We start from the raw sequence: 55,822 nt of genomic DNA on the forward strand, positions 1-55,822 counted from the left end.
CCGAAGATCACGCCGGCATCCAGCAGGTCGCTGTCGGCGACCACGCCATCGTGCAGGCAGGCGACGGCTTCGTTGAGCAGCGGCAGGATCAGGCGGTCTTCCAGGTCGTCGGGCGCCTTGTAGTCGGACGGCACCTGCGGCTTCACCGGCTTGCCGTTCTCCCACTTGTACAGGCCCTGGCCGTCCTTCTTGCCGCGCCTGCCGGGTTCCACCGTCGCCAGTGCGGCGGGCAGGGTCAGGCCGAGGAACGGCGACAGTTCCGCGCCGACGCCTTGCGCGACGTCCAGGCCGACGGTGTCGATCAGTTCGATCGGGCCCATCGGCATGCCGAACTTCACCGCCGCCTTGTCGATCACGGGGCCGGGAATGCCCTCGGCGTAGGCCGTGGCCGCTTCCAGCATGTACGGGAACAGCACGCGATTGACCAGGAAGCCCGGCGTGCCGGCGACCGGCACCGGGAACTTGTCCAGCGCCTTGCAGAACGCGGCCAGGCGCTTGACGTTGGCGTCGTCCAGCGCATCGTGCTGCACGATCTCGACCAGCGGCATCAGCGCGACCGGGTTGAAGTAATGCAGGCCGGCGAACTGCGCCGGACGCTGGATGTGTTCGCGCAGTTCGGTCAGCGGGATCGACGAGGTGTTGGTGGTCAGCAGTGCGTCGGACTTCAGGCGCGGCTCGACGGTCTGGTAGAGGTCGCGCTTGGCGTCCGGATTCTCGATGATCGCCTCGATCACCAGATCGGCCTGCGGCACGCCGTCGCCGGCCAGGTCGCCCTTCAGGCGCGCGGCCACGGCGGGACGCTTGCTCTCGTCCTTCACCTTTTTCGCGAACAGTTCCTGCGCCCGCGACAGCGCGCCGTCGATGAAGCGCTGCTCGCGGTCCTGCAGGGTGACGTTGAAGCCCTTGTAGGCCGACCATGCCGCGATGTCGCCGCCCATCACGCCGGCACCGACGACATGCACGTTGGCGATGCCGTGGTCCTTGCCGCCGAGGCCCTTCAGGCGCTCGGTCAGGAAGAAGATGCGGATCAGGTTGCGTGCGGTCGGCGTGCCGGCGAGTTTCACCACCGCCTTGCGTTCGGCATCCAGACGGCCCTGGATACCCTTGCCGCCAGCGGTCTTCCAGACGTTGATGAGGGCGTAAGGCGCGGGGTAGTGCGCCTTTGGCGCCTTGCGCGCGACCTGCTTGGTCATCTGCGGCGCGAGGATCTGCCGCGCCGGCCAGCTGTTGCTGATCCAGCCGGTGAAGCGCTGCTTGAACGGGCGCGGCGGGCGCGAACCGATCAGCGCGACGGCGGCATCGACCAGCACTGCCGGCTCGGCGATCTTGTCGACCAGCCCCATCGCCTTGGCCGAACTGGCCGACAGCGTGCGACCGGTGAGCATCATGTCCATCGCCTTCGGCGAACCGACCAGGCGCGGCAGGCGCGCGCTGCCACCCCAGCCCGGGAAGATGCCCAGCTTCACTTCGGGCAGGCCGATGCGGGTGGACGGGTCGCTGCTGGCGACCCGGTAGTCGCAAGCCAGGGAAATCTCGGTGCCGCCGCCCATGCAGAAGCCGTGGATCGCGGAGACCGTGGGGCAGGGCAGTTCCGCCAGTTTCTGGAACACGGCCTGGCCACGACGGATGGCGTCGTTGACGGTGCCCTTGCGGTCGAACTCCTGGAACTCCTTCAGGTCGGCGCCGGCAATAAAACCGCTGGTCTTGGCCGAGCGCAGCACCACGCCCTTCGGCGGGTCGATGGCCAGGCGTTCGATGATGGCGGCCAGTTCGATCAGCACGTCCTGGGAGAACGCGTTGACGCTGGCGCCCTGTCGGTCGAAGGCGAGCACGACGATGCCGTCGTCACGCAACTCGGTCTGCCAGTGACTGAATCGCAGCCCATCGAAGTTCGTGGCCATGCAGGAGACCATCCGTTCACGTATGGAGAAGGCCGCTATCATCCCGAGCTTGTTTCATCCCCGTCAAATCCACATATCCCAGGGAACGTCGTCTCGGGCGTGACCGGCGGCAGGGGGATGGTCCCGCTGCTCCGGTTAAATTCTTGATAGGGCAACGGTTTGGACAAGGCGTTGAACTTTCCTCCGCTAGCGCGGTCACAGGGCCCGGCCAACGCCGAGCCGACAGGAGTGCGGCGCGGCATGGCCGAAGTAGATCCAACCCAGGAGCTGGACCTCGAGCTGGTCAGGCGCGTGCAACGCGGCGACAGCGCGGCCTTCGACCTGCTGGTGCGCAAGTACCAGCATCGCGTGGTGGCGCTGATCGGGCGTTACATCCATGACTGGAGCGAGTGCCAGGACGTGGCCCAGGAGACCTTCCTGCGCGCATACCGCGCGCTGGGAAATTTCCGGGGCGATTCCCAGTTCTATACGTGGCTGCACCGCATCGCCGTGAATACCGCCAAGAACCACCTGGTCGCGCACAACCGTCGCCCGCCCACCGCGGACGTGGATGCCGCCGACGCCGAGCAGTACGACATCGGCACGCGGCTGCGCGACACCGACACCCCCGAGCGCGAACTGATGCGCCAGGAGATGGAGGCGACGGTGATGAAGGCGGTGGACGGTCTGCCGGAAGAACTGCGGACCGCGATCACCCTGCGCGAGGTCGATGGTCTCAGCTACGAGGAGATCGCGCAGAAGATGGACTGCCCGATCGGCACCGTGCGTTCCCGCATCTTCCGGGCGCGCGAAGCGATCGACGAACAACTGCGTCCCCTGCTGGACGTGGACAGTACAACCCGGGAGCGCGCCCGCTCATGACCGCCCGCAACGAGACACCGACCATCGACAAGCTCGACATCCACCACCGCCAGCAGTTGTCCGCCCTGATGGACGGCGACCTGCCGGCCGACGAGGCTCGATTCCTGCTGCGCCGCCTGCAGCACGACCACGAACTGGCCGGTTGCTGGGAGCGCTGGCAGCTGTGCGGCGACGTGCTGCGTGGCCAGGGCCGTGCGCCGGCGCCTGCCGGTTTCGCCGAGCGCGTGGCGCAGGCGATCGCGGCCGAATCCTCTTCCGACACCCAGGCGGCGCCGCAGGCGCAGACGGTGCGTCCGCGCAACCTCTTGGCACGCTGGGGCGGCGGTGCGCTGGCCGCCTCCGTCGCGCTGGTGGCGCTGTTCATGGTGCGCCAGCAGTCCCCGCAGGATGTCCCGGTGAGCGACGACAGGCAGGTCGCGTCGGCGCAGGCCGCGTCGCCTGCGATGCTTCCGGAATCCCCGTCCGCTCCGGCTCCCGACGCAGAAGCGTACGCAGCAGCTGCGGTGGCCGTCGCGGCGACCGTGCCGCGGCGACAGGACAACGCGCGCCGCAGTGCGACGCGCAGCCAGCAGGCCGCGCGCAGCGCGCAGCGGGTGGCGCGGGCGGAAGCCCCGGTGCGCGCGAATGGCACCGCGCAGGGTGTGCCATTGGAAGCGGTTGCCACAACGACGGCCTCCGCGTCCGGGCATGCGGCCTCCAATCCGTTCTCGCACCGTGCCCCGGAAGCCAATGCCGTGGCCTCCCGTCCCTGGCCGCGCTCCGCGCTGTCGGCCTATCCGTCGGCCAGTGGCGGCCTGGTCACGGGTTACAGCTCGGATTCGGCTGCCCGGACGTTCTATCCCTTCGAGCCCCGCCTGCCCGCCAGTGCGCCGGCCGCGGCTCCCGTCGACGCTCCGCGCGACTGATATTCCGCGCGTCCGGTCTGCTGCCGGACGCGCGCGACACCCTGGTTCACTTCCTATCGAGGCATGCATTCGATGACCCCACACGCCCGTCACAACCTGTTGGCCCTGTTGATGCTCACCATGCCGCTGGCCGCCTGCGCGCAGCAGGCCGAAGCGCCAGCGCCTGTCGCGTCCGCGACGCCTGCGGTGGCGCAGTCCGCCGCACCGCAGCTGGTCACGGGTCTTCCCGACTTCACTCAGCTGGTGGAGCAGGTGGGTCCGGGCGTGGTCAACGTCGAGGCGACGGTCGGTTCGCGGCGCAGTGCGCAGGCGAGCGAAGAGGCTGACATTCCCGAGATCTTCCGCCGCATGCTGCCGCCCGGTTTCCAGATGCCGGGTCCGGGCCAGCAGGGGCCGCAGCGCCGCGGTACGTCGATGGGCTCGGGTTTCATCATTTCGGCCGACGGTTACGTGCTGACCAACCACCATGTCGTCGACGGCGCGGATGAGGTCAAGGTGACCCTGCCGGACCGTCGCGAACTGACCGCCAAGGTGGTCGGCAGCGATCAGCAGTACGACGTGGCCCTGCTGAAGGTCGAGGCCAAGGGGCTGCCGACCGTGCGGATCGGCAACTCGGCCATGCTGAAGCCGGGCCAGTGGGTGGTGGCGATCGGCTCGCCGCTGGGCCTGGATCACTCGGTCACCGCCGGCATCGTCAGCGCGGTCGGCCGCAGTGCGTCGGCCGAGCAGCGCTACGTGCCGTTCATCCAGACCGACGTGGCGATCAACCAGGGCAACTCCGGCGGCCCGTTGCTCAACACACGCGGTGAGGTGGTCGGCATCAATTCGCAGATCTTCTCGGTGTCCGGCGGCTACATGGGCATCAGCTTCGCGATCCCGATCGACCTGGCGATGGGCGCGGTGGACCAGTTGAAGGCGACCGGCCGCGTCAGTCGCGGGCAGCTGGGCGTGCAGGTAGGCGCAGTCACCGCGGACGTCATGAAGGGCTTCGATCTGCCGGACAACCGCGGCGCGTTGGTCAACGACGTGGTCAGCGGCAGTCCCGCCGCCAAGGCCGGTGTCGGCCCCGGTGACGTGATCCGCTCGGTGAATGGCCGTGCGATCAACGACTCCAGCGACCTGCCGCCGATCATCGGTGCCATGGCGCCGGGGACCAAAGTCACGCTGAGCGTGCTGCGTGACGGCAGGCCTCGTGACATCTCGGTCACCTTGAGCGAGCTGGACGAAGGCGAGGGCGTTGTACGTGGTACCCCGGCTGCACCGGAGGCTCCCGCCGCCCCGGCAGGCCGCAATGCGCTGGGTATCCAGAGCCAGGCGCTGGATGCCAACAGCCGCAAGCAGCTCGGGGTGGAGTCCGGTGACGGCGTGCTGGTCAGTCGCGTCGAGAGCGCCGCCGCACGCGAGGCGGGCCTGTCGCCGGGGATGGTCATCCTGCAGGTCGGCCGCAACAAGGTGAACAGCCCCGCGGCGCTGGACCGCGAACTGGCCGGCGCCAAGCCCGGCGACACGGTCATGCTGCTGGTCCGCAGCCGGGGCGTGACCCGCTTCGTGGCGGTGACCGTCGAGAAGGGCTGATCCGCACCCGTTCCGCGTCCGACATCGCCCCGCTGTGCCGGGGCGATGTTGTTTCCGGCCTTCTCGGAAGCCCGGACGGGCGAGTCGGGCCCCCGGCCGTGCGATAATCGCCCGTTATTCCTGACGACGGCACAGGCCGCCGCCCCCCATGTCTTCTGATTCCATGCGGAATATCCGCAACTTCTCCATCATCGCGCACGTCGACCACGGCAAATCGACCCTGGCCGACCGCATCATCCAGCTCTGTGGTGGCCTCGAGGCCCGCGAGATGGAAGCGCAGGTGCTCGACTCGAACCCGATCGAGCGCGAGCGCGGCATCACCATCAAGGCCCAGTCCGTGTCCCTGCCGTACAAGGCGAAGGACGGGCAGGTCTACCAGCTCAACTTCATCGACACCCCGGGTCACGTCGACTTCTCCTATGAAGTCAGCCGCTCGCTGGCTGCCTGCGAAGGCGCGCTGCTGGTGGTCGATGCCGCCCAGGGCGTGGAGGCCCAGTCCGTCGCCAACTGCTACACCGCGGTGGAGCAGGGTCTGGAAGTGGTGCCGGTGCTGAACAAGATCGACCTGCCGACCGCCGACACCGACCGCGCCAAGGCCGAGATCGAGGCCGTCATCGGCATCGATGCCGACGACGCCGTGGCGGTCAGCGCCAAGACCGGTCTCAACGTCGACCTGGTGCTGGAAGCCATCGTCCAGCGCATCCCGCCGCCGCAGCCGCGCGACACCGACAAGCTGCAGGCGCTGATCATCGACTCGTGGTTCGACAACTACCTGGGCGTGGTCTCGCTGGTGCGCGTGATGCAGGGCGAGATCGGCCCGAAGAGCAAGATCCTGGTGATGTCCACCGGCCGCACCCACGAAGTGGACAAGGTCGGTGTGTTCACCCCCAAGCGCAAGGAGCTGAAGAAGCTCGGTGCCGGCGAGGTGGGCTGGATCACCGCCTCGATCAAGGACGTCCACGGCGCCCCGGTCGGCGATACGCTGACCCTGGCCGGCGATCCCGCCCCGGGGCCGTTGCCCGGCTTCCAGGAAATGCAGCCGCGCGTGTTCGCCGGCCTGTTCCCGGTCAACGCCGAGGACTACCCCGCGCTGCGCGAGGCGCTGGAGAAGCTGCGCCTGAACGATGCCGCGCTGCGCTTCGAGCCGGAAAGCTCCGAGGCGATGGGCTTCGGCTTCCGTTGCGGCTTCCTCGGCATGCTGCACATGGAGATCGTGCAGGAGCGTCTGGAGCGCGAGTACGACCTGGACCTGATCACCACGGCGCCGACCGTTGTGTATGAAGTCCTCAAGACCGATGGCACGGTGGTTTCGCTGGACAATCCGGCCAAACTGCCGCAGTCCAACCTGATCGAAGAGGTGCGCGAGCCCATCATCCGGGCCAACATCCTGACGCCGGAAGGCTACATCGGTTCCATCATCAAGCTGTGCGAGGAAAAGCGCGGCGTGCAGATCGGCATCCAGTACCTGGCCAGCCAGGTGCAGATCAGCTACGAACTGCCGATGGCCGAAGTGGTGCTCGACTTCTTCGACAAGCTGAAGTCGGTCAGTCGCGGCTACGCCTCGCTGGATTACTCGTTCCTGCGTTTCCAGCCCGGTCCGTTCGTGCGGCTGGACACGCTGATCAACGGCGACAAGGTCGACGCGCTCAGCCTGATCGTGCACCGCAGCCACGCCGACCGGCGCGGTCGCGAGCTCACCGAGAAGATGCGCGAGCTGATCCCGCGGCAGATGTTCGACGTGGCCATCCAGGCCGCGGTCGGCTCGCAGATCATCGCGCGCAGCACCGTCAAGGCGATGCGCAAGAACGTGTTGGCCAAGTGCTATGGTGGCGACATCACCCGCAAGAAGAAGCTCCTCGAGAAGCAGAAAGAGGGCAAGAAGCGGATGAAGCAGGTGGGTCGTGTGGAGATCCCGCAGGAGGCCTTCCTCGCGGTGCTGCAGGTGGACAGCAAGTAAGTCCGTTCCGATGTGGGTGGCGCGCACCCCGATGCGCGTCGCCGGGTGCAATCCAAAGGAAGCTCGATGAGTTTGATGACCTGGTTCGAATCGCTGTTGGTGGGCGCGACGCTCGTCAGCGGTGCGGTGTGGCTGCTCGACACGCTGTTCTTCGCCAAGCGGCGCAAGGCCAAGGGTGGCCTGCTGGACGAGGAGCCTGTGCTGGTCGACTACTCGCGCGCCTTCTTTCCGGTGCTGGCCGTGGTGCTGGTGCTGCGCAGCTTCATCGCCGAGCCCTACAAGATCCCGTCCAGTTCGATGATGCCGAACCTGCTGATCGGCGACTTCATCCTGGTCAACAAGTTCTCCTACGGCCTGCGCCTGCCGATCACCAACCAGAAGTTCCTGGCCATCGGCGAGCCGGCGCGCGGCGACGTGGTGGTGTTCAAGCCGCCGCACGATCCCGAAAACAACTGGATCAAGCGCGTGATCGGCCTGCCGGGCGACAAGGTGGGCTTCCATGGCGATACCGTCTACCTGAACGGCCAGCCGCTGAAGTACCAGACCCTGGGCGAGTACCCGGGCGCCGGGGACCGCGCCGAGGCGCTCGGCTCGACGCTGCTGCGCGAAGAGCTGCCGGGACGGCCGCACACCATCCTGGAAAGCGTGGGCCTGGCACCGCCGGGCGGTGGCGAGGGCGATTGGGTGGTGCCGCCGGGTCACTATTTCGTGATGGGCGACAACCGCGACAACAGCCTGGACGGCCGGTTCTGGGACTACCATTTCCTGCCGGAGCAGAACCTGCGGGGCAAGGCCTTCCTGGTCTGGCTGAACTGCGAGGGCTGGTTCTGCAAGAATGGCTTCGATGCCTCGCGCATCGGCAACGGGATCGAGTGATCAACCAACGCTAACGGGGACGGACGGGGGAATGGCAATGAAGCGCACTCAGAGTGGCATGACGTTGTTGAGCTTTGTAATCGTGCTGGCCGTGGTCGGCTTCGCCGCCTATATCGCCATGCGCCTGTTCCCGATGTACCAGGAGTTCTACGCGGTCAAATCCTCGATGAAGGGACTGGCCAATGAGGCGGGCGTCGGCGATATGGATCCGGGCCGTATCAATGAGCTCTTCTTTCGCCGCCTCGACATCAACTACGCCACCAACATCAAGCCGTCGCACGTGAAGATCGAGCGCATGGAAGGTGGCTGGAACATGAAGGTCGGTTATGAAGTACGCCGGCCGCTGGTGGGCAACCTCGACGTGGTCGGCAACTTCAATGCCGAGCAGGCGCTGACGCGCCACGGCGCGGACTGAGGGTTTGGCAGTTGACCGCATCGGCCATGCCTTCGCCGACCAGGGCCTGCTTGCACAGGCCCTGACGCATCGGAGCGCGGGAGCGCCGCACAACGAGCGGCTCGAGTTCCTGGGCGACGGTGTGGTCAACCTGTTGGTCGCGGATGCGCTGTTCCAGCGCTGGCCCAAGGCCGACGAGGGCGCACTCACGCGGGCGCGTGCCGAACTGGTGCGCGAAGCTTCGCTGGCCGCCATCGCACGCCAGTTGCAGCTGGGCGAACGCCTGACGATGGGCCCGGGCGAAATGAAGTCCGGCGGCCATCGCCGCGACTCGATCCTCGCCGATGCGCTGGAGGCGATCGTGGCCGCCATCTACATCGATGCCGGCTTCGAGGCGTGCCGCAGCGTGGTGATGCCCTGGTTCGAGGCGTCGTTGGCCGCGCTGCCGGTCGGACGGCCCGAGAAGGACGCCAAGACGCGGTTGCAGGAGTGGTTGCAGGGCCGGCAGCGTGCGTTGCCTGTCTATGAACTGGTCTCCGAGAGCGGCGACGACCACGCCAAACTTTTCCTCGCGCGCTGTACCACGCTGGATCCGCCGTTGACGGCGGACGGCGAGGGCACTTCGCGCCGCAATGCCGAACAGGTCGCCGCCGCGGCGCTGCTCGACAAGCTCGACATTTCGAAGTGAGTACCGCCCCGTGAGCCAGTCTTCGTCCCATCGCAGCGGCAGCGTTGCCGTCATCGGCCGCCCCAACGTGGGCAAATCCACCCTGACCAATGCCCTGGTGGGCGCCAAGGTCAGCATCACCTCCAACCGCCCGCAGACCACGCGTCACCGCCTGCTCGGCATCGCGACCTTCGCGGCGGGCAAGGATCGGCCCGCGGGCCAGATCGTGCTGGTCGACACGCCCGGGCTGCACAAGCAGCAGGGGAAGTTCTCCGCCTCGGCGATGAGCCGGGTGATGAACCGCGCGGCGCGCGGCGCACTGGAGGAAGTCGACGCTGCCCTGATGGTCGTCGAGGCCGGGCGCTGGGACGAGGAAGACACGCTGGCCTACAACGTGCTGCGCGATGCCGGTATCCCGGTGGTGCTGGTGGTCAACAAGGTCGACCGGATCAAGGAGAAGGCGGCGATGCTGCCGTTCCTGGCCGAGGTCGGGCTGGATCGTGAGTTCGCCGCCGTGCATCCGGTGTCGGCCTTGAAGCGCAACGGCCTCGACGCGCTGGTGAAGGACGTCCTGGCGTTGTTGCCCGAGCAGCCGCCGATGTTCGGCGAGGACGAGATCACCGACCGCAGCGAGCGCTTCCTCGCCGCCGAGCTGGTCCGCGAGCAGCTTATGCGCCAGTTGGGAGCGGAATTGCCCTATGCCACCACCGTCGAGATCGAAAGCTTCACGACCGAGGTCACGCCGAAGGGAGAACTGGCCCGTATCGGCGCGGTGATCTGGGTGGAACGCGAGAGCCAGAAGGCCATCGTGATCGGCAAGGGCGGTGCCCGGCTGAAGGACATCGGCAGCAAGGCGCGCCAGCAGATGGAGCATCTGTTCGATCGCAAGGTGTTCCTGGAAACCTGGGTACGTGTGCGCGAAGGCTGGTCCGACGACGAGACCGCGCTGAAGGCCTTCGGTTACGAGTGAGTCGCCGGCGACGCCGGTCACATGCGCCTGAGCGACACCGCCTTCGTCCTGCACGCGCGCCCCTGGCGCGAGACCAGCCTGCTGGTCGAAGTGCTGGGCCGCGAACAGGGCCGGTTGGGCCTGATCGCGCGCGGCGTGCAAGGCCCGAAGAAACATGTCCTGCGCGCCGCCCTGCAGCCCCTGCAGCTCATCCGCCTCGATGGCGACCTGCGTGGCGAACTGGCGCGGCTGGTCAGCGCGGAAGCGCTCGATGCCGCCCCGCAGCCGGCGGGCGATGCGATGCTGGCCGCGTTCTACCTCAACGAACTCGTCCTGCGGCTGGCGCCGCGCCACGACCCGCTGCCGGACCTGTTCGATGCCTATGCCCGCACACGCGAGCGACTCCGCGAACGCGAAGGGCTGGCGTGGTCCTTGCGCCGGTTCGAGCGCGACCTGATCGAAGCGTTGGGCTTCGGCTTCGCGCTCGATTGCGATGGCGACGGCGAGCCCATCGACCCGGCGGCGCGTTACCGGCTGGATCCGGAGCACGGGCCGCGTCGCCTGCGCAGCGACCGCGGGCATGAGGAACGCAGCCAGGCCGCGACCGGGCGTGCCTTGCTGGCCCTGGCCGACGACGTGCCGCCGTCGCCCGACGATCTGGCCAGCCTGCGTCTGCCGATGCGCGCCGTGCTGGCGCACCATCTGGGTCCCCGCGGACTGAAGTCCTGGGAAATGATCGGCGAACTGGGACGGTTGAAACGTCCCGGCAGCGCGACCGGCTGACGCCCTCAGCCCGTCGTCGGAAGCAGGCGTCCGCTGGCCGCCACGAAGGCATCACGCAGGGCAGCGTCCGCAGGTGCCGCGTGCCAGTTGGACGCCACCTCGGCCAATGCCGCGGCCCCGGCGAATCCGCAGCTCGCCTGCAGTCGGTGGAGCTGGGCGCGCAGCGCCGCGTCGTCGGCGCGGGCGAAGGCCTCGAGGCACGCGCTCCGCGTGGACGGCAGTTCGGACAGGAACAACTGGCGCAGTGTCGCCACGTGCTCCCGGTTTCCTGCGAGGGCGACGAGCGCGGCGGCTTCATCCCAATCCGGTCTTGCCGATGGCGGATCGCTGCCCAGCGCCGCCCGCACCGCGAGCAGCAGGGCCTGGGCCGTCAGTGGTTTGACCAGGACACCGGCGAAACCTGCCTGCAGAAGTCGGTCGTGGGTCGAGCGGGTGGTGTCGGCGGTATGCGCCAGCGCGCATGTGGCGGTGCCACTCATGCGCAGATGCTGCAGCAGCGCGGCCCCACTGCCGTCGGGCAGGTTGGCGTCGATCAGCCAGGCATCGAAGGGGCCGGTGGCGGCCAATGCCTGCGCACAGTCCTCGGCGATGTGCACGCGGGCGGGCAGGGTCTCCAGCGCCGCCGACAGGAACAGGGCACTGACCGCGTCGTCCTCCACCAGCAGTATCGAGGGCATCGTGCCTGGGGTGGGGGACATTGGCCGTGCTTCCTGCGGACTGGCGCCATCTTAGCGCCGGCGGGCGCGGCCGGCGGCCATGCGACAATGCCGCCCCGCCAAAGACACGCAGCCTGACGCCACGTGGCCCGTACCCGCTCTCCCCGCATCGACAAGACCCCGTTTGAAGCTTGCATCACCGACCTGACCCACGACGGACGCGGCGTCGCCCGCCGCGACGGGAAGGCCGTCTTCGTGTCGGGCGCCCTGCCGGGCGAGCGCGTGATGGCCGAACAGACCGCCAAGAACCGCCATTTCGACGAAGCCAGAACACTGGATGTGCTGGAGGCTTCGCCTGACCGCGTCACGCCGCGCTGTCCGCATTTCGGCACCTGCGGCGGCTGCGTGCTGCAGCATCTGGATGAGGCGCGTCAGATCGAGGCCAAGCAGCGTGTGTTGCTGGAGAACCTGGAGCGCATCGGCCACGTCACGCCCGGCACGGTGCTTCCGTCGCTGACCGGTGCCAACTGGGGTTATCGCCGCAAGGGCCGCTTCTCGGTGCGCCGCGTCAACAAGAAGGACAAGACGCTGGTCGGTTTCCGCGAACAGGATCCCCGCTTCGTCGCCGACCTGTCCGAGTGCCACACCGTCATTCCGGAGATCGGCGGCAAGGTGGCCGATCTCGCCACGCTGGTCGAGAGCCTGGACGCGCGCGAGCACATCCCGCAGATCGAATTCATCGCCGGTGACGAGAGTGCGGACTTCAGTGGCATCGCGCTGGTGTTCCGCCACCTGCAGCCCTTGAGCGAGAGCGACCGCGCGACGCTGGTGGCGTTCGGCCAGGCCAGCCGCTTCGCCATCTTCCTGCAGCCGGGCGGGCTGGAAAGCGTGCATCCGCTGTGGCCCGAGGCGCCGCAGCTGGCGTTCGCGCTGGCGCCATGGAACGTGTCGCTGGCGTTCCGTCCGCTGGACTTCATCCAGGTCAACGCCGCGCTCAACGAGAAGATGATCGCGCACACGTTTGCCCTGCTCGACCTGCAGGCGACGGACCGCGTGCTCGACCTGTTCTGCGGCCTCGGCAACTTCACGCTGCCGATGGCGCGCCTGGTGGGCGAGGTGGTCGGTGTGGAGGGCGATGCCGGCCTGGTGGCCCGTGCCCGCGAGAATGCGGCGCGGAACGCGCTGACGAACGCGCAGTTCCATGCGGCCGATCTGACCCAGGACCAGCGCGGTACGGCGTGGATGCGTCAGGGCTTCGACAAATTGTTGCTGGATCCGCCGCGCTCGGGCGCCATCGAGGTGCTGCAGCAGCTGCCGCTGAAACAGTTCGACCGTATCGTCTACGTCAGTTGCCATCCGGGCTCGCTGGCGCGCGATGCCGGCTACCTGGTCAACGAGCAGGGTTACACGCTGGTGTCGGCGGGGGCGATGGACATGTTTCCGCACACGGCGCATGTCGAGTCCATCGCGCTGTTCGAGAAACGCTGATGGGTATCGAGATCGAACGCAAGTTCCTGGTCCACGGCGATGCCTGGCGCGACGCTGCGCACGAGATCGTGGCAATGGCGCAGGGCTACATCAACGACATGGGCGCGATGGACCGTGGGGAACAGAAGGCCTCGGTGCGTGTACGCATCCAGGGCGACACGGCCTTCCTCAACCTGAAATCGCGCGAGCTGGGCGCTACCCGGCAGGAGTTCGACTACGCCATCCCGGTCGTCGATGCGCGCGCGCTGTTGGCGCTGTGCGTGGGCGGGGTGATCGACAAGCGCCGCCACTACGTACGGCACGAAGGCCACCTGTGGGAGGTCGACGAGTTCCTCGGCGACAACGCTGGGCTGGTGGTGGCGGAGATCGAACTGGACCGCGCCGATGAAGACTTCGTGAAACCGGCCTGGGCCGGCAAGCAGGTCACCGATGCCGCCCGCTATTACAATCTGGCCCTGGCGTCGCGACCGTACGCGCAGTGGTCGGACGACGAACGCGCCGCCACCGACATTCCCTGAGGACTTCCCGAAATGCTCGTCATCGGCATCGCCGGCACCGAACTCACCGCGCAGGAGCGCGACTGGCTGCAGCACGACGCTGTCGCCGGCGTCATCCTGTTCACCCGCAACTTCGCCTCGCGCGCGCAGGTGACGGAGCTGTCGCAGGCCATCCGCGCCGCCGCGCCGCGACCGCAGCTGGTCTGCGTGGACCAGGAAGGCGGCCGCGTGCAGCGCTTCCGTGACGGCTACAGCGACCTGCCGGCACTGGAGGTGTTCGGCAAGCTGTATGCGCAGGATCCGCAGGCGGCGCTGCAGCGCGCCGAAGAACACGCCTGGCTGATGGCCAGCGAGATCATCGCCAGCGGCGTGGACCTGAGCTTCGCCCCGGTCGTGGACCTGGCGCGCGGCAATCGCGCCATCGGCAACCGCGCCTTCGATGCCGATCCTCAGATCGTCGCGGAATTCACCCGCGCCTATGTGCGCGGCATGCACAGCGCGGGCATGGCGGCGACACTGAAGCATTTTCCAGGCCACGGCACGGTGTTGGAAGACACCCACTTCGACGATGCCGTCGATCCGCGCCCGCTTGAGGTGCTGCGCGCCGAGGACCTGATCCCGTTCGTCGCCGGCATCGAGGCCAAGGCCGATGCGGTGATGATGGGACACGTGAAGTATTCGGCCGTCGCGCCCGAGCCGGCGGGCTATTCGCCGTTCTGGATCCAGAAGATCCTGCGCGAGGAGATGGGCTTCCGGGGCGTGGTGTTCTCCGACGACATCGGCATGGCCGCGGCGTTCTCGGCCGGCGGCGTGAAGCAGCGCATCCACGATCACCTGGACGCCGGCTGCGACGTGGTGCTGGTGTGCTCGCCGAAGCTGGTGGACGAGTCGTTGAAGGCGGTGGAAGGCCGCGCGTTGAATACGGCCGCCGTGCTCGGCGTACTGGGCCGTGGCGCGCTGGGATGGGACGGCCTGATCGCCGATGCCCGCTACGGCAGCGCCCAGGCCGATGTGATCGACAACATGAAGGGAGTGGTTTGATGGACTCGCTGGGCAATCCGCGACCGAAACTGGCCGACGCGCTGGCCAACGCCGACCTGCTGGTCGACCGCGCGACACTGGACGCTGCCATCACGCGGATGGCAGCGCCGATCGCGCGCGACTACGCCGGGGAAGTGCCGGTCTATCTGACCATCATGCACGGCGCGCTGCCGTTCGCCGGCCAGCTGTCGCTGGAGCTGGGCGCGCTGGGCCTGGACCTGGAGTTCGACTACCTGCACGCGACCCGCTACCGCGGCGAGACCACCGGCGGCGAACTGGTGTGGAAGCACCGGCCCGCGACCGCGCTGTACGGCCGCCGCGTGCTGCTGGTGGACGACATCCTCGACGAGGGCCACACGCTGCTGGCGGTCAAGCAGTGGTGCCTGGAGCAGGGCGCCACCGACGTCCGCATCGCCGCGCTGACCACCAAGCAGCATGACCGCTGCGTGGACGGCATCTGTGCCGACTACGTGGGCCTGGAAGTCGCGGACCGCTATGTGTTCGGCTTCGGCATGGACTACCACGAGCAGGGCCGCAACCTGCCGGGCATCTACGCGCTGAAGGAATGACGATGGCCGATATCGCGCTCGCCGTCATCGGCGGCACCGGCGTCTACAAGCTGGCCGACCTGCAGGATATCGAGACCCGGGAACTGGACACACGCTTCGGCGCGCCGTCGGGTCCGGTGCGCATCGGCACGCTGTCGGGACACCGCGTGGCCTTCCTCGCGCGCCACGGCGAAGGGCATTCCGTGCCGCCGCACCAGGTCAACTATCGCGCCAACCTGCAGGTCCTGAAGGATCTTGGTGCGACCCGCGTGCTGGCGCTCAACACCGTCGGCGGCATCACCGACGCCTGCGGGCCGCGCGTGCTGGCCTGCCCGGACCAGTTGATCGACTACACCTGGGGTCGCATCTCGACGATCTGCGAGGAGCCGGGCACCGACGTCCTGCATGTCGACTTCGGCGACCCGTACACGCATTTACTTCGTCAGCAGATCCTGGCGGCCGCCCGCGAGGCCGGTGTCGATCTGGTCGATGGCGGTTGCTACGGCGCCACCCAGGGCCCGCGCCTGGAGACCCGTGCGGAAATCCGCCGGATGCGCCGCGACGGCTGCGATCTGGTCGGCATGACCGGCATGCCGGAAGCGGGGCTGGCGCGGGAAATGGGGCTGGAATACGCCTGCCTCGCCATCGTCGCCAACTGGGCGGCGGGCTGCGGTACCGACGAGGAGATCACCATGGAAGAAGTGCTGGCCAATGTGGCCGCCGCCTCGTCCGGAATTCCGGCCCTGGTGGCGGCACTTGCACGCGGGTGATTGTCAACGCGCGCTGGGCTTTGCATACTCGGCGGGTGTGACGTCACGCCACACATTCCACCCGCATCCAGAAAAGGAAATACAAGCGCTATGCCGTACGGTACCGTGAAATGGTTCAACGATGCCAAGGGCTTCGGATTCATCGCGCCAGAAGATGGCAGCGCCGACGTCTTTGCGCACCACACCGCCATCAACAGCAAGGGCTTCCGCAGCCTGCAGGAAGGCCAGCGCGTCAGTTACGAGCTGACCCAGGGCCCGAAGGGTGCACAGGCGTCCAACATCACGCCGGCAGCCTGATCCAAGACGATTTTCTTGAACCCCGCTCCGGCGGGGTTTTTTAACGCCTGCGGTTTGCGCAATACCGGTTTGCCGCACGACGAAGGAAGGCTTCGCGCCATGGATGCCCAGCACATCGCGATCATCGGCTACGGCACGGCCGGCCAAGCGGCGGCGTTGCTGTTGGCACGCGATGGGCACCGGGTGGAGGTGTTCGAACGGGCGCCGGAACTCGGGCCGGTCGGCGCTGGCTTCCTGCTGCAACCCACCGGATTGCAGGTGCTGTGGGAACTGGGGCTGCTGCCGTACGTGACGGCGCACGGCCGACGGGTGAACCGCCTGTACGGCGAGACGCCGTGCGGTCGCGCGGTGATGGACATGCGCTATGCGGGGCTCGATGCGCGGCTGTTCGGCCTGGGCATGCAGCGCGGTGCGCTGTTCTCGATGTTGGCCGAAGCGTGGGCGGAACACGGCGAGGTGCATCGTGGCCATGCCATCGACGCGGTGAGCGACGACACCCGCCGCATCCGCGACCAGCATGGCCGCTGGCATGGGCCGTTCGATCTGGTGATCGCGGCGGACGGTGCGGCGTCGAAGCTGCGCGGCGCCACCGGGGCGGTGAAGCGCGAGGCTGTCTATCCCTGGGGTGCACTGTGGAAGCTGGTCCCGCAGGGCGACTGGGCATGGGGCGACGAACTGCGCCAGCGTTATGTGGCCGCGCGCAAGATGATCGGGTTGCTGCCGGTCGGTACGCGTCCCGGCGACGACACGCCGCGCTTGAGTTTCTTCTGGAGCCTGCCGATCGCCGACTTCGATGCGTGGCGGTCGCGTGGCCTGCCGGCATGGCGCGAGGAAGTCGCCAAGCTGTGGCCCGAGGTCGATGCCTGTCTGGCCGATACCCTCGACGCGGACCAACTGGCGCGCGCCAGTTACCGCGACGTCACCCTGCGTCAGTGGCATCGCGACCGCCTGGTCGTGCTGGGCGACGCCGCGCATGGCATGAGTCCGCAGCTGGGGCAGGGCGTCAACATGGCGCTGATGGACGCGCTGGCCCTGCGCGATGCGCTGCGCACGCAGGACGAGATCCCGGGCGCGCTCGGCGCCTACCAGCGCGAACGCCAGGCGCATGTCGGCATCTACCAGTTCTGGAGCCGTTGGCTGACGCCGATCTTCCAGTCCGACCTGGATTGGGTTGCCCGAGCCCGCGACATCGCGTTCCTTCCAGCGGGCCGCTTGCCCGGCGGACGTGGCCACATGCTCCGGGTGCTGAGTGGCACGCAGCACGGGCTCTTCGGAACCTTGAAGCTGAAGCCCGACTTCCTCGCGGCGCTGTAGTTTCCGGTCGTCCGTCGATCATCGGGCACAATCAACCGCGAGAAGCCGCCGTGGGAGCCGGTGATGGACGACCTTCCTCCGTTCGACACGCATCGCGTGGACAACCAGCCGCCGCCGTTCGAGCCGCGCGACCTGTGGGCCGATGATGCGGCGCTGCGCGAGGGCGTCGAGCGCGAGGGTGCGGCCGCCTTCGCATCGCGGCTGGCGACTTATGGCGCGATGGCCGGCGATGGACTCTACCGGCTCGGCTTCGACGCCAATCGCGACCGGCCACGCCTGCGGACGCACGATCGCATGGGGCAGCGCATCGATCTGGTCGAGTTCCATCCCGCCTATCACGGGTTGATGGACCTGGCGAAGATGCACGGCGTCGCCGGCCTGTCGTGGCATGAGCCGGAACCCGGTGCGCATGTCGCGCGGGCCGCATTGAGTTACCTGCATCACCAGGCCGAGGCGGGCACCAGTTGCCCGTTGACGATGACGCACGCGGCCGTGCCCGTCCTGCAGCGCGGACCCGGTCTGCGCGAATGGGCGAAGAAAGCCGCCGCGCCGCACTACGATCCGCGCGATGTTCCCATCGCCGACAAGGCCGGCATCACGCTCGGCATGGGCATGACGGAGAAGCAGGGCGGCTCCGACGTGCGTGCCAACGCCACCACGGCCACGCCGCGCGACGACGGCATGTATGCACTGGTCGGCCACAAGTGGTTCTTCTCGGCGCCGATGTGCGATGGTTTCCTGGTATTGGCGCAGGCGCCCGGTGGCCTGACCTGCTTCCTGATGCCGCGCCGCTTGGACGACGGCGGGAAGAATGTGTTCCGGCTGATGCGCCTCAAGGACAAACTAGGCGACTGGGCGAATGCCTCCGCTGAAGTCGAGTTCACCGGTGCGAAGGCCTGGCGCGTGGGCGAAGAGGGGCGCGGCGTGGCGACCATCATCGAGATGGTGATGCTGACGCGGCTGGACTGCATGCTCGGATCGGCCGCCGAGATGCGCATGGCGCTCGCACAGGCGCTGCACCATGCGCGGCACCGCTCCACGTTCGGCAAGCCGCTGGCAGAGCACGCGCTGATGCGCAACGTGCTGGCCGATCTTGCACTGGAGTCCGAAGCCGCCACCGCGTTCGCCCTGCGCGTTGCGCGCGCCGTCGATGCGGCGCCGCATGATCCGCACGAGGCCGCCGTCGCGCGCATCGCCACCGCGGCAGGCAAGTATTGGGTGTGCAAGCGCGCGCCCGTATTCGTCAATGAAGCGCAGGAATGCCTGGGCGGCGCCGGCTATGTGGAGGAATCGATCCTGCCGCGGCTGTACCGGCAGGCGCCCTTGAACTCGATCTGGGAAGGCAGCGGCAACATCCAGTGCCTGGACGTGCTGCGGGCGCTGTCGCGCGAGGCCGGCACGCGCGAGGCGGTCGCTGCCGAACTGACCTCCGTCGCGGGCCGGGACGCGGTCTACGACGCGTTCGTCGACCGCCTGCAGGCCGACCTGTCGTCGGCGACCGAGGCGGGCGCGCGCACGCTCGTCGAACGGCTGGCGTTGGCCCTCCAGGCGGCGGTGCTGTTGCGCGCGGGCAGTCCGGCAGCCGCGCTGTTCGTACGCAGTCGCCTGGGCGGCGCGCACGGACTCGCATTCGGCACGCTGCCCGACGATGCGGACGTCGGTCCGCTGCTGTCGCGGGCGCTGCCGGCATGAAGCCGGGGCGCTGGCTGCTCATGGTGCTCGCCGCACTTGGCGTGTCGTCGCAGGCGCAGGAGGCGGCGCGATGGCCGCCCCCGTTGTTGCCGGTCGCGCAGCAGGCGGACGCGATCCACGTCTACAAGGCGCAACGGCGGATGGAGCTGTTGCGCGACGGGCGCGTCATCGCGACCTACCGCATCGTGCTGGGCGGCGCACCGGTCGGGCATAAACGCCAGCAGGGCGACCAGCGCACGCCGGAAGGCGACTATCGCATCACCTACCGCAACGATCACAGCCGCTTCCACCTATCGTTGCGCGTGTCCTATGCGAACGAGGCCGACCGCAAGCAGGCGGCGGCACGGGGTGTCGATCCCGAGGGCGACATCATGATCCATGGTGCCACGCCGCCGGGATCGCGGGCGGATTGGACCGAAGGCTGTATCGCGGTGACCAACACCGAAATGGAAGCGATCTGGCAGCGCGTGCCGGTCGGTACGCCGATCCGGATCAACCCCTGAAAAGAAGGGCCGTCAGCGTGCGGCGCCGCGCGAGGCGAGGGCGCGCGAACCGGTGATGATCAGGCGGACCATTTCCGAGAGTTGTTCGATCAGCTCCGGATCCTTCTCCGGCGGCAGGTCCATCGCGGTGGCGCCCATCGCGAACACCAGGCGGGTGATCGCCTTGGAGACCAAGGCCGGTTCGTGCAGCGGCGCGTTGTCGCGCGCGGCCAGCCGGATCAGGTCGATGCACAGCTCTTCCTCGAAGAACTGCAGCTCGCGCTCGACCGCATGCTTGAACGCATCCGAGCCGACGTTGCCTTCGCGCAGCAGCACATGCAGCAGCTTGTCGTCGGCGCGCAGCTGCTCCATGAACGCTTCCACCGAGCCGCGCACCACGCTGCGGTCGCTGCTGGTGGCGCGGTGCCGCGCTTCGCCGATGATCTTGCGCAGCGAGCGGCCGGCCAGGTCGATCAGCGCGACCGCCAGTTCGTCCATGTCGCGGAACTGGCGGTAGAAGCTGTTCGGCGCGATGCCGGCCTCGCGGGCGACTTCGCGCAGGCTCAGGGTGGAGACGCTGCGGTGCGGGCCCACCAGCTTCAGGGCGGCCGCCATCAGGTCTTCGCGCGAAATGGACGCCTTGCGGCCGGGGCCGTGGTCGTCCTGGAGCTGCGGTTGCGGGTTCGGAATCACGCGAAGGGGCCGGGCATACGGGGTGGTAGGGGCATCATAGCCCCGTAAATTAATATACAAGTGTATACACAATCGTCTTCACAGCGGTATAGTGATGGCCATGAACGCCCAGATCCGTCCGATCCCCCGCCGGCCCGGTCCCCTGAAACGCCTGATCCGGCCCTTGGTGAAGGCGGATGTCTTCGACTTCTGGGCCACCCGTTTCCACCGCACCTGGACCTGGGAGCGACCCCTGGCCCGGCTTGTCGCGCGCGAAACCGCCTCGGCCGACGCCGTGACCCTGCTGTTCAAACCCAACCGCCACTGGGCCGGTCATCGTGCCGGCCAGCACGTCAACCTCGGCGTGGATGTCGACGGCGTCCGCATCACCCGCAGCTACAGCCTGACCGAGCCGCCGCGTGCGGATGGCCTGTTGCCGATCACCGTCAAGGCGATCGAGGGCGGAAAGGTCAGCCGCCACCTCTGCGAAGGTGCCCGCATCGGCGACATCGTCGAGCTGGGCCAGGCGTTCGGCGAGATGACGTTGCCTGCGCCGTCCGAGGGTTCCTTCCTCCTGCTGGCGGCAGGCAGCGGCATCACTCCGCTGATGGCGCTGGTGCGCGAACGGGCCGGGCAGGGCATGCCGTCCGAGCTGACGCTGATGTACTGGGTGCGTCGCCGCGATGAGGCCTGTTTTCTCGACGAGCTGCGAACGCTGGCCGCCAAACATCCGCACTTCCGCCTGCGTCTGCTGCTGACGCGCGACACCGCAGTGGCTGCCGACGAAGCCGAAGGCCGCATCGACGACGCCCTGCTCGCCGCGCATGCAGGCGACCTGTCCGTACAGCAGGTGATGGCCTGCGGTCCCGGCGGGTTCGTCGAGGCCGCACGCGACTTGTTGGCGTCGCGCACCGCCGCGTTCCAGGCCGAAGCCTTCACCGCGCCGCCGGTCACGGTGGTGGATGAAGGCGAGGTCGACATCCGCTTGCAACGCAGTGGGCGCACGCTGCGCGTGCCGCGCGGCGAAACCCTGCTGGTGGCCCTGGAGCAGCACGGACTGAAGCCGCCGTCCGGTTGCCGCATGGGCATCTGCAACACCTGCGCCTGCGGCAAGTCCGCCGGCAGCACGCGCCACCTGCCCAGTGGCGAGCTGATCCACGAACCCACCCAGGCGTTGAAGCTGTGCATCCACAGCGCCGCCACCGACCTCGAGCTCGACCTCTGATGGCCTCTTCGCGCAACCGCAAACTCACTGTCGCCGAACTGGACCAGTTCGGCGAAGAACTTGACGCGCTGCGTGCGCGCACCGTGGCGACGCTGGGTGCCCGTGACGCGCGCTACATCCGCAACGTGGTCAAGGCCGTGCGCTACACCAACCTGACCGGGCGCGTGCTGCTGTTCGCCGCAGCCGTCGCCGGTGGCCTGTGGCTGGCCGACAGCGCGGTGGGCTGGCTGTTCTGGGTGCTATGGGCGTTAGGTGCGTTCTCGCTGGGCCTGGGCAAGATCCTGGACAACATGGAGCTGGGCCACAACGTCATCCACGGCCAGTACGACTGGATGGGCGACCCGCAGCTCAACGGCAAGACCTACGACTGGGACATCGTCGCGACCAGCGACAACTGGCGCCACACGCACAATTTCCGCCACCACACCTACACCAACGTGCGCGGGCTGGACGACGACATCGGCTACGGCCTGCTGCGCATCTTCCCCGAGCAGAAATGGCGGCCGTTCTACCTGGTGCAGCCGTTCGTGGCGGTCGTGTTCGCGCTGCTGTTCCAGTGGGGCATCGCCATCCAGGACCTGAAGCTGGGCCGCTGGTGGAGCGGCAAGATGACCAACAAGCAGCTGCGCCGCAAGTCCGCGCCGGTGGTGCGCAAGATAGGCAAGCAGCTGGCGAAGGATTACGTGATCTATCCGGCGCTGGCCGGTCCGTTCTTCCTGCCGGTGCTGCTGGGCAACATGGTCGCCAACGGCCTGCGCAACGTGTGGACCTACGTGATCATCTTCTGCGGCCACTTCACCGCCAATGCCGAGACGTTCCCGAAGGAATGCATCAAGAACGAATCCCGCGGCCACTGGTACCTGCGCCAGCTGCGCGGCTCATCCAACCTGCGTGGCGGGTTCCTGATGAACGTGATGTCGGGCAACCTGAGCCACCAGATCGAGCACCACTTCTTCCCGGACGTGCCTGCCAACCGCTACGCGGAGATGGCCAAGGAAGTGCGCGCCATCTGCAAGCGCTACGGCCAGCACTACAACACCGGTACGCTGCTGACCCAGTTCGGCCAGGTGTGCTGGCGCATCGTGCGGCACGCGTTCCCCAGCCGCCCGCGCCGCGTGCCGGCGCTGGTGCAGGCCGACGCGGTCGCGTAAGGCGTCATGGCGCGTCGGGCGCGACCGCGCGCGCTGCGCGGGCGACGTCGCGCTTGAGCCGCCATTCGGCGAAGAACGACGCCGCGATCAGGCCGGTGCCGAGCAGGCCCAGCCACTGGAACCACGGGTTCTCGAACACGTCGTCGGCCAGGTCGTTGCCCTGCAGTTGCAGGCGCAGCAGGCGGACTTCGGTGGCGAGGGCGGCGGCGCCGGTCTCGCCCTGGTGCCGGGCTTCTTCGGCCTTCACGGCCAGGTGCGCGATCGCCGTCAGCGCGGCGGCCTCGTCGTGGGTCCGGCGCTCCACGGTAACCACGAGCGCGCTGGTCAGCAGGATCAGCGCGGTACCCAGTCCGCGCAGCAAGGGCGGCAACGAGTCGGGAATCATGCGCGGACTCCGGCGGGAGACTGCCGCATCCTAGACCACGCACGGCGTGGTCGTCATCGCTGCGCCGTGGGGATCAGTCCAGGAACTGCAGACGCGCCAGCTCCGCATACAGGCCGTCCTGCGCCAGCAACTCGGCGTGCGTGCCCTGGGCGACGATGCGGCCGCGATCCATGACCACGATGCGGTCCGCCTTCTGCACGGTCGCCAGGCGGTGTGCGATGACCAGCGTGGTGCGGCCGTCCATCAGGCGCTCCAGCGCGTTCTGCACGGCCCGCTCGCTCTGTGCGTCGAGTGCGCTGGTCGCTTCGTCCAGCAGCAGGATGGGCGCGTCCTTCAGCAGCGCGCGCGCGATGGCGATGCGCTGCTGCTGGCCGCCGGACAGGCGCGCGCCGCGCTCGCCGAGTTGGCTGTCGAAGCCGCCCGGCAACTCGCGGATGAAGTCGTCGGCCTCGGCGGCTTCGGCTGCGGCCTGCAGTTGGGCGTCGGTGGCGTCCAGCTTGCCGTAGCGGATGTTCTCGGCCGCGCTGGCGGCGAAGATGGTCGGCTGCTGCGGTACGAGCGCGATGTGTTCGCGCAGGTCGGCCGGGGCGAGTTCGCGCAGGTCCACGCCGTCGACGCGAACGCTGCCGGACTGCGCATCATGGAAGCGCAGCAGCATCGAGAACACCGTGCTCTTGCCGGCGCCGGACGGACCCACCAGCGCGACCGTTTCGCCCGGACGAACCGTCAGGTCGAAATCGTCGAGCGCGGGCAGGTCGGGGCGCGATGGGTAGTGGAACGAGACGTTGTCGAAGCGGATATCGCCTTGTACCTGCGCAGGCAGCGTGCGCGCGTTCGCGGGTGCGCGGATCGCTGGGGTTTCGCCCAGCAGTTCGGCGATACGGCCCATGCCGCCGGCTGCGCGCTGCAGCTCGTTCCAGACTTCGGCCAGCGCACCGACCGAGCCGCCGCCGATCAGCGCATAAAGCACGAACTGTCCCAGCGTGCCTGCGGTCATCGTGCCGTCGATGACGTCATGCGCGCCCGACCACAGGACCAGCGTGATGGCACCGAAGATCAGCGTGATCGCCGCCGCGGTGACCCATGCCTGCGCGCGGATGCGTCGGCGCGCGGTCTCCACGGCGGTCGCGATGGCAGCGCCGAAGCGGCCGCGCTCGTAGGGCTCGCGGGCATGCGCCTGCACGGTACGCACGGCACCCAGCGTCTCGCTGGCCAGCGTATTGGCATCGGCGACGCGATCCTGGCTGGCGCGCGAGGCCTTCTCCAGCCGGCGCGCACCCAGCACGATCGGCAGCACGGCCAGCGGGATGCCGATCAGCGCGAAGGCCGCCAGGCGCGGACTGGTGACGAACAGCATCCCCAGGCTGCCGACGACGGTGACGCTGCTGCGCAGGGCGACCGACATGCTGGTGGCGACCACGGTGCGCAGCAGTTCGCTGTCGGCGGAGAGTCGCGACACCAGTTCGCCGCTGCGGGTGCGGTCGTGGAATTCGGCATCGAGGCCGATCAGATGGCCGTAGAGCTGGCCACGCAGGTCGGCGACGACCTTTTCGCCGAGCAGCGACACGAAGTAGAAGCGCGCGGCGCTGGCCAGCGCCAGTACGACCGCCACCACGAACAGGAACAGGAAGGCGCGGTTGATGTTCGCGCCATCGGTGAAGCCGTTGTCGATCATCTGCCGGAACGCGACCGGCAGGCTCAATGTCGCCGCCGACGCCAGCGCAAGGGCCAGCAGCCAGGCGGTGAACAGGCCGCCATGCTGGCGCACGAACGGCCACAGGGCACGCAGCGTGCCCAGCTTGGCCTTGAGTTTGGCGGCGGTGTCGGTCGGCGTCTCGATCTGGGCGCTCATGGGGTCCGTGTTGAAAGCGGTTGTGGAAGAGGCTTCATTCCCGGCCGGGCGCGAAGCCTCTTCCACAAGCACCTGTTGCCTCGCAGGCGGCTAGGCCGGTCCGACAAAGCGCACCCGGTTACGGGTGGCGTCGCGCAGCTGCGATTTCAAGGCGTCCACGCGATCCGCGGGCACCTGCACGCGCAGGCGTGCGCCGGTCTCGTCGAATCCTTCGTCCTGCTTCACCGCCTTGTGGACGGTCAACGCGGCGTGCACGTGGCCGAGGTCGTCGAACGGGCAGGCCAGCTCGACCGTGGCCAAGCTCACCAGTGGCTCGCGGGCCGCCAGCCGCAGGCACTCCGCCGCCGCACCGCCATACGCGCGTACCAGGCCGCCCGCGCCCAGCTTGATCCCGCCATACCAGCGCGTCACCACCACCATCACCCGATCGAAGCCCTGCCCATCGATCGCGGCAAGGATCGGCCGGCCCGCCGTGCCCGCAGGCTCGCCGTCATCGCTGGAGCGGTATTCCTGGCCGATCCGGTAGGCCCAGCAGTTGTGGGTCGCCGCGGGATCGCCGATCTCGCGCAGGAACGCGAGTGCATCTTCGGCGCTGCCCACCGGCGCCGCCTGGGCGAGGAAACGGCTGTGCTTCACCTCCAGCAGCTGCGAGACGCGTGCGGCGAGAGTATCGCTCACGGATTGCCGAGCAGCGGGCGCAGGTCTTCCGGCACGCGCTGGAACGGATGCTCCTGCACGAACAGCTGCAGGCTGCGCAATGCGTTGGCGTCATCGCCGAGGTCGCGGCGCAGCCGGATGCGATCCAGCCATTCCTCGGGTGGCAGCCGCGTGTCCGCGTCGACCGGTACCTGCAGGTCGGTGCGGCGCAGGGCATTGCGGGCTGCGCTGGGCTGGGCACTGCCGGCGCTGGCGGCCGGTGGTGGGGGCGGAGGCGGTGCGGCGGCCACCGGTGCGGACGCTGGCATGGCCTCCTTGGTCCTGGCCTGACGGTCCCGGGTGGTCACGCGATTGCCGGTCGCCATGACGGAATTCAGCGTCAGCTTGTCCTCGGCCTTGGCGGCTGCCTCCCGTCGCTCTTCGTCGTAACGGACGCGTTGCTCCTGTTCCTGCTCGGCGGCAGCGCGGTGCTGGGTGCGCACGTCGGGTTCCGGCGCGGCCGCAGCGGCGGGTGCCGGGTTCGAATACGCGTCGGTGTCGAAGGAAAACGCCTGCGGTGCCGCTTCAGGGGCGGGCGGTGCAGGGGACGCGGCAGGCGCGGGGATCAGCGCGAGCGGGCTGCGCTTCGGCGGAAGCTCCTGGCGCGCCGCCGCCTCCGCATTCTGGCGGGCCGGTCCTGGCGCGGTTGCCGCGCGACCGATCGGAGCAGGAGGCAGAACCTTCGCAGGCATGGGAGGAGCGATGTCCTGCGCCACTTCCGGGGCGGGCAGCGCGTCGGCGGCCGGTGCGGCGGCATCCGCGGCTACGGCCCGTGAGGTATCAGCCGACTCGGCGACCTCACGCGCGGCGTCCACCGGCACTTCACTGGCGACCGGGACTTCATGCAGGGGGCGAAGCTGCCAGGCGACGCCGGCAGCGAGCAGGACCGAGGCGGCAACGCCCATGCCCAGCGGCCAGCGGCGGCGCGAAGGGGGCACCTGGCCGCCTCCGGCGGGCGCGCTCTGAACCGCCGCGCGGGCCGCCCCCAGGATCCTGGCATCCAGATCGGGCGACGGACCGCCGTGCGGACCCAGCCGCGACAGCGACTGCGCGAGCGCACGCTCTTCAGGGGTCAGGGGTTCGTGGGGCATGCTCATTCGTTCAACCTCGTCCGCAACCGGTCCATCGCGTACCGCAGGCGCGACTTCACGGTTTCCCGGCCCACGCCGGTGATCTCGCCGATCTCCTCCAGGGTCAGTTCCTGCTCCAGCCGCAGCAGCAGCACCTCGCGCTGCTCAGGCGGCAATTCATCCATGGCCAACTGCAACCGCCGGCGCTGTTCGAACTCCGACAGCTGGCGCTCCGGGGTATCCGGGTCCGGCACGCGCGCCGTGCGTTCGTCGGCATCGTCCGGCGCCGCGGGGCGGTGCTTGGACGCGCGCCAATGGTCGTTCAGGCGATTGTGCGCGATCCGGTACAGCCAGGTCCCGAACGCCGCTTCCGGTTTCCAGCCCTGGCGCGCACTGATCACCCGCTGCCAGGTGTCCTGGAAGAACTCGTCGGCCAGCGCCGCATCGCGCAGGTGCCGCAGCAGGAACCGGTAAAGCGGCCCGCGGTGGCGTGCGTAAAGTTGTTCGAACGCCGATGCGTCGCCCGCGGCATAGGCCAGCATCAGGGTCTCGTCGGCGGGTTCGGCAAGGTCGTTCACTGCTACCAGCGTAAGCGGTACCCACGCGCCCGTGAAGCTGGTGCGGGGTCGGGCGCCTGCCGCGTTCATCCTGGAACCGGGGTGCGTCGGCATGACGTGACCAGTCAAAGCAGCGGGGGCAGGGGAGGCTGGCACGTGCATGGCAAACGGCCCACGGTCCGCGGCGGGGTTGCGCGGGTCGTTTCCGTTCAGGGGCTGGCAGGCGGTATGCTCCCGGCGGGGGACTTCCGGATACCGCACACCGACTCGTTCGGACCACGGCCATGCCTACGCCATCGATCAGCGCCGACAACCCGGCCAGCGCGGACGCCTCGCCGGCGGAACGGATCGCGCTCGTCCTGCGTGGGCTGTTGCCGGCGGGCGCGGAACTGGCCGTCTGCTGGCGCGACTGGGCACTGGGCAACGGCAGCGGCGCTACCCCGGACGCGTCCAGCACGTTGCGACGGCGCGCCGAACATGCGCTTGCCGAAGCGGTGGTCGAACACGACGGTCCCGACTCGCGCGTGTACGCCTGGGACAATGCCGACGGCAACGCCCGCGTCGCGCTGGCGCTGGCGCTGCCCGGACCGCTGGCAGAGGCCGAGGAGGCCTCGTGGGTATTGCTGGCGCGCACGCTGCTGGTGACCTCGCTGGATGCTTCCCGCGCGCAGGCGCGCGTGGTGTCGCTGGAGAAGTCAAAGCGCCTTCAACAGGCGCTGTACGAGATCGCCGACCTGGCCGGCGCCGACCTCGAGATGCCGGAGATGCTCCGCCGCATCCACGCGGTGGTGAACTCGCTGATGTACGCGGAGAACTGCTACATCGTCCTCTACGACGACCAGCGCCGCAGCGTGCGTTTCCTCTATTTCGCCGACCAGCGCGACCCCTACATCGCCGAGCCCGAACGCGAGTTCGGCGAAGAGGAGATGGTCAACAGCATGACCTTCGCGCTGCTGCGCCACGGCCAGCCGCTGCGCGGGCCATCGGCGGTGATCCGGCAGAAGCTGGGCGTGGTCCGCGATCCCTCGCACGGCCCGGACAGCCTGGACTGGCTGGGCGTGCCCATGCGTCGCGACGACCATGTCTGCGGCGCCATCGTCGTGCAGAGCTACGACGCGCCGGCCAGTTACGCCGATGAGGACCGCGCGCTGCTGGGCTACGTGGCGCAGCACATCCTCACCGCGCTCGACCGCAAGCACGCGCATGTCGAGCTGGAGCACCGCGTGGCGGTGCGCACGCATGAACTGCAGCGCGCCAACCGCGAACTGCAGGCCGAGATCATGGAGCGCAAGCGCGCCGAGAAGCTGCAGCGCGCGCTGTTCCGCATCACCGACCTGGCCATCACCTCGGACAGCCTGGAACGTTTCTACGCCGACGTGCACACGGTGGTCGACGAACTGATCAATGCGCGCAATTTCTACATCGCGCTGGTGTCGGACGACGGCAAGGACCTGAACTTTCCGTACTCGATCGACGAACGCGATCCGATGCGCAAGACGCGACGGATGACCAACGGCCTGACCGAGTACGTCATCGACGCCGGTCGTCCGCTGCTGGCCGATCGCGAGGTGATCGGCCAGCTGGCCGAAGCGGGCAAAGTATTGCAGCACGGTCCGCCGGCCTACAGCTGGCTGGGTGTTCCGTTGTTTCGCGGCGACGACGTGGTCGGTACGGTGGTCGTGCAGAGCTATTCGGAAGAGGTGAAGTTCACCTCGCACGACCAGAACCTGCTGACCTTCGTCGCCCACCATATCGGCAACGGCCTGGATCGCCAGCGTGCGCAGGAACGCCTGCGCAGCGCGCACGCCGAGCTCGAGCGCCGGGTCGACGAGCGCACACGCGAGTTGGCTGAAGCGAACCATCAGTTGCGCTCGCAGATCGGCGAGCGGTTGCGTATCGAACAGCAGCTTACCCACCAGGCCACGCATGACGCGCTGACCGGGCTGCCCAATCGTCCGCACCTGCTCGATCGCCTGTCGGCCGCCATCGAGCGCGCACGCCATGGCGACGGGCAAGCGTTCGCCGTGCTGTTCCTCGATCTGGACCGCTTCAAGCTGGTCAACGACAGCATGGGGCACGCCGCCGGCGACGAACTGCTGGTGGAGGTGGCGCGCCGCATCACCATGAGCGTGCGCGACGAGGACGTGGTGTCGCGCCTGGGCGGCGACGAGTTCGCGTTGCTGGTCGAGTACGCCGAAGGCGTCGAGAACGTGCGCGACTTCGCCCAGCGGCTGCTCGCCGTGCTCGGCCTGCCGATGTGGGTGGCGGGTCGCGAACTGTTCCCGTCCGCCAGTCTCGGCATTGCGGTGTGGCATCCGCGTTATCGCAACGGCGAAGAGCTGCTGCGCGACGCCGATGCGGCGATGTATCGCGCCAAGGAGCAGGGACGCGACCGCTGCGCCATGTTCGACGAGGCCATGCGCGAGGCGGCGGTACAAAGCCTGGATCTCGAGGCCGACCTGCGCCGGGCGATCAACCACCGCGATTTCCTGCCGTTCTACCAGCCGATCCGCCGGATGGACGACGGCCGCGTCATCGGCCACGAGGCGCTGCTGCGCTGGCAGCATGAACGGCGTGGTCTGCTGTTGCCCGCGGAGTTCATTGGCCTGGGCGAACACAGCGGCCTGATCGAACAGGTCGACTGGCTGCTCTACGAACAGGTGGTGCGGCAGATCGCGCGCGGCGTCGAGGGCTACATCTCGGTCAACGTGTCGCCGCGGCATTTCCGTTCGCCCGACTTCGGCGATCGCCTGCTGGCGATGTTCGAGGCGCAGGGGGCGGATCCGTCGCGCCTGCGGTTGGAGATCACCGAGGTCGCGCTCCTCGATGATGCGCCGCGCACGCTACGCATCCTGCGCACGTTGCGCCAGCACGGCATCCTCGCGCAACTCGACGACTTCGGTACCGGGTTCTCCGCGCTGTCCTACCTGCACCGGTTCCCGATCTCGGTACTCAAGATCGACCGCAGCTTCGTGTCGGGACTCGGCAGCGAAGCACGGCCCGAGAGCCTGGCGCTGGTGCGCGCCATCCTGGCGCTGGCCAGCACGCTGGGGATCGAGACGATCGCCGAGGGCGTGGAAACCGAAGAGCAGCGCCAGTCGCTGATCGAACTGGGCTGCCATCTCGGACAGGGCTACCTGTTGGGGCGGCCCGCGGCGCAGATGGAAACGGTGGTGGTCGACGCCGCCTGAGCTTGCGCCACGCCTGCCGCTCTAACGGATGTCGATGGGCTGTCCGTGATAGGGCCGCAGTTGCCCCGACCTCGCGCTCTCGTCCGTGACGGGCACGGTCCGCCAGTTGAGCCAGAAGTCGCCAACGCAGATCCGGCGGAATCTCACCTCGACGGCTTCGTCAGCGGGAACATCGACCTGTTCCAGTGACGAGAGATAAGGCGGTGCGTCGTCGCTGTAGACAGGGTTGTCGAAGTCCTCTGGCGATGGCGCCGGAAGCGTCCGATCCATATGGAAGCTCTTCAACTGCACCGTGACGGCGTGCGCACGATGATTGGCGACCACGATATGGATCCCGCAGCTTGTCGCGAACGACGCAGCGGGACAGAGCAGGGCGAGAAGTAAGACAATCTTGTGAACCATCATGGCGGCTGAGCTCCTACGTCAGAGCGAAAACATGGCGGAGGCCATCCCTGGCCCCGCGCCACGCCTGGTTCACTCGCCGGCGATGACCGGCGCATCGTCCTTCACCGCGACCAACCGGTTTGCCTGCTCGATCATGCCGACGAACTCCGCCTTCAGGCCGTAAGGGTCACGCCCCGCCGACGCTCGTGCGGTGCGGGCGACATCATTCCAGTTCCAGCCATCGATGCGTTGACCACCGCGCAACAGGTCGGCATAGGCCGCCACGGCACTGGCGAAACGGAAGGCGTCGCTGGGTTGTGCGGTCAGCGACGTCCGCGCGATCGGTGTTTCGATCAGGCGGCTGGCCTCCTGGCCCGGCAGCTTGTAGCGCAGGCGCACGTGCGCGACCTCGGTGGTCGAGGCGCAGGCGGCGACCTGCTTGCCGCCGTAGCGCAGCGCAGGCAGGCGGTCCGCACCGCTGCCGACCGGTGTGATCTCGTACAGCGCGGTGACTTCATGGCCCGCGCCGATGTCGCCGGCATCGACCTTGTCGTTGGCGAAGTCCTCGTTGGCCAGCACGCGATTCTCATAGCCGATCAGCCGGTACTCGGACACCACGGCGGGGTTGAACTCCACCTGGATCTTCACGTCACGGGCGATGGTCAGCAGGGTCGACTGCATCTCGTCCACCAGCACCTTGCGGCCTTCCTGCAGCGTGTCGATATAGGCATGGTTGCCGTCGCCGACATCGGCCAGCTTCTCGGCCAGCGCATCGTTGTAGTTGCCGGTGCCGAAGCCCAGCGTGGTCAGCGCGATGCCGGACGCACGCTCGTCGGCCACCATCGTTTCCAGCGCGTCCTGGCTGACGGTGCCGACGTTGAAGTCGCCGTCGGTGGCCAGGATCACCCGGTTCACGCCGTCCTTGACGAAAGCCTGCTTCGCCATCGCGTACGCCAGGCGGATGCCATCGCCGCCATTGGTGCTGCCGCCGGCCTGCAGGCGATCGAGCGCACTGAGGATCTCGTCGTGCCGGTTGCCGGGCGTCGGCGGCAATACCAGGCCGGCGGAGCCGGCATAGACGACGATGCTGACGCGGTCCTGCGCGCGCAGTTGGGTAACGAGCTGCGCGAACGATTGCTTCAGCAGCGGCAGCTTGTCCGGCGACTCCATCGAGCCGGATGTGTCGAGCAGGAACACCAGGTTGGCCGGCGGCAGCGTCGCTTTCGGCACGTCGTAGCCCTTGATGCCGACCATCAGCAGCTGGCGCTTGGCGTTCCATGGTGCCGGTGCGAGTTCGGTGGTCACCGCGAACGGTCGGCTGCGGTCGGTCGGTCCGGCGTGGCCATAGCGGAAGTAGTTGATGAACTCCTCCGCACGCACTGCGTCGGCGGGTGGACGTTGGCCTTCGCGCAGCATGCGGCGCACGTTGCTGTAGCTGCCGGTGTCCACGTCGACGGAGAACGTGGAGACCGGTTCATCGAGCGTACGGCGCACCGGATTATCGTCGCGGTCGGCGTACTTCTCGGCGTTTACCGGTGGGACTTGCGGGGCAACGATGATGTTGGCGTTCCGGTACTCCATCATCATCGCGGGAGCTGGCGGCGGCGGCGCCGAGGGCGCGTAGGCCAGCCCGGTAGCCGCCGTCGCTTTGGCCTGCTCGCTGCGCAGACGGCTGCCGGTGACGGCGATGCGGTCGAGCGTCGCCTGGTCGCGCCGCCCGGTGTCGGCTTCCTTGCGTGCGTATGCGTCTGCCGCCACGGCGGCCGCTTCGGCTTCAGGCGAGTGCTGGGTCGTGGGGTTGGATTGGCAGGCAGCCAGCAGGGCGGCGGCCAGCAGGGTAACGGTCAGGCGGTGCGACATGGCGCGACTCCGTGTGTGGGACAGGGAGTCGAACGCGCGGGGTCGGGAAACGGGGTTGACCGGAGTGGGGACAAGCTGCCCCGGCCTGCGCGGGGGTGCGGGGCTGTCAGTCGATGGCGCCGACGTCCATGCCGTCATAGGCATCCAGGCCGTGCTCGTCGGCGAAGCGGTACAGCGCCTGGTTGCGCTCGTGCAGGCTGTCCGGCGTGTGGACTTCGGTCTTTTCCACATGCAGCCACCACAGGTCTGGATCCTTGCGGCTGTCCTTGTCTTCCAGGTACAGCGCGATCACGCGGTAACCCTGGTCCTGCAGCAGGGGCACCACCGCCTCCAGCGCGGGCCGCGAGCCGTGCGTGAAGAAGTATCCCCACACCAGGGGCTTGCGCAGGTCCCACGGCGTTTCCTTGGCCATGTTGTCGAACATCTCGACCAGTTGTTCGCGGGTGATCATGGGGTGCTCCTGGCGGGGTTCTGCGGGCGGGCGCCGCGCGTTGAAAGGGTGTGGAAGTGGGGTGATCCGGCGGCGTGCCACGCTATTCCGCGCGCAGCGTCAGTCGACCATCGCCGACTTGTGCCTCGACACGCTCGCCTGCCTGCACCTGCGTCACCGAGCGCACCAGCGTGCCGTCTTCCCTGGTCACCAGCGCGTAGCCGCGCGCGACCGTCGCGAGCGGACTGACCGCTTCGAGTGAGCGGGCGAGGGCGCGAAGGCGCAGGGCATCGCGTTGCAGGGTGCGTGCGACGGCGGCCTGGGGGCGTGGCGCGAGGGCGAGCAGGCGCAAGCGCAGCTGTTCTAGGCGACGCTGCGGTGCGTGTGCGCGCAGGACGGCATCGGCATGGCGCAGCGACGCGATGCGACGGGCCTGCTGGTGCTGCCACAGGGCATGCAGGCGGCGCGCGGATTCTTCCTGTCGCTGCCGGAAAGCCTCCAGCCGTGCCTGGGGACGCAGCGCGTTCAACCGCAATGCGGCACGGTCCGCGCGCTGCATGGCGCTGCGCAGGCGATGTGCCTGGGTGGTCGCGAGGCGGCGCTGCAACCCCTGGACGCGCGCCAGCAGGTCGCGCCGGTCGGGGACCAGCAGTTCCGCCGCGACGGAGGGCGTCGGCGCCCGCAGGTCGGCGGCGAAGTCGGCGAGGGTGAAGTCGGTCTCGTGACCGATGGCGGATACCACCGGCACCGGCGAGGCGGCGATGGCGCGCGCAAGCCGCTCGTCGTTGAAGGCCCAGAGGTCCTCCAGCGAACCGCCGCCACGGGCGACCAACAGCACGTCGTAGCGACCGCTGCGTGCCGCGCGCTGCAGCATGTCCACGATCTGCGCCGCGGCCGTTTCGCCCTGCACCTGGACCGGCAACACGTCGACTTCCAGCAGCGGGAAACGGCGCTGCAGCACGCTCAGCACATCGCGCACCGCGGCGCCGGTCGGGGAGGTCAGCACGGCGAGCCGCTGCACGTGGGCGGGCAGCGGACGCTTGCGAGCGTCGTCGAACAGGCCTTCCGCGGTGAGCCGGGCGCGCAGCTCTTCGAACGCGCGCCGCAGTGCGCCTTCGCCGGCCTCTTCCAGGCTGTCGATCACCAGCTGGTAATCGCCACGGGCTTCGTACAGGGTCAGGCGGCCGCGGGCGAGCACGCGCAGGCCCTCGCGCGGGGCGAACTTCAGCCACTGGCTCTTGGGCTTGAACATCGCACAGCGGACCTGTGCGCGCGCGTCCTTGAGGGTGAAGTACAGGTGCCCGGACGCAGGACGGGTGACATTGCCCAGTTCGCCTTCCACCCAGACCAGCGGGAACGCGCCTTCCAACAGGTCGCGCGCCAGCGTGTTGAGCTGGGTGGGCGTGAGGATGTCGCGGGCGGTGTCGGTCATGGTGCAAGGATAAACGCTGGGGGTGATCGGCGGCGCGATGCGCCTGCGTCAGCCGGTCGCAGCCCTGCCGGCGGATTCCATGGTGCAATGACGCCTTCCCGCGAACGGACGTCCCGCAATGCCTGTTGCTTCTGCTGGCGCTACTGCATGCCGAACCCTTCTCGTGGTGCTGGCGATGGCATCGTTGGGCGCGTGCACACCGCCGGACCCCGGGACGGCAGACACGCCGTCGGCCGTCGCGTCACCGGTTGTGGAAGCGTGGGCGCTGCCGACGCCGGCGGGCGCCGCCCAGCCGGATCTCGTCGCGGCACCCGACGGCACGTTGCTGCTGAGCTGGCTGGAGCCTGCGGGCGAGGACGCGCTGCGGTTCCGGTTGAGCCAGTGGAGGGGCGACGCCGCCTCCGCTGTGTGGACGGCACCGGTCACCATCGCCGAGGGCGACGACTTCTTCCGCAACTGGGCGGACACGCCGCACGTGTTTGCATTGCAGGACGGCTCGCTGTGGGCGCACTGGCTACGCAGCACCGGGCCGTCGCGGATGGATTACGGCATCGACCTGGTGCGTTCCGGCGACGGCGGCGCGACCTGGACGTCACCGCAGTTCGTGCACCCTTCTGGCACCTCGGGCGACCATGGTTTCGTGACGTTCTGGCCGCAATCGCGCGACCGGCTCGGTATCGCCTGGCTGGACAGTCGGCAGAAGGCGGCCGCCGGGCATACGGGGCACGACGGAGGCGGACACGACCATGCGGGAAGCGCCGCGATGATGCTGCGCGCGGCGACCTACGACACGCAGGCAAAGCAGATGGGCGAGTGGCCGCTGGATGTGTCGACCTGCGACTGCTGCACCACCGCGTCGGCGGTCACCGACCGCGGTGCGGTCGTCGTCTATCGCGGGCGCAGCGCCGGCGAGATCCGCGATACGCGCATCGTCCGCTTCGATGGCGAACGGTGGACGCCACCGCGCGATGTGCATACCGATGGCTGGCAGATCGCCGGTTGCCCGGTCAACGGCCCGGTGGTGGTGGCGAAGGGCAGCCGTGTCTGGGTCGCCTGGTATACCGAGGCGGAGGGGGTGCCGGAACTACGCGCGGCGCGCTCCGACGATGCCGGCGATACGTTCGCTGAGCCGGTGACGCTGGCCAAGGGCACGCAGGTGCTCGGGCGCCTCGCACTGGCGCTGGCCGGCGACCATCTGCTGGCCAGTTGGCTGGAACAGACGCCGGACGAGCGCCAGTCGCTGGTACTCGGCCGTTACGACGCGGCGTGGACCCAGCCGCAGCGCGTCGAGGTCGCCACGCTGTCCGCGCGGGGACGTGCCAGCGGGATTCCACGCATGCAGTGGCGGGGTGACGCTGCGTGGCTGGCATGGGTCGATGTGGATGGTGAGGTGCCGCGCGTCCTCGGTGCGCGCGTGGTGTTTCCGTGACGGGCGCGGGTGCGACACTCTGTCGCGCCTGATCATCCCGGGTCCGATGCTTACAATCGCCGCGTGATCCGTTCGTCCTCCTTCCTGCGACCGATGCTGCAGCTCGCCTTGCTGGCGGCGCTGCTGACGGCGTTCGCGCCGACGGTCACGCGTTGGATCGCGAGTGCCAGCACGCAGGTGATGGCAGGCTGGACCGAGCTATGCACCGCCGACGGCATCAAGTGGGTCGATACGCGGGCCGAATCGCCCGTCGGCAAGCAGGCGCCGGCGCCCGCCGGCATGCCGATGGGAGCGGACTGCGCCTACTGTGTGCTCGCAGCGGCACTGCCGTTGCTGCTGCTTTGCATCGCGTTGCTGTTTCCACGCGCCGCCGGCGGCATCGTCGCGCATGTCGTCCCGTTTCCGCCTGTCAGGCGCCTGCGGCTGCGCGGCCTGGGCGGGCAAGGGCCGCCGATCCTGCTCTGAACCACAAGACCCCCGATTGAACGTGCGGCCCGCGCGCCGCGTCCTTGTGCTTTGGAGTTCCCATGTCCCTGATGTTCCGGGCGACGCCGTGTGCGTCGCGCCTGTCCGTGGCGGTTGCCGCGGTTCTGTCTTTCCCGGTCGTTGCGCTCGCGACCGAATCCGTCGTGTTGCCCGATGGGTCACGCGCCACCCAGCTCGATACCGTCGAAGTCAAAGGCCACCGTGCCGGGCTGGAACAGTCCGCCGGTACCGGCACCCGCCTGGCGTTGGGCGTGATGGAGACGCCCGCGTCCGTCACCGTCATCGATCGCACGACCCTCGACGCGCGCGGCGTGCGCACCACGCAGGAGGCATTGGCCGGCATCCCGGGGCTGACCGTCGCATCGCCGCCCGGCAACGGTAATACGGTGACTTACCGTGGCTTCTCCGGCAGCCAGATCACGCAGTTGTTCAACGGTATCGACGTGCAGTACGCCAGCATCGCGGCACGGCCCGTCGATGCCTGGCAGTACGAGCGGGTGGAGGCTATCGGCGGGCCATCCAGCTTCCTCTACGGCGCGGGTGCGGTCGGCGGCACGATCAACTACGTGACCCGGCTCGCACGACTGGATCGCGATGAGGCGGCCGTGCAACTTGGATCGGGTTCTTTCCGCGACGGCACGCTGGCGATGGGGGCGAACCTGCGCCTCGGCGGTGACGAGGCGCGGCAGGCCATCCGCGTGGACGCGAGCGCCCGGGACGGCGAGAGCTGGGTCGACGGACAACAGCGCGACGCCGCCACGCTGGCCGCCTCCTGGATCGTGCAGCTGGCGCCGTCGCTGCGCCACACGTTGGCGGTGGAACTCCAGCAGGAAGACAGCCATCGTCCCTATTGGGGAACGCCCGTGCGCCAGCCGGCAACGGGGCGCCTGTCCGTGGTGCCGGCGACCATTGGCCGGAACTACAACGTCGCCGACGGCTATTACGGCCAGGACGTGCGCTGGGCGCGCTCGCTGCTGGAGTGGACGCCCGGCGAGCGCGATACCGTGCGCAACACCGTCTACCACTACGATGCATTGCGCGACTACCGCAATGTCGAAAGCTACCGTTTGACGGCCGACAACACCGGTGTGATCCGCTCCGGTACGCTGCTGCAGCGTCACGACCAGCAGGTCTATGGCAACCGTATCGAATGGGCGCATACCGGCACGCTGTTCGGTCTTCCGTCGCAATGGAATACCGGCCTCGACGTCAGCTACAACCGGCAGACGCGGTTCCCGCTCTCGCTGTCGGCGATAGTCGATACCGTGCCGCTGGATGCCGTCACGCCCGGGTACTTCCTCGATGTCCCCGGTGCGAGCCTCGTCCACACGCCGGACCGGACCAACCGGCTGCACACACAGGCGCTGTTCGTGGAAAACCTGACCGAGCTGACGCGGTCGCTGTTCCTGCTGACCGGCCTGCGGCGAGATCGCATCGCGCTGGACGTGGTCAATCATCGCGCAGTGTCGCCGACCAATCCCGCGCGCTTCGACCGCGACTACACGCCGACCACGGGGCGCGTCGCGCTGAACTGGGCCATCACGCCGCAGGCGAGCCTCTACGCGCAGTACAGCACCGCGGCCGATCCACCGGCCGGCATCCTCAGTACGGCCAACTTCGCCACGCTGCGCGATTTCGACCTGACGAGCGGTCGTCAGGGCGAGCTCGGGGCGAAGGTGCAATCGCGCGGCGGGAGCCGTTTCGCCACGCTGGCCGCCTACCGGATCGTCCGCCGCGACCTCGCGATCACCGATCCCGACAATCCCGGCCAAACGTTGCCGGTCGGGGAGCAGTCATCGCGTGGCATCGAAGCCACCTTCGGCTGGCGTCCGTTCGACGCGCTGCACGTGAAAGGCAACCTGGCCTGGGTCGATGCCACGCTGGACGACTTCTACGAGAACGTCGGTGGCGTATCGGTATCGCGCGCCGGCAACCGGCCGACCAACACGCCATCGCGCGTGGGTAACCTGTGGCTGGACTACACGTTCACGCCGCGTTGGTCGGCCGGTGTCGATCTGCGCGGCGTGTCGTCGCGCCATGCCAACGCCGCCAACACGCTGTCCACCGCCGGCTACGCGACGTGGGGCGCACACGTGGCCCTCAAGGTTGGCGACGGCACCGAGGTGACGCTGCGCGGCCGCAACCTGGGCGACAGGACCCATACCCTCTACGCGCTGGGCAGCACGATGGTCTATCTGGGCGATCCGCGCAGCTGGGAACTGGTGCTGCGCAGGACGTTCTGAGGCGCACGGCATGCGTCTTCACGCACTCGCACGGCCGTGGGGGGAAGATCGCGCCTTACTCCAGCGAGGACGGCGCGATGACGTCGGACGACGAGCGGGCCGTACGCGAGGCCGTGGTGGCGTGGGATCTGGCCATGGTGGGCAATGACGCGTCCGCGATCGGCACGTTCATGGCCGAGGACTGGGTGATCGTGGGTGCCGACGGCAGCGTGTCCGACCGGGCACGCTTCCTCGCGCTGGTCGCGTTAGGGGACCTCCAGCATGACGTGATGGAGACGCACGACATGCGCGTCCGCGTCTACGGGAAAACTGCCGTAACGGTGGCACGGGGCGTGTCCGGCGGCCACTATCGGGGCCATCCTTTCCTGTTGGACGAACGCGTCAGTGGCGTGTTCGTCCAGCAGGAGGGCGCCTGGCGATGCGTGCTGACGCACCTGTCGCTGCTGGCGCAGGGCGAACGCTGAGCGCAGCGTACCGGATGGGTCTGGCATGATTGCCGGCAACGACGGAGGACGGGCATGCGCGGTCTCGATTTCAGTTCGTGGCAAGGGCTGTTGACCACGCTGGCGGGACTGGCGCTGATCACGCTGATCGGCGTCGGCATCCGCCTGCTGGTGATGCAGACGGTGCAGGAACGGCGGGCGCGCGAGAACCGCCAGATCAACGAGCGCCTGCGCACGCTGATCGCCGCCTACAAGACGCTGGGCGGTTCGTTCACCGGCGATCTCGAAGTAGACCCCACGCATCTGCGCGAACTACGGCAGCGTGCGCGCGAGGGCGGTCTCGATCCCGTCGATGACGGCGGCGATCGTTCGCGACGGATCCGCGATGCCGTGGAAGCGGCGTTGTCGGACATCATCCTGCTCGGCACCGACGACCAGGTCCGTCTTGCCGCGCAGGCGGCCACGGATCTCGCCGCAGGCCGTCCCATCCACACCGACGCGCTGGTGGTGTCGCTGCGAGATTTCATCCGCAGCGTACTGGACCTCGAGCCGATCCCGGCCGGCCTGGCGATTCCGCGTCAGGGGCCGGCGCGGCCGGTGGCGAACAAAGGCAAGGGTGAGGGCGGCAAGGCCGAGGATCGCCAGGGCGTTGCCGGCGGTGCCGGCGGTGGCGCAGGTGGCATGGGCGCCGGCATGGGGGCGGGCGCCGGCCTCGGCATGGGCGCAGGACTGGCGATGGATCCGGAGCGCGACGCTTCGCGCTGACGATTACTCGTCGATCCAGCGACGTTCGGGACCGGGCCGCTTGGCCAGCTTGCGCTGCAACGACCGCCGGTGCATGCCCAGCAGGCGCGCCGCCGCGGAGATGTTGCCCTCGGTCTCGGCCAGCGCCTGCTGGATGTGTTCCCACTCCAGCCGGCTCAGCGGCGTCATGGTGTCGTCGGTCGCGCTGGTGTCTTCGCCCGCGGCCGGCGCTTCCAGCCCGAGTGCACGCAGGATGGTCGGTACCGTCGCCGGCTTCGGCAGGTAGTCGTCGGCGCCGCGCTTGATCGACTCCACCGCGGTGGCGACGCTGGCGTAGCCGGTGACCAGCAGGATCTGCATGTCGGCGCGCAGCGCCCGCAGGGGTTCGATCAGGGTGAGGCCGGAGTCGGCGCCCAGTTTCAGATCGACCAGCGCGAAATCCGGCTGGTACTCGCGCGCCCGCGCAAGGGCGCTGGCGGCGTCCAGCGCGATCTCGGTTTCGATGCCCTTGCGCGCCAGGCTGCGCTGCAGCGTGCGCGCGTAGAGTTCGTCGTCGTCGACCAGCAGGCCTTTCATCGGAAGTCTCTCATCAGGGGGTCTCGTCGTTGCCTGCCACCGGCAGGCGGAACTGCACCTGCACGCCTTTCGGCGGCACGGCGCGCATGGTCATGCGTCCGCCCAGCCGCTCGATGGTGGCATGCGACAGGGCCAGGCCCACGCCCATGCCCTCGGGCTTGCTGGTGCGGAAGAGTTGCTCGGACTGGAACGGCAGGGCTTCGTGGAACCCGTTGCCGTAGTCGCGCACGGTGCCGACCAGTTCGTCGCTTTCGCAGCGCAGGTCCAGGTCCACGCGTTGCGAGCCGGCCTGGCGGCTGGCATCGGCGGCATTGTTGAGCAGTGCCTGCAGCAGGTGGCCGGTGGAGGCATCGGTGGCCAGCCACGGCGGCAGCGCACCGGTGCGCTGCAGTTCCACGGTCGGGCGGATCAGCTGCCAGCGCTGCACCACATCGTCCAGGTCCACGCGCTGGTGCACGCCCATGTCGGCCGAGGCGGCGAGCGCACGCACGCGGTCGCGGCACAGGTCGATCAGTTGACGCATGGTGCCGGCATCCTCGCGGATGTCGGGTTCGGCCGCGTGCTCGCGGATGTCCTCGGTCAGCAGCGTCATCGTCGCCAGCGGCGTGTTCAGCTCATGCGCCACCGCGGCGGCATGCGTGGCCAGGGCGACGATGCCCTCGTTGCGGGCGAAGCGTTCGCGCAGGCGCGCCAGTTCCTGCTCGCGCAGGCGCAGGGCGGCGACCAGGCGGGTGGAGAAGTACAGCACCACCGCGGCCGACAGCACGAAGTTCACGCCCATGCCCCACAGGTGCACGCTGAAGTTGTTGCCGTGCAGGTGCGGCAGCGGACGCCCGAACACCGCCGTCAGCACATAGCCCAGCAGGCAGGCCACGCCGGTGGCGATCACCCAGCGCAACGGCAATGCCAGCGCCGAGACGGCGATCAGCAGCAGGAACATGGAACTGAACGGATTGCCGATGCCGCCGCTCCAGGCCACCAGCCAGGACAGCACGGCCACGTCCACCAGCATGTGCGCGAAGGCCTCCGCCGCCGTCTCTTCGCCGGGCCGGTGGCTGCGCCAGGTGGCGTAGACGTTGAACAGCGCCAGCGCGCCGATGCCGGCCCAGAGCGGCCAGCGCGGCAGGTCGATGCCCAGGAGCCCCAACGCCACCAGCACGGTCACCGCCTGGCCCACGATGGCCACCCAGCGCAGGTTGCACAGCGTGCGCAGGAACGACGGCGACAGGGTCAGCAGGGTATTCGGCATGCTCACATGCTAGTGCAAGCGCGCGCGGCGGGCCTGCGGCATGGCGTCGCAGGGCGGGATGGACGGGTGGGGTGGGTGGCCCACGCTACAATGCCGGCATGCACGATGCCGTCACCCGCCCCACGCCCCCGACCGACGCCGCGCCCTGGCCGCGCCGCATCACCCAGGCCGTCCAGATCGGCAACGCCACCGTTGGCGGTGGCCGCCCGGTGGTGGTGCAGTCGATGACCAACACCGACACCGCCGATGTCGCCAGCAGCGTGAAGCAGGTGGCCGAACTGTGGCGCGCCGGCTCGGAAATGGTCCGCCTGACCGTCAACAATCCTGAATCGGCCGCCGCCATCCCGCGCATCCGCGAGAAGCTGGAGATGATGGGCATCTCGGTGCCGCTGATCGGCGACTTCCACTACAACGGCCACCAGCTGCTGGCGGGCGAACCGGCCTGCGCCGAGGCGCTGGCCAAGTACCGCATCAATCCGGGCAACGTCGGCTTCGGCAAGAAGAAGGACACCCAGTTCGCCCAGCTGATCGAGTTCGCGATCCGCTACGGCAAGCCGGTGCGCATCGGCGCCAACTGGGGTTCGCTGGACCAGGCGCTGGCCGCCCAGCTGATGGACGAGAACCACGCGCGCGAGATCCCGTGGGACGCCGGCCGCGTGCTGCGCGAAGCGCTGATCCGGTCGGCGGTGGATTCGGGCGAGCGCGCCGTCGAGCTCGGGCTGCCGCGCGACCGCATCGTGCTGTCGGCCAAGGTCAGCGGCGTGCAGGAACTGATCGCGGTCTACCGCGACATGGCCAGCCGCACCGATTTCGCCCTGCACCTGGGCCTGACCGAAGCCGGCATCGGCAGCAAAGGCATCGTCGCTTCCGCGGCAGCACTGTCCGTACTGCTCCAGGAAGGCATCGGCGACACCATCCGCATTTCGCTGACGCCGGAACCGGGCCAGTCGCGCACGCAGGAAGTCATCGTCGCGCAGGAACTGCTGCAGACCACCGGGCTGCGCGCGTTCACGCCGATGGTTACCGCCTGCCCCGGTTGCGGCCGCACCACGTCGGAGTTCTTCCAGGAACTGGCCAAGGTCGTGCAGGAACACGTGCGCGGCAAGATGCCGGAGTGGAAGGTCACCCATCCTGGCGCGGAGAACATGACGCTGGCGGTGATGGGCTGCGTGGTGAATGGCCCGGGCGAATCGCGCCACGCCAACATCGGCATCTCGCTGCCGGGCACCGGCGAGGCGCCGGCGGCACCGGTGTTCGTCGATGGCGAGAAGAAGGTCACGCTGCGCGGCGAGAACATCGCGCACGAGTTCGTCGCGCTGATCGACGACTACGTCGAGAGCAAGTACGCGCGTGTCGCCGGCTGAGAGGCTGGCCCAGGGCGGACGCTTCATCGCCAGCCTGCTGCGCGAGCATGGCGGCCGCCTGGTCCTGCTGTTCCTCTGCCTGCTCGCGCCGTTGTGGGTCTTCGTCGAACTGGCCGACGAAGTCCATGAGCTGGAAGCCTTTTACTTCGACGATCCATTGCTGTGGCGCGCGCATGCCATGGCCGGGCCGGCGCTGGACCGCTTCTTCATCTTCATTTCCGCGATCGGCTACCAGTGGGGCGTGGTGCCGGTCGACATCGCGCTGACGATCGGCTTGCTGATCGCCAGGCGCTGGCGCGAGGCGACGTTCGCCGGCGTGTCGTTCGCCGGTTCGGCGCTGCTGAACATGGCGACCAAGCAGTTCTTCCAGCGCGACCGGCCGACGCTGTGGGAGTCCATCGCGCCCGAGCACACCTTCAGCTTCCCCAGCGGCCACGCGATGGGCTCGGCGACACTGGCGATGGTGGTCGTGCTGCTGTGCTGGCACACGCGCTGGCGCTGGCTGGCGGTGGCGCTCGCCGGCAGCTTCGCGCTGCTGGTAGGCGTCTCGCGCATCTACCTGGGCGTGCATTACCCGTCCGACATTCTTGGCGGTTTCGCCGCCGGCATCGCCTGGGTGTCCGGCGTCTACCTGGTGCTGTTCCGCGTGCGTGGGCGGCCGTGGCAGGTCAGAGGCTAGAAGGCTATCTGTGGGAGCGACGTGAGTCGCGATAGACCGCCTGTAAAGCCTCATCGCGACTTACGTCGCTCCCACACCTATTCCCACCCCTGCCTTTCAAGGCGCATACGCCCGCTCGCGCTCTTCCTGCAGCCGCTGGCGCAGATACTGGTCGCGGGTCAGCCCGGCCGGGACCGAGGTCATCGCCATGACCTCGGCCACCACCTGGGCTTCCCGCGTCTTGTAGGACTGGAAGCGGGGATCGTTGGCCTGCTGGGCGGCGAACGCCGCCATGCGCTGGTCGGCGTGTGCGCGGTAGCGGTCGGCGATCGCCGCGACTTCGGCGGCCTGCCGTCCCGGATCGTCGACGGTCGCCTTCACCAGTGCGGTGCGCAACAGTACGGCTTCGCCGGCGGACAGGCCGCCCTGGGCTTCGTAACGGTCGATCTGGCGCGTCAGCGCATCGGCGCGCTCGCTCCGCTCCACCGCACGCAATGACGCCGCGTGCGCGAAAAAGTCCTTCGCATCGGCTTCGAAGCGCTGGCGGTCGCGATGCGCCTGCGCCTCGGGTGTCGCCTGCAACGAGGCCATGGCCGGGGGGAGCGCGTCTGCCGGAATCGCGGAGCCAGACACGATCTCCCGCGCCTCCGGCGCATCGTTCCGCCACCACAGCACGGCAGCGGCGAAGACCAGGCACGGCACCAGCAGCGTCAGCGGTTTCTTCATGCGCAACCCCGTGTGCGCCGGGACCGTCGACGCGCGACGGCCCCGGGCGTGGACGTCAGCCCATCAGCTGGTCGACCAGCCAGTACAGCAGGTTGAACGGCTTGGCCTTGTCGGCCTTGTCGTCCTGCTCGCTGGCATCCAGCACCTTGCCCTGTCCATCGAGGACGCTGTCGATGAAGTGTTTCAGTTCTAGGTTCTGCGCCTGCACGTCGGCATTCTTGAAATCGACGATGGTGGTGCAGTGGCTCTCGTTGAGCGCGCGGTATTGCGGGAAGTAGCCGCCGACGTTGTTGAGGCCGTTGAGGCGGTCGCGCAACCGTGCGGTGTCGGTGTTCCAGCGCGCATGGATGCGGCCTTCCTTGGTGGCCTGGTCCGGCGCGTTGGCGATGTCGGGATAGAAGCGCTCGTACGAGTACGAGGAGTAGTTGAGGTCCTTCCAGAAGTGGGTATGGCCCAGGCGGTCGCTGGCGTACTTGCTGGACAGCGCCGGATACAGGCTGCCGAGTTCATTGAGGTCGAACTGCGGCAGGCCGCTGGCGAGGTAGGGCAGCGGACCGTTGGGCTGGTCCAGGCCCCAGGCGCTGCGGATCAGCGCCATCAGCGGCTGCGAGGGATAGTCGATCGGGTTGCCGTTCTTCGGGGTGGGGAAGATCGGGCCGGAGTCGTCGATCAGGAAGCTGCGCGTCGGCGCCAGGTCACGGCGCAGCGGGTGGTAGCTGGTCAGGCTGCCGGCACCGCCGGCGCTGCAGCCGGTGGACAGCATCTGCGTGGGGCGGGGCAGATTGTCCTTCAGCCAGCTGACCACCGCGCGCACGTTGCGCGCGCCGTTGTGGTGCCACACCAGCGGCGCGTTCTGCCCGCTCGGGTCGTTGTACACGGCCACCTTGTCGCCGCTGTAGATATCGCCGGTGCAGTAGGGCACGTAGACCATGTTCCAGCCCTGCGTCTTCACCCCGTCGAACGGACTGACGCGGGTGACGAACGGACTGACCAGGCTGGCGCCCGGATTCAGCAGGCCCATGTAGTCGTCGGGAATGCCGTTGGGATTGCGCGCGCCGCGGATGCCGCTCTGGCCGCTGCAGCTGGCGTAGTCCCAGCAGGCGCCGCCGCCTTCCATGTAGATGATGGTGTTGCGCGTGTCGGCCACGCGGTTGACGAAGAACTTGAACGGCGAGCCATCGCCGCAGACCGCGCCGGTCGACGGCGCCAGCTGGATCGTCTGCCAGGCGTCGTAGCGGCCAGGCTGGAAGCCGTCATTGAAGCCGGACGGATTGGACAGCAGCGGATAGCTGCCGGTGCGCTGCGCAGCGGTGACCTTGTTGTCGGCCTTGGGCGGCGAGACCAGGTTCACCAGGGTCTGCCAGAAGCTGTAGTCGCCTTCCTCGGCCTTCAGCGGGGCGGCGACCGCGAGGGTCAGCGTGGCCGCGGCCAGGACGAGGGGCAGGCGGGCGGGACGTACGGGTACGACCATGATCGGATCCTCCAGCGAGAGTCTGCGGACGTTCAACGGGATGGACTGCCTTGGCGTGCGGCACCCGTGGGGTGGCGACCGTACAGGGGCGGATGGTGGTGTGTTCGGCCGCCGGCGGGATTAAGCGCGCGTGATGGTGCGGGGTTTGGCTGTCCGCGCCCCCTGCATTGGCCGCAAATCCCCCCTTTCTGGCGTCCGTCTGGCGCGGCGTGCCTCCGGGCATCTCGCGATGCAGCACGGGCAGGCGGTCCTTGTACCGGCGTGCGCGATCGGCGCCGGCAACGGATCGTTGCGGTCGGGTGCCTTGCCGCTTCGGCGGCGTCGGCAGACCATGCGCGCTCGCCATCGTGCATCGCGTTGGCGTTCTGGCTCTGGGGATCGGAATGCAGGAACTGGTCGACCGCTATGGCGTACTGCTGGTGTTCGCCAACGTGCTGGCGCTGTCGCTGGGCCTGCCGGTGCCGGCGATGCCCACCTTGATCCTGGTCGGCGCCGGACTGGCGCTGCAACCGGAGGCCATGTGGCTGCCGCTGCTCGGCGTGCTGGCGGCGTCCGTCGCGGCCAGCCTGATCGGCGACAGCGTCTGGTTCTACGCCGGCCGCCGCTATGGCAACCGCACGCTGCAGTCGCTGTGCCGGTTGTCGCTGTCGCGCGATACCTGCATGAAGCGCACCGAACGTTTCTATGGCCGCTTCGGCATCCGCATCCTGTCGGTGGCGAAGTTCATCCCCGGCCTGTCGATGGTCTCGGTGCCGCTGGCCGGTGCCATGCAGTCACGGCTGCCGCCCTTCCTGCGCTACGACGGTCTGGGCGCGACGCTGTGGGCGGCCCTGGGTCTGGGGCTGGGCGTGGTGTTCTCGCGGCAGGTGGAAACCGTCATCGACACGCTGTCGCAGCTGGGCACCGGTGCGGGCGTGGTGATCGGCATCGCGCTGGCGGCCTATGTCGGCTGGCGCTGGTGGCGTCGGCACACGTTGATGAAATCGCTGGAGGCGGCGCGCATCGAGCCGGCGGAACTCGACGACCTGATCCGCAACGGGCGCGCCCCGGTGCTGTTCGACATCCGGGCGCCGGGGTTCCGCGACGTGGACCCGTACGTCATCCCCGGGGCGGTGTTCGCCGACGAACGCCAGCTCGACGGCGTCCTCGCCGCGTATCCGCGCGACGGGAAAATCGTCATCTACTGCGCGTGCCCGGACGAAGTGTCGGCGGCCTGGATGGCCGGCAGGCTGCGCAAGGCGGGCTTCCGCGACGTGCTGCCATTGCGCGGTGGCATCGACGCGTGGCGGGCGGGGGGATTCGGGGTGGATCCGCTGGCGCACTGAGCCGCGCGCCGGTCAGTGCTCGATGCAGACCCGGTTGCGGCCTTCGCTCTTGGCGCGGTACAGCGCGGCGTCGGCGGCGGCCATCATGCGGCTGACGGTATCGCGGTCGGGCGTCAGCGCGGCGATGCCGATGCTGACGGTGATCGTCTGGGGTTCGCCGCCCGGCTTGAACACCACCGCCTCGACCGCTTCGCGCAGGCGCTCGGCAAAACCGTAGGCGGCCTCCGGCCCGCATTCGGGCAGCAGCACGGCGAACTCTTCGCCGCCGATGCGGGCGGCGGCATCGTCGTTGCGCACGTGCCGGCGCACCAGTGCGGCGATCTGCTTCAGCACGTGGTCGCCGGAAATATGGCCGTAGCGGTCGTTGATCGGCTTGAACAGGTCGACGTCGATGATGCACATGGTCAGCTCGCGCTGGTGGCGCATCGCGCGGGCGATCTCCTTCTCGACGGTCTCGATGAAATGCCGGCGGTTGTACATCTCCGTCAGCGCATCGTGGGTGGCGAGCTGGTAGATCTCCTCGTGGTAACGCGCCTCCACGCTGCTGTGGCTGATGAACTTGAGGATGCTCTCGCCCAGGGTGATGTGGTCGCCGTCGACTAGCACCGTCTCGGACACCGCCGCGTCGTTGACGCGGGTCGTGTTGGTGGCGCCCAGGTCGCGCACGCGGTAGCTGTCGCCGTCGCGCCAGATCTCGCAGTGCAGGCGCGAGACGCTGTTGTGCGGGATGTGCAGGTCGGCCTCCTGCGAGCGTCCCACGCGAACGCGCGCGGTATCGATGTCGGCACGGCGCCCCAGGCCCTCGCCGTGGATCACCACCACGCACGCGGACCGGTGCGACGCCGGCCGGGGGCCGTCGCTCAGGATGGTCCGTTGCGTGGTCGGTGGATTGAGGAAGTCCCGGGACATGCGTGCGCGACAGGCAGGTGCGGAACCGAGTGTAACGGATCGATCGGTCAACTCACGCTTCCGCTACCATGGCCGGGCGCACCGGGGACAGTGGCATGACATCGCAACCTTACGACGACCTCGCACCCACCGAGAACCTGGCCACGCGCCTGCAGGACGCGCCGACGGCGCCGGACGGCACGCTCGCACCGGGCGCTCGGCTGGGCCGCTACCGCATCGAGACCCTGCTGGGCCGCGGTGGCATGGGGGAGGTCTATCGTGCCGCGCAGCTGGAGCCGGTGCGCCGCGAGGTGGCGCTGAAGCTGATGCGCGTGCAGCGCCTGCAGGCACGCCACCTGGCCTGGTTCGAAGTGGAGCGGCAGGTGCTGGCGCAGATGCGTCACCCGGCGATCGCGCAGATCTACGATGCCGGCACCACCGAGGAAGGCTATCCGTTCTTCGCGATGGAGCTGACCGACGGCAGCCCCATCACGCGCTACTGCCGTGACCAGCGGCTGCCGCTGGACGCGCGCGTGGCGTTGTTCATCCGCGTCTGCGAGGGCGTGCAGCACGCGCACCACAAAGGCGTGGTGCACCGCGACCTGAAGCCGGGCAACCTGCTGGTGGAGACGCTCGATGGCCGCCCGGCGCCCAAGATCATCGATTTCGGCATCGCCATGGCCGCGTCGCTGGCCGGTGATGCTGCGCTGGAGCGCGCCGGCACGCCCGAGTACATGAGCCCGGAACAGGCGCAGGGCGACGCCGCCCAGGTGGACACGCGCAGCGATGTCTATTCGCTGGGCGTGGTGCTGTGCGAACTGGTCACCGGCGTGCGGCCGGAGGCAGCCGGCGAGACGTGGTCCGCCGAGACACCGACCGCCGTCGTGCCGTCATCGCGCCTGGCCGCGCTGCCGGCCGGGCAGGCCGAACAGATGGCGCAGGAACGCGGCCTGTCGTTGGCACGGATGCGCGAACGCCTGCGTGGCGACCTCGACTGGATCGTGCTCAAGGCGATGCAACACGATCGCGATGCCCGCTACGGTTCGGTCGCGGCGCTGGCCGACGACCTCCAGCGTTACCTCGATGGCGAGGTCGTCGCCGCTGTCCCGCCGAGCCGCGGCTATGTCTGGCGCAAGTTCCTGCGCCGTCATCGCGCATCCGCCGTGGCCGCGGGATTCGCGCTGCTGGCGCTGCTGGGCGGATTGGGCCTGTCGCTGTACGGCCTGCAGCAGGCGCATACGCAGCGCAGCGTCGCCGAGGCGCGCAGCGCGGAACTGGAGAAGGTGGCGGCGTTCCAGCAGTCGATGCTGGAAGGCATCGACATCGAGACGATGGGCGTGGGCCTGTCGGAGGGCCTGGTGCGCCAGGTCGGCAGCCTCGATCCGTCGGCCGCCGAGGCGTTCGGCGCCACGTTGGCCAAGACCAGCACCGGCGATCTGGCGCGCGATCTCGTCGACCAGCAACTGCTGGCGAATGCCGAGAACGCCATTGCCCGCGACTTCGCCGACCAGCCCGACGTGGCTGCCAGCCTGCGCGAGTCCGTCGGCCACGTGTATATGGCCATCGGGCGCTACGACAAGGCGGTCGCGCACTTCGCGCAGGTGGCCGACTACCGCAGCCGCGTGCACGGCGAGGGCGCGCAGGAAACGCTGCGGGCGCGGAACGACCAGGTGCAGGCGCTGCTTGCCGCGCCGCATGTCGACGAGGCCGAGGCCGTGCTGCAGAAAGCGCTGCCGCGCGCCTTCTCGCTGGCGGACAACGACCGGGCGCGGGTGAAGCTGGAACTGGCGCAGGCGCAGGTGATCTCGGCACGTGGTGACCGCCCGCGGGCCAAGGGCGTCATCGAGGCGGTGCAGGCACGGCTGCTCGCCAGTGCCGGCAAGGACGACCCCGCGACGCTGGAGGCGACCAACGACCTGGCCGCCGTGCAGCGCAATCTCGGCGAGCTGCGCGAGGCGCGCGCCAACATGGAGGCGGTGGTCGCCGGGCGCACGGCCACGCTCGGTGCCGACCACGAGGAAACACTGTCGGCGATGGGCAACCTGGCGGTGCTGCGCATCATGAATCGCGAACGGGACGAGGCGATCACGATGCAGCGCGACCTCACCCAACGCTACACGCGCAAGTTCGGCAGTGAACATCCCACCACCCTGCAGGCGCGCAGCACGCTGGCCACGATGATGATCGATGGCGGCGACACGAAGGCGGTGACGGCCGCGCTGCCGGCGCTGCAGGAAGTCCTCGCTGCGCGCGCGCGCGTGCTGGGCCGCGACCACCCGCAGACGGTGCGGACCCGGCTCAACCTGGCGACGGCCTACGCGAAGCTCAAGGACTTCGCGTCGGCATTGCCGCTGGAGGAGCAGGTCATCACCGCGCGCAGCCGCGCGCTCGGTCCCACCCACCCGGATACGCTTTCCATCCTGGTCAACCACGCCGGCACGCTGCTCAATGCGGGCCAGGCGGAAGCGGCGCTGCGCCTGCTGGGCGATGTGCAGCCGCTGGCACTGAAGACCCTGGGCGAGAAACACCCACAGGCGCAGATCACGATGGTCATCCGCGCCGAAGCCCTGCGCATGCTGGGCCGGGTGCCCGAGGCGCTGCCGGAATACCAGCGGTTGTTCGAGCTCCGGCGACGCCTGCTGGGTGAGACCGACCGGGAAACGCGCATCGCGGCCTGGAACCTGATCGACACCTACAACGAACTGGGCCGCAAGGCGGACGCCGAGCCGCTGTACCGTCGCTACGTCGCGCCCCTGCTGGCCGCGGACCCCAAGACGCTGAAGGATGACGAGGCGCACTTCGTCGAGCTCTATCGCGAAGGCAGGCGCCCCGGCAAGCAGCCGGGCAAACCCGGCTGAGCCTGTACCGCCACTATTCGCCGGGCTTGGCGCCGGCGCTCGGCGCTTCCGACGCGGCGCGGCGCGACAGCACGGCCTCGCGGTGCGCGATGTAGGCGTTGGCGCCGAAGATGATGCCGGCGCCGACCAGCGTCCACGCGTCCAGTGTTTCGTCGAACAGCATCCAGCCGAACAGCGCCACCACGGGCAACTGCATGAAGCTGATCGGCGTGAGCGCGGACACTTCGCCCAGTTTCAGTGCGCGCGTCCACAGCATGTGGCCGCCGGTACCGAGCACGCCGGCCGCGATCACCCAGACCCAGGTGATGCCCTGCGGCCATTCCCACACGGCCAGCGCCGGCAGCAGCGACATCGGCACCCATAGCAGCGTGGTGTAGATGACGATGCGGTCGGCCGGCTCGGTGTTCGACAGCTGCTTGATCTGGATCGCCACCAATGCGCTCATCACTGCCGCCAGTACGGCGATCATCGCGTCGACGGTGAACTGCGAGGTGCCCGGCCGCACGATGATCAGCACGCCGATGAAGCCCAGCACCACCGCGGTCCAACGGCGCGCGCGTACCTGCTCGTTGAGCATCGCGGCGGCCGCCAGGGTGACGAACAGGGGCGTGGAGTACGACAGCGAGACCGCCTGCGCCAGCGGCAGGTGGCCGATGGCCCAGAAGCCGGCCAGCATCGAGCAGATGCCGATCACGCAGCGGAACAGGTAGCGCGGGAACTGGGTGGTCCTCAGGAAGCCTGGGCCGTGCCGGAGGATCAAGGGCGCCGCGGCCAGCAGGCCGAAGAAATTGCGGAAGAACGCGATCTCGAAGGTATGCAGCGTCGCCGAGGCCAGCCGGATCGCCACCACCATCAGCGCGAAGAACACCGTGCTGCCCAGCATCAGCACGGCGGCCCGATAGTGGGTGGGCAGGGTGGGCATCAGTGTCCTCGACCGGCCCCTTCTCCCGCTCGCGGGGGAAGGCCGGGATGGGGGCGAACAGGATCGCGGAGGTCGGACGTATCACCGATCGCTGTCGGCATCGCGAGGCGCAGCGGTCGAGTCGGTGTTGCAAGCGGGCGTTGACGGGCTCCGGTCGGCCCCCACCCCAGCCCTCCCCCGTGAACGGGGGAGGGAGCAGTACCTCGGGCGCGGGCGCACGTCATCGCGGGACTACCAGGTCGCTCCGATGATCTTCGGTTCCGGCTCGATGGCCACGCCGAAGCGCGCCTGCACCGATGCGGCGATCTTCCGCGCCAGTGCGAGCAGCTGCGCGCCGGTCGCTTCACCATGGTTGACCAGCACCAGCGCATGCGCGGCCGACACGCCGGCATCGCCATCGCGGTGTCCTTTCCAGCCGCAGGCCTCGATCATCCAGGCGGCCGACAGCTTGCGGTTGTGCGCGGCGTCGCCCCTGAACACGGGCAGGGTGGGGTAGTCGACCAGCAGCGCGTCGGCCTGCGCCTGCGACACGATCGGATTCTTGAAGAAGCTGCCGGCATTGCCGACCAACGCAGGGTCCGGCAGTTTGCGGCGGCGGATGCGGATGACCGCTTCGCCGACGTCGCGCGCGGTCGGTGCGGCGATGTCCATCGCCGCCAGTTCTTCGCGGATGCCCGCATAGTCCAGGCGCAGCGCCGGCGTGCGCGGCAGCAGGAACTCGACCGCCGTCACCAGGTAGCGGTCGGCCTCGCGCTTGAACACGCTGTCGCGGTAAGCGAACGCGCAAGCCTCGCGATCCAGTCGCACGCGTGTGCCGTGGTGGCGGTCGAGCGCTTCGACGACATGGATGAACTCTCCGGCCTCGGTGCCATAGGCGCCGATGTTCTGGATCGGCGAGGCGCCGGCGGTGCCGGGGATCAGCGCCAGGTTCTCCAGGCCACACAGGCCCTGCTCAAGCGTCCACATCACCAGCGGATGCCAGCCGACGCCGGCATCGGCGCGCACGAGGGCATGCTGGCCGTCGTCGGACAGCACGCGCACGTCCTGCGTGGCCATCGCGACCACCGCCCCCGGCGCATCACCGGCGAACAGCAGGTTGCTGCCGCTGCCGATCACCAGGGTCCCGCCTTCGACCACCTGCGGCAGTGCGAGCACTTCGTCGAGCGCGGCGGCATCATCGACATCGATCAGCCACGGTGCCCGCGCCGGAACGCCGAACGTGGTGCGCTCGCGCAGCGACGCGTTCTGGGTGATGCGGTAGCCGTCCGTCATTCCGGCGCCACCGGGCCACCGCTGCGGGCTTCGCGGCGACGGCGGATGGCTTCGACGCATTCGCGGACCAGTTCGGGGCCGCGGTAGACCAGGCCGGTGTAGCACTGCACCAGCGACGCACCTGCGGACATCTTCGCCACCGCATCGGCACCGGACAGGATGCCGCCCACGCCGATCAGCGGGATGCTGTCCGGCAGGCGCGTGCGCAACCGGCGCAGCACCAGCGTGGCCTGGCCCATCAGCGGAGCACCGGACAAGCCGCCGGTTTCGCGCGCATGTGCATGGTCCTGCACGCTGATGCGCGAGACGGTGGTGTTGGTGGCGATGACGCCATCCACCTGCATGTCGCCCAGGACCCGGGCGACCGCATCGATGTCGCTGTCGGACAGGTCCGGCGCGATCTTCACCAGCATCGGCACACGCTTGCCGTGCTGTGCAGCCAGATCTTCCTGCGCGTCGCGCAAGGTGCCGATCAGCTGGCGCAGCGCCTGTTCTTCCTGCAGTTCGCGCAGGCCGGCGGTGTTGGGCGAGGAGATGTTGACGGTGATGTAGTCCGCCAGCGGGTAGACGCGCTCCAGACAGTACAGATAGTCGGACGCGGCGCGCTCGTTCGACGTGTCCTTGTTCTTGCCGATGTTGATGCCGAGCAGGCCGCGGTCGCGGCGCGCGGCCTGGACATTGCGGACCAGCGCGTCGACGCCCTCGTTGTTGAAACCGAGGCGGTTGATGACAGCCTGGTGCTGCGGCAGGCGGAACATGCGCGGCTTCGGATTGCCGGGCTGCGGCTTGGGCGTGACCGTGCCGATTTCGACGAAGCCGAAACCCAGCGCGAACAGCGCATCGATGTGCGCACCGTTCTTGTCCATGCCGGCGGCCAGACCGACCGGGTTGGGGAAGGTCAGGCCCATGACCTTGGTCGGCATCGGCGTGATCGGCCGCGCGACCAGCGGCGTGGTGCCGGTGCGGTAGGCCAGGTCGAGCGCCTTCAGGCCCATGCCATGGGCGGTCTCGGCATCGAGGCCGAAGAGGAAGGGGCGGGCGAAAGAATACATGGACGCGCGCGGACTCAGCTCAGCGTCGCCAGCCAGGCCAGGCCGCCCAGGAACAGGAAGATCACGGCGATGCCGAGGACCCAGAGCAGGGCCGACACCCAGCCCAGCACCAGCCCGCCGATCGCCAGACCGTCGCCGTCCATCGTGCCTGCACTGCGGCGGATTTCGGCGCGCGCCATGTGGCCGGTGATGATGGCCACGATCGTGCCGATGACGGGGAGCAGGGTCCAACCGAGGATGCCGGACACGAGGCTGGCGATGGCGAGACTGCTGGTGGTGCGGACTTGGTTCATCAGGAGCTCCGTGCAGGGGTCAGGGAGGCGCGATGGCGCTGGTTCGGATGGGCAAAAAAAAGCGCCACCCGCAAAGGTGGCGCGATTATCCCAGATGATGGCCCGTTCAGGGCAGCCGGCATGCGTGCATGCCGGCCTGGCAACGGGTCAGAGGTCGAACTTGATGCCCTGGGCCAGCGGCAGCGAGTCGGAGTAGTTGATGGTGTTGGTCTGCCGGCGCATGTAGACCTTCCACGCGTCCGAACCGGATTCGCGACCGCCGCCGGTTTCCTTCTCGCCGCCGAAGGCGCCGCCGATCTCCGCACCGCTGGTGCCGATATTGACGTTGGCGATGCCGCAGTCGCTGCCGGCCGCCGACAGGAACTGCTCGGCCGCCTTGAGGTTCTGGGTGAAGATCGACGACGACAGGCCCTGCGGCACGGCGTTCTGCATGTCGATGGCTTCGTCGAGGGTCTTGTACTTCATCACATACAGGATCGGCGCGAAGGTCTCGTGCTGGACGACCTCATCGGAGTTCTTCAGGCCGGTGACGATGGCCGGCAGCACGAAGTTGCCGGCGCGGTCGATCGCGGTACCGCCGGTCTCCACGGTGCCGCCGCTGGCCTTGGCCTTGGCGATGGAGTCCAGGAACTGCTGCACGGCGCCCTGGCTGTTGAGCGGGCCCATCAGGTTGGCCGGGTCGGTCGGGTCGCCGATCTTGCCTTCCACCTGCTTGTACGCCTTGATCAGCGTGGCCAGCACGGTGTCGTAGATGGATTCGTGCACGATCAGGCGGCGCGTGGTGGTGCAGCGCTGGCCGGCGGTGCCGACGGCGCCGAACACGATGCCGGGCACGGCCAGCTTCAGGTCGGCGGTTTCGTCCAGGATGATGGCGTTGTTGCCGCCCAGTTCCAGCAGGCTGCGGCCCATGCGGCGCGCGACGCGCTCGCCGACGGTGCGGCCGACCTGGGTGGAACCGGTGAAGCTGATCAGCGGGATGCGCTTGTCGTCGACGAACTGCTGCGCCAGTTCGACGCCGGCGTCGTTGATCAGGAAGAAGATGTCGGGGAAGCCGCCTTCCTTCAGCGCGTCGTTGCAGATCTTCATGCTGGCGATCGCGGTCAGCGGCGTCTTGTTGGACGGCTTCCAGATGCAGATGTCGCCGCAGATGCCGGCCAGGAACGAATTCCACGCCCACACCGCAACCGGGAAGTTGAACGCGCTGATGATGCCGACCAGGCCCAGCGGCTGGTACTGCTCGTACATGCGGTGGCCGGGACGCTCGG

52 protein-coding genes (2 of these 52 cut by a window edge) are annotated in these 55,822 nt (G+C 68.6%); 30 read left to right on the top strand and 22 right to left on the bottom strand.

Translation table 11 applies throughout. The features are described from left to right. Positions 1-1,901: the 5' portion of a 3-hydroxyacyl-CoA dehydrogenase NAD-binding domain-containing protein gene (locus ACSQ1W_RS04985; RefSeq protein ID WP_436041983.1), read on the bottom strand. Its footprint begins 163 nt before the window's first position; only the first 1,901 of its 2,064 coding nucleotides appear in the window; the start codon lies at positions 1,899-1,901; its stop codon lies beyond the left edge, outside the window. 240 nt (positions 1,902-2,141) lie between these two features. On the opposite strand from ACSQ1W_RS04985, the gene rpoE reads away from it, so the two are divergent. From rpoE to recO, 9 genes are all read left to right on the top strand, one after another. Beyond that, positions 2,142-2,762, top strand: coding sequence for an RNA polymerase sigma factor RpoE (gene rpoE / locus ACSQ1W_RS04990; RefSeq protein ID WP_192268898.1), 621 nt, complete (start codon positions 2,142-2,144; stop codon positions 2,760-2,762). Continuing rightward, complete coding sequence (locus ACSQ1W_RS04995) at positions 2,759-3,667, top strand: sigma-E factor negative regulatory protein (RefSeq protein WP_436041985.1); 909 nt, start codon at positions 2,759-2,761, stop codon at positions 3,665-3,667. Before rpoE ends, ACSQ1W_RS04995 begins: the two co-directional genes overlap by 4 nt. A gap of 72 nt (positions 3,668-3,739) precedes the next feature. After that, the gene (locus ACSQ1W_RS05000; RefSeq protein WP_436041987.1) at positions 3,740-5,242 is read left to right on the top strand and encodes a DegQ family serine endoprotease; all 1,503 of its coding nucleotides are present in this window, start codon (positions 3,740-3,742) and stop codon (positions 5,240-5,242) included. Between the two features lie 148 nt (positions 5,243-5,390). Then, positions 5,391-7,199: a translation elongation factor 4 gene (gene lepA / locus ACSQ1W_RS05005; RefSeq protein ID WP_436041988.1), complete on the top strand. Its 1,809-nt coding sequence runs from the start codon at positions 5,391-5,393 to the stop codon at positions 7,197-7,199. Between the two features lie 75 nt (positions 7,200-7,274). Beyond that, positions 7,275-8,075, top strand: coding sequence for a signal peptidase I (lepB, locus tag ACSQ1W_RS05010; RefSeq protein WP_192271255.1), 801 nt, complete (start codon positions 7,275-7,277; stop codon positions 8,073-8,075). 37 nt (positions 8,076-8,112) lie between these two features. Continuing rightward, complete coding sequence (locus ACSQ1W_RS05015; RefSeq protein ID WP_436041990.1) at positions 8,113-8,490, top strand: DUF4845 domain-containing protein; 378 nt, start codon at positions 8,113-8,115, stop codon at positions 8,488-8,490. A gap of 4 nt (positions 8,491-8,494) precedes the next feature. Continuing rightward, positions 8,495-9,157 (top strand): ribonuclease III, encoded by a 663-nt coding sequence (gene rnc / locus ACSQ1W_RS05020; RefSeq protein ID WP_436041992.1) that lies wholly within the window; start codon positions 8,495-8,497, stop codon positions 9,155-9,157. Between the two features lie 10 nt (positions 9,158-9,167). Next, positions 9,168-10,106 (top strand): GTPase Era, encoded by a 939-nt coding sequence (gene era, locus ACSQ1W_RS05025; protein WP_436041994.1) that lies wholly within the window; start codon positions 9,168-9,170, stop codon positions 10,104-10,106. A gap of 21 nt (positions 10,107-10,127) precedes the next feature. Further along, positions 10,128-10,868, top strand: coding sequence for a DNA repair protein RecO (gene recO, locus ACSQ1W_RS05030; protein WP_436041996.1), 741 nt, complete (start codon positions 10,128-10,130; stop codon positions 10,866-10,868). Between the two features lie 5 nt (positions 10,869-10,873). On the opposite strand, the gene ACSQ1W_RS05035 is transcribed toward recO, so the two are convergent. Beyond that, the gene (locus ACSQ1W_RS05035; protein WP_436041998.1) at positions 10,874-11,566 is read right to left on the bottom strand and encodes a response regulator; all 693 of its coding nucleotides are present in this window, start codon (positions 11,564-11,566) and stop codon (positions 10,874-10,876) included. A gap of 102 nt (positions 11,567-11,668) precedes the next feature. Here ACSQ1W_RS05035 and rlmD point away from each other — a divergent pair, with 102 nt between their 5' ends. The 9 genes from rlmD to ACSQ1W_RS05080 all read left to right on the top strand — a co-directional run bounded on the left by rlmD (position 11,669) and on the right by ACSQ1W_RS05080 (position 19,674). After that, positions 11,669-13,012, top strand: coding sequence for a 23S rRNA (uracil(1939)-C(5))-methyltransferase RlmD (gene rlmD / locus ACSQ1W_RS05040; protein WP_436042000.1), 1,344 nt, complete (start codon positions 11,669-11,671; stop codon positions 13,010-13,012). Further along, on the top strand, positions 13,012-13,530 hold the full coding sequence (locus tag ACSQ1W_RS05045; RefSeq protein ID WP_436042002.1) for a CYTH domain-containing protein: 519 nt from the start codon (positions 13,012-13,014) through the stop codon (positions 13,528-13,530). Before rlmD ends, ACSQ1W_RS05045 begins: the two co-directional genes overlap by 1 nt. A gap of 12 nt (positions 13,531-13,542) precedes the next feature. Further along, complete coding sequence (nagZ, locus tag ACSQ1W_RS05050) at positions 13,543-14,550, top strand: beta-N-acetylhexosaminidase (RefSeq protein WP_436042004.1); 1,008 nt, start codon at positions 13,543-13,545, stop codon at positions 14,548-14,550. Then, positions 14,550-15,119 carry a hypoxanthine-guanine phosphoribosyltransferase gene (locus tag ACSQ1W_RS05055; protein WP_192268876.1) on the top strand — a complete coding sequence of 190 codons (570 nt, stop codon included), beginning with the start codon at positions 14,550-14,552 and terminating at the stop codon, positions 15,117-15,119. Before nagZ ends, ACSQ1W_RS05055 begins: the two co-directional genes overlap by 1 nt. Before the next feature lie 2 nt (positions 15,120-15,121). Further along, a complete protein-coding gene (locus tag ACSQ1W_RS05060; RefSeq protein WP_436042005.1) occupies positions 15,122-15,868 on the top strand; it encodes an S-methyl-5'-thioinosine phosphorylase in 747 nt (248 codons plus the stop codon). Positions 15,869-15,958: 90 nt separating this feature from the next. Beyond that, positions 15,959-16,165 carry a cold-shock protein gene (locus tag ACSQ1W_RS05065; protein ID WP_055942196.1) on the top strand — a complete coding sequence of 69 codons (207 nt, stop codon included), beginning with the start codon at positions 15,959-15,961 and terminating at the stop codon, positions 16,163-16,165. 99 nt (positions 16,166-16,264) lie between these two features. Continuing rightward, the gene (locus tag ACSQ1W_RS05070; protein ID WP_436042007.1) at positions 16,265-17,479 is read left to right on the top strand and encodes an FAD-dependent oxidoreductase; all 1,215 of its coding nucleotides are present in this window, start codon (positions 16,265-16,267) and stop codon (positions 17,477-17,479) included. Positions 17,480-17,542: 63 nt separating this feature from the next. After that, on the top strand, positions 17,543-19,171 hold the full coding sequence (locus ACSQ1W_RS05075) for an acyl-CoA dehydrogenase family protein (protein WP_436042008.1): 1,629 nt from the start codon (positions 17,543-17,545) through the stop codon (positions 19,169-19,171). Further along, a complete protein-coding gene (locus ACSQ1W_RS05080) occupies positions 19,168-19,674 on the top strand; it encodes a L,D-transpeptidase family protein (protein WP_436042010.1) in 507 nt (168 codons plus the stop codon). Before ACSQ1W_RS05075 ends, ACSQ1W_RS05080 begins: the two co-directional genes overlap by 4 nt. Positions 19,675-19,686: 12 nt before the next feature. On the opposite strand, the gene fabR is transcribed toward ACSQ1W_RS05080, so the two are convergent. Continuing rightward, entirely contained in the window at positions 19,687-20,343 is a 657-nt protein-coding gene (fabR, locus tag ACSQ1W_RS05085; protein WP_436046101.1) for an HTH-type transcriptional repressor FabR, read from the bottom strand. Positions 20,344-20,446: 103 nt separating this feature from the next. Between fabR and ACSQ1W_RS05090 the strand changes: the two genes are divergently transcribed. Next, positions 20,447-21,550: a ferredoxin reductase gene (locus ACSQ1W_RS05090; protein WP_436042011.1), complete on the top strand. Its 1,104-nt coding sequence runs from the start codon at positions 20,447-20,449 to the stop codon at positions 21,548-21,550. Then, entirely contained in the window at positions 21,550-22,701 is a 1,152-nt protein-coding gene (locus ACSQ1W_RS05095) for a fatty acid desaturase family protein (RefSeq protein ID WP_436042012.1), read from the top strand. The genes ACSQ1W_RS05090 and ACSQ1W_RS05095 overlap by 1 nt, the downstream gene beginning before the upstream one ends. A 4-nt stretch (positions 22,702-22,705) precedes the next feature. Here the strand turns inward: ACSQ1W_RS05095 and ACSQ1W_RS05100 are convergent, their stop codons facing one another. The 5 genes from ACSQ1W_RS05100 to ACSQ1W_RS05120 all read right to left on the bottom strand — a co-directional run bounded on the left by ACSQ1W_RS05100 (position 22,706) and on the right by ACSQ1W_RS05120 (position 27,282). Then, the gene (locus ACSQ1W_RS05100) at positions 22,706-23,086 is read right to left on the bottom strand and encodes a hypothetical protein (protein WP_436042013.1); all 381 of its coding nucleotides are present in this window, start codon (positions 23,084-23,086) and stop codon (positions 22,706-22,708) included. A 73-nt stretch (positions 23,087-23,159) separates the two neighbouring features. Further along, on the bottom strand, positions 23,160-24,938 hold the full coding sequence (locus ACSQ1W_RS05105) for an ABC transporter transmembrane domain-containing protein (protein WP_436042015.1): 1,779 nt from the start codon (positions 24,936-24,938) through the stop codon (positions 23,160-23,162). Between the two features lie 90 nt (positions 24,939-25,028). After that, entirely contained in the window at positions 25,029-25,616 is a 588-nt protein-coding gene (locus ACSQ1W_RS05110; RefSeq protein ID WP_436042017.1) for an IMPACT family protein, read from the bottom strand. Continuing rightward, positions 25,613-26,725, bottom strand: coding sequence for a hypothetical protein (locus tag ACSQ1W_RS05115; RefSeq protein ID WP_436042018.1), 1,113 nt, complete (start codon positions 26,723-26,725; stop codon positions 25,613-25,615). Before ACSQ1W_RS05115 ends, ACSQ1W_RS05110 begins: the two co-directional genes overlap by 4 nt. Before the next feature lie 2 nt (positions 26,726-26,727). After that, positions 26,728-27,282: an RNA polymerase sigma factor gene (locus ACSQ1W_RS05120; protein WP_192268853.1), complete on the bottom strand. Its 555-nt coding sequence runs from the start codon at positions 27,280-27,282 to the stop codon at positions 26,728-26,730. A gap of 263 nt (positions 27,283-27,545) precedes the next feature. Between ACSQ1W_RS05120 and ACSQ1W_RS05125 the strand changes: the two genes are divergently transcribed. Next, entirely contained in the window at positions 27,546-30,452 is a 2,907-nt protein-coding gene (locus ACSQ1W_RS05125; protein WP_436042021.1) for an EAL domain-containing protein, read from the top strand. Positions 30,453-30,473: 21 nt separating this feature from the next. Here the strand turns inward: ACSQ1W_RS05125 and ACSQ1W_RS05130 are convergent, their stop codons facing one another. The 4 genes from ACSQ1W_RS05130 to xseA form a co-directional block, all read right to left on the bottom strand. After that, complete coding sequence (locus ACSQ1W_RS05130; protein ID WP_436042022.1) at positions 30,474-30,857, bottom strand: hypothetical protein; 384 nt, start codon at positions 30,855-30,857, stop codon at positions 30,474-30,476. 69 nt (positions 30,858-30,926) lie between these two features. Beyond that, positions 30,927-32,696 (bottom strand): vWA domain-containing protein, encoded by a 1,770-nt coding sequence (locus ACSQ1W_RS05135; RefSeq protein ID WP_436042023.1) that lies wholly within the window; start codon positions 32,694-32,696, stop codon positions 30,927-30,929. 106 nt (positions 32,697-32,802) lie between these two features. Beyond that, positions 32,803-33,147 (bottom strand): ribonuclease E inhibitor RraB, encoded by a 345-nt coding sequence (locus tag ACSQ1W_RS05140; protein ID WP_436042024.1) that lies wholly within the window; start codon positions 33,145-33,147, stop codon positions 32,803-32,805. 82 nt (positions 33,148-33,229) lie between these two features. Then, positions 33,230-34,558: an exodeoxyribonuclease VII large subunit gene (gene xseA, locus ACSQ1W_RS05145; RefSeq protein ID WP_436042026.1), complete on the bottom strand. Its 1,329-nt coding sequence runs from the start codon at positions 34,556-34,558 to the stop codon at positions 33,230-33,232. 175 nt (positions 34,559-34,733) lie between these two features. On the opposite strand from xseA, the gene ACSQ1W_RS05150 reads away from it, so the two are divergent. The 5 genes from ACSQ1W_RS05150 to ACSQ1W_RS05170 all read left to right on the top strand — a co-directional run bounded on the left by ACSQ1W_RS05150 (position 34,734) and on the right by ACSQ1W_RS05170 (position 39,924). Then, positions 34,734-35,987, top strand: coding sequence for a sialidase family protein (locus tag ACSQ1W_RS05150; RefSeq protein WP_436042028.1), 1,254 nt, complete (start codon positions 34,734-34,736; stop codon positions 35,985-35,987). Positions 35,988-36,050: 63 nt separating this feature from the next. Then, the gene (locus ACSQ1W_RS05155) at positions 36,051-36,452 is read left to right on the top strand and encodes a DUF2946 family protein (protein ID WP_436042030.1); all 402 of its coding nucleotides are present in this window, start codon (positions 36,051-36,053) and stop codon (positions 36,450-36,452) included. Positions 36,453-36,514: 62 nt separating this feature from the next. Then, a complete protein-coding gene (locus ACSQ1W_RS05160) occupies positions 36,515-38,716 on the top strand; it encodes a TonB-dependent receptor (RefSeq protein WP_436042032.1) in 2,202 nt (733 codons plus the stop codon). Between the two features lie 77 nt (positions 38,717-38,793). Then, on the top strand, positions 38,794-39,180 hold the full coding sequence (locus tag ACSQ1W_RS05165) for a nuclear transport factor 2 family protein (protein ID WP_436042033.1): 387 nt from the start codon (positions 38,794-38,796) through the stop codon (positions 39,178-39,180). Between the two features lie 54 nt (positions 39,181-39,234). After that, a complete protein-coding gene (locus ACSQ1W_RS05170) occupies positions 39,235-39,924 on the top strand; it encodes a hypothetical protein (protein ID WP_436042034.1) in 690 nt (229 codons plus the stop codon). 3 nt (positions 39,925-39,927) lie between these two features. Here the strand turns inward: ACSQ1W_RS05170 and ACSQ1W_RS05175 are convergent, their stop codons facing one another. Together ACSQ1W_RS05175 and ACSQ1W_RS05180 are read right to left on the bottom strand one after the other, a co-directional pair. Continuing rightward, positions 39,928-40,479 (bottom strand): response regulator transcription factor, encoded by a 552-nt coding sequence (locus ACSQ1W_RS05175; protein WP_436042036.1) that lies wholly within the window; start codon positions 40,477-40,479, stop codon positions 39,928-39,930. Between the two features lie 13 nt (positions 40,480-40,492). Further along, entirely contained in the window at positions 40,493-41,728 is a 1,236-nt protein-coding gene (locus ACSQ1W_RS05180) for an ATP-binding protein (RefSeq protein ID WP_436042038.1), read from the bottom strand. 98 nt (positions 41,729-41,826) lie between these two features. Here ACSQ1W_RS05180 and ispG point away from each other — a divergent pair, with 98 nt between their 5' ends. Then, positions 41,827-43,092, top strand: a complete 1,266-nt coding sequence (gene ispG, locus ACSQ1W_RS05185) for a flavodoxin-dependent (E)-4-hydroxy-3-methylbut-2-enyl-diphosphate synthase (protein WP_436042040.1) — start codon at positions 41,827-41,829, stop codon at positions 43,090-43,092. Positions 43,093-43,096: 4 nt separating this feature from the next. Further along, positions 43,097-43,771 carry a phosphatase PAP2 family protein gene (locus ACSQ1W_RS05190; RefSeq protein ID WP_436046103.1) on the top strand — a complete coding sequence of 225 codons (675 nt, stop codon included), beginning with the start codon at positions 43,097-43,099 and terminating at the stop codon, positions 43,769-43,771. 96 nt (positions 43,772-43,867) lie between these two features. On the opposite strand, the gene ACSQ1W_RS05195 is transcribed toward ACSQ1W_RS05190, so the two are convergent. Then, complete coding sequence (locus ACSQ1W_RS05195; protein WP_436042042.1) at positions 43,868-44,476, bottom strand: hypothetical protein; 609 nt, start codon at positions 44,474-44,476, stop codon at positions 43,868-43,870. Positions 44,477-44,531: 55 nt separating this feature from the next. Beyond that, positions 44,532-45,947, bottom strand: coding sequence for a pectin acetylesterase-family hydrolase (locus ACSQ1W_RS05200; protein WP_436042044.1), 1,416 nt, complete (start codon positions 45,945-45,947; stop codon positions 44,532-44,534). Positions 45,948-46,330: 383 nt separating this feature from the next. On the opposite strand from ACSQ1W_RS05200, the gene ACSQ1W_RS05205 reads away from it, so the two are divergent. Continuing rightward, a complete protein-coding gene (locus ACSQ1W_RS05205; RefSeq protein ID WP_436042046.1) occupies positions 46,331-47,272 on the top strand; it encodes a DedA family protein/thiosulfate sulfurtransferase GlpE in 942 nt (313 codons plus the stop codon). Between the two features lie 12 nt (positions 47,273-47,284). Here the strand turns inward: ACSQ1W_RS05205 and ACSQ1W_RS05210 are convergent, their stop codons facing one another. After that, positions 47,285-48,181 (bottom strand): diguanylate cyclase, encoded by an 897-nt coding sequence (locus ACSQ1W_RS05210; RefSeq protein WP_436042048.1) that lies wholly within the window; start codon positions 48,179-48,181, stop codon positions 47,285-47,287. A gap of 95 nt (positions 48,182-48,276) precedes the next feature. Between ACSQ1W_RS05210 and ACSQ1W_RS05215 the strand changes: the two genes are divergently transcribed. Beyond that, complete coding sequence (locus ACSQ1W_RS05215) at positions 48,277-51,018, top strand: tetratricopeptide repeat protein (RefSeq protein WP_436042050.1); 2,742 nt, start codon at positions 48,277-48,279, stop codon at positions 51,016-51,018. Positions 51,019-51,031: 13 nt separating this feature from the next. Here ACSQ1W_RS05215 and ACSQ1W_RS05220 read toward each other — a convergent pair whose 3' ends face one another. From ACSQ1W_RS05220 to amaB, 5 genes are all read right to left on the bottom strand, one after another. After that, positions 51,032-51,940, bottom strand: coding sequence for a DMT family transporter (locus ACSQ1W_RS05220; protein WP_436042052.1), 909 nt, complete (start codon positions 51,938-51,940; stop codon positions 51,032-51,034). Between the two features lie 231 nt (positions 51,941-52,171). Further along, on the bottom strand, positions 52,172-53,212 hold the full coding sequence (gene murB, locus ACSQ1W_RS05225) for a UDP-N-acetylmuramate dehydrogenase (protein ID WP_436042054.1): 1,041 nt from the start codon (positions 53,210-53,212) through the stop codon (positions 52,172-52,174). Next, positions 53,209-54,264 (bottom strand): quinone-dependent dihydroorotate dehydrogenase, encoded by a 1,056-nt coding sequence (locus tag ACSQ1W_RS05230; RefSeq protein ID WP_436042056.1) that lies wholly within the window; start codon positions 54,262-54,264, stop codon positions 53,209-53,211. The genes murB and ACSQ1W_RS05230 overlap by 4 nt, the downstream gene beginning before the upstream one ends. Positions 54,265-54,278: 14 nt before the next feature. Next, positions 54,279-54,557 carry a DUF4190 domain-containing protein gene (locus ACSQ1W_RS05235; RefSeq protein WP_192268814.1) on the bottom strand — a complete coding sequence of 93 codons (279 nt, stop codon included), beginning with the start codon at positions 54,555-54,557 and terminating at the stop codon, positions 54,279-54,281. Between the two features lie 147 nt (positions 54,558-54,704). Beyond that, positions 54,705-55,822, bottom strand: the 3' portion of a protein-coding gene (gene amaB, locus ACSQ1W_RS05240) for an L-piperidine-6-carboxylate dehydrogenase (protein ID WP_436042058.1). Its footprint extends 415 nt past the window's final position; 1,118 of the gene's 1,533 nt are visible here — the last part of the coding sequence; its start codon lies beyond the right edge, outside the window; it ends in the stop codon at positions 54,705-54,707.

Source organism: Pseudoxanthomonas sp. LjRoot143 (assembly GCF_964252945.1).
Lineage (GTDB): Bacteria > Pseudomonadota > Gammaproteobacteria > Xanthomonadales > Xanthomonadaceae > Pseudoxanthomonas_A.

What these genes read in the sequence shown, in the direction of transcription:
- rpoE (WP_192268898.1), top strand. Translation starts at nt 2,142, where the DNA reads ATGGCCGAAGTAGATCCAACCCAGGAGCTGGACCTCGAGCTGGTCAGG.
- ACSQ1W_RS04995 (WP_436041985.1), top strand. Translation starts at nt 2,759, where the DNA reads ATGACCGCCCGCAACGAGACACCGACCATCGACAAGCTCGACATCCAC.
- ACSQ1W_RS05000 (WP_436041987.1), top strand. Translation starts at nt 3,740, where the DNA reads ATGACCCCACACGCCCGTCACAACCTGTTGGCCCTGTTGATGCTCACC.
- lepA (WP_436041988.1), top strand. Translation starts at nt 5,391, where the DNA reads ATGTCTTCTGATTCCATGCGGAATATCCGCAACTTCTCCATCATCGCG.
- lepB (WP_192271255.1), top strand. Translation starts at nt 7,275, where the DNA reads ATGACCTGGTTCGAATCGCTGTTGGTGGGCGCGACGCTCGTCAGCGGT.
- ACSQ1W_RS05015 (WP_436041990.1), top strand. Translation starts at nt 8,113, where the DNA reads ATGAAGCGCACTCAGAGTGGCATGACGTTGTTGAGCTTTGTAATCGTG.
- recO (WP_436041996.1), top strand. Translation starts at nt 10,128, where the DNA reads ATGCGCCTGAGCGACACCGCCTTCGTCCTGCACGCGCGCCCCTGGCGC.
- ACSQ1W_RS05035 (WP_436041998.1), bottom strand. Translation starts at nt 11,566, where the DNA reads ATGTCCCCCACCCCAGGCACGATGCCCTCGATACTGCTGGTGGAGGAC.
- ACSQ1W_RS05045 (WP_436042002.1), top strand. Translation starts at nt 13,012, where the DNA reads ATGGGTATCGAGATCGAACGCAAGTTCCTGGTCCACGGCGATGCCTGG.
- nagZ (WP_436042004.1), top strand. Translation starts at nt 13,543, where the DNA reads ATGCTCGTCATCGGCATCGCCGGCACCGAACTCACCGCGCAGGAGCGC.
- ACSQ1W_RS05055 (WP_192268876.1), top strand. Translation starts at nt 14,550, where the DNA reads ATGGACTCGCTGGGCAATCCGCGACCGAAACTGGCCGACGCGCTGGCC.
- ACSQ1W_RS05060 (WP_436042005.1), top strand. Translation starts at nt 15,122, where the DNA reads ATGGCCGATATCGCGCTCGCCGTCATCGGCGGCACCGGCGTCTACAAG.
- ACSQ1W_RS05065 (WP_055942196.1), top strand. Translation starts at nt 15,959, where the DNA reads ATGCCGTACGGTACCGTGAAATGGTTCAACGATGCCAAGGGCTTCGGA.
- ACSQ1W_RS05070 (WP_436042007.1), top strand. Translation starts at nt 16,265, where the DNA reads ATGGATGCCCAGCACATCGCGATCATCGGCTACGGCACGGCCGGCCAA.
- ACSQ1W_RS05075 (WP_436042008.1), top strand. Translation starts at nt 17,543, where the DNA reads ATGGACGACCTTCCTCCGTTCGACACGCATCGCGTGGACAACCAGCCG.
- ACSQ1W_RS05080 (WP_436042010.1), top strand. Translation starts at nt 19,168, where the DNA reads ATGAAGCCGGGGCGCTGGCTGCTCATGGTGCTCGCCGCACTTGGCGTG.
- ACSQ1W_RS05090 (WP_436042011.1), top strand. Translation starts at nt 20,447, where the DNA reads ATGAACGCCCAGATCCGTCCGATCCCCCGCCGGCCCGGTCCCCTGAAA.
- ACSQ1W_RS05095 (WP_436042012.1), top strand. Translation starts at nt 21,550, where the DNA reads ATGGCCTCTTCGCGCAACCGCAAACTCACTGTCGCCGAACTGGACCAG.
- ACSQ1W_RS05100 (WP_436042013.1), bottom strand. Translation starts at nt 23,086, where the DNA reads ATGATTCCCGACTCGTTGCCGCCCTTGCTGCGCGGACTGGGTACCGCG.
- ACSQ1W_RS05105 (WP_436042015.1), bottom strand. Translation starts at nt 24,938, where the DNA reads ATGAGCGCCCAGATCGAGACGCCGACCGACACCGCCGCCAAACTCAAG.
- ACSQ1W_RS05115 (WP_436042018.1), bottom strand. Translation starts at nt 26,725, where the DNA reads ATGCCCCACGAACCCCTGACCCCTGAAGAGCGTGCGCTCGCGCAGTCG.
- ACSQ1W_RS05125 (WP_436042021.1), top strand. Translation starts at nt 27,546, where the DNA reads ATGCCTACGCCATCGATCAGCGCCGACAACCCGGCCAGCGCGGACGCC.
- ACSQ1W_RS05130 (WP_436042022.1), bottom strand. Translation starts at nt 30,857, where the DNA reads ATGATGGTTCACAAGATTGTCTTACTTCTCGCCCTGCTCTGTCCCGCT.
- ACSQ1W_RS05135 (WP_436042023.1), bottom strand. Translation starts at nt 32,696, where the DNA reads ATGTCGCACCGCCTGACCGTTACCCTGCTGGCCGCCGCCCTGCTGGCT.
- ACSQ1W_RS05140 (WP_436042024.1), bottom strand. Translation starts at nt 33,147, where the DNA reads ATGATCACCCGCGAACAACTGGTCGAGATGTTCGACAACATGGCCAAG.
- xseA (WP_436042026.1), bottom strand. Translation starts at nt 34,558, where the DNA reads ATGACCGACACCGCCCGCGACATCCTCACGCCCACCCAGCTCAACACG.
- ACSQ1W_RS05150 (WP_436042028.1), top strand. Translation starts at nt 34,734, where the DNA reads ATGGCATCGTTGGGCGCGTGCACACCGCCGGACCCCGGGACGGCAGAC.
- ACSQ1W_RS05160 (WP_436042032.1), top strand. Translation starts at nt 36,515, where the DNA reads ATGTCCCTGATGTTCCGGGCGACGCCGTGTGCGTCGCGCCTGTCCGTG.
- ACSQ1W_RS05165 (WP_436042033.1), top strand. Translation starts at nt 38,794, where the DNA reads ATGACGTCGGACGACGAGCGGGCCGTACGCGAGGCCGTGGTGGCGTGG.
- ACSQ1W_RS05170 (WP_436042034.1), top strand. Translation starts at nt 39,235, where the DNA reads ATGCGCGGTCTCGATTTCAGTTCGTGGCAAGGGCTGTTGACCACGCTG.
- ACSQ1W_RS05175 (WP_436042036.1), bottom strand. Translation starts at nt 40,479, where the DNA reads ATGAAAGGCCTGCTGGTCGACGACGACGAACTCTACGCGCGCACGCTG.
- ACSQ1W_RS05180 (WP_436042038.1), bottom strand. Translation starts at nt 41,728, where the DNA reads ATGCCGAATACCCTGCTGACCCTGTCGCCGTCGTTCCTGCGCACGCTG.
- ispG (WP_436042040.1), top strand. Translation starts at nt 41,827, where the DNA reads ATGCACGATGCCGTCACCCGCCCCACGCCCCCGACCGACGCCGCGCCC.
- ACSQ1W_RS05195 (WP_436042042.1), bottom strand. Translation starts at nt 44,476, where the DNA reads ATGAAGAAACCGCTGACGCTGCTGGTGCCGTGCCTGGTCTTCGCCGCT.
- ACSQ1W_RS05200 (WP_436042044.1), bottom strand. Translation starts at nt 45,947, where the DNA reads ATGGTCGTACCCGTACGTCCCGCCCGCCTGCCCCTCGTCCTGGCCGCG.
- ACSQ1W_RS05205 (WP_436042046.1), top strand. Translation starts at nt 46,331, where the DNA reads ATGCAGGAACTGGTCGACCGCTATGGCGTACTGCTGGTGTTCGCCAAC.
- ACSQ1W_RS05210 (WP_436042048.1), bottom strand. Translation starts at nt 48,181, where the DNA reads ATGTCCCGGGACTTCCTCAATCCACCGACCACGCAACGGACCATCCTG.
- ACSQ1W_RS05215 (WP_436042050.1), top strand. Translation starts at nt 48,277, where the DNA reads ATGACATCGCAACCTTACGACGACCTCGCACCCACCGAGAACCTGGCC.
- ACSQ1W_RS05220 (WP_436042052.1), bottom strand. Translation starts at nt 51,940, where the DNA reads ATGCCCACCCTGCCCACCCACTATCGGGCCGCCGTGCTGATGCTGGGC.
- murB (WP_436042054.1), bottom strand. Translation starts at nt 53,212, where the DNA reads ATGACGGACGGCTACCGCATCACCCAGAACGCGTCGCTGCGCGAGCGC.
- ACSQ1W_RS05230 (WP_436042056.1), bottom strand. Translation starts at nt 54,264, where the DNA reads ATGTATTCTTTCGCCCGCCCCTTCCTCTTCGGCCTCGATGCCGAGACC.
- ACSQ1W_RS05235 (WP_192268814.1), bottom strand. Translation starts at nt 54,557, where the DNA reads ATGAACCAAGTCCGCACCACCAGCAGTCTCGCCATCGCCAGCCTCGTG.